This window comes from Reyranella sp., from assembly GCF_965279625.1.
In the GTDB taxonomy this organism is placed as follows: Bacteria; Pseudomonadota; Alphaproteobacteria; order Reyranellales; family Reyranellaceae; genus Reyranella.
Map to the genome: position 1 here is coordinate 1853267 of NZ_OZ257251.1, position 54952 is coordinate 1908218.

At 66.2% G+C, this 54952-nt stretch carries 58 protein-coding genes and 1 tRNA gene (2 of these 59 cut by a window edge); 23 read left to right on the plus strand and 36 right to left on the minus strand.

Annotation, left to right across the window (positions count from 1 at the left end; genetic code table 11):
• Positions 1 to 957, minus strand: partial view of an iron-containing alcohol dehydrogenase gene (locus tag ACQY78_RS09035; RefSeq protein ID WP_428684800.1) — the 5' portion only. 192 nt of this gene lie to the left of the window's left edge; only the first 957 of its 1149 coding nucleotides appear in the window; its start codon is at positions 955 to 957; its stop codon lies beyond the left edge, outside the window.
• Positions 958 to 1005: 48 nt separating this feature from the next.
• Here ACQY78_RS09035 and ACQY78_RS09040 point away from each other — a divergent pair, with 48 nt between their 5' ends.
• From ACQY78_RS09040 to ACQY78_RS09055, 4 genes are all read left to right on the plus strand, one after another.
• Positions 1006 to 1485 (plus strand): GNAT family N-acetyltransferase, encoded by a 480-nt coding sequence (locus ACQY78_RS09040; protein WP_428684802.1) that lies wholly within the window; start codon positions 1006 to 1008, stop codon positions 1483 to 1485.
• Between the two features lie 82 nt (positions 1486 to 1567).
• Positions 1568 to 2641 carry a TauD/TfdA family dioxygenase gene (locus ACQY78_RS09045; protein WP_428684804.1) on the plus strand — a complete coding sequence of 358 codons (1074 nt, stop codon included), beginning with the start codon at positions 1568 to 1570 and terminating at the stop codon, positions 2639 to 2641.
• A 249-nt stretch (positions 2642 to 2890) separates the two neighbouring features.
• The gene (locus tag ACQY78_RS09050; RefSeq protein WP_428684806.1) at positions 2891 to 3337 is read left to right on the plus strand and encodes a MarR family winged helix-turn-helix transcriptional regulator; all 447 of its coding nucleotides are present in this window, start codon (positions 2891 to 2893) and stop codon (positions 3335 to 3337) included.
• A 9-nt stretch (positions 3338 to 3346) separates the two neighbouring features.
• Positions 3347 to 3742 (plus strand): DUF1398 domain-containing protein, encoded by a 396-nt coding sequence (locus tag ACQY78_RS09055; RefSeq protein WP_428684808.1) that lies wholly within the window; start codon positions 3347 to 3349, stop codon positions 3740 to 3742.
• Here the strand turns inward: ACQY78_RS09055 and ACQY78_RS09060 are convergent.
• From ACQY78_RS09060 to ACQY78_RS09090, 7 genes are all read right to left on the minus strand, one after another.
• Positions 3739 to 4794, minus strand: a complete 1056-nt coding sequence (locus ACQY78_RS09060; protein WP_428684810.1) for a branched-chain amino acid ABC transporter permease — start codon at positions 4792 to 4794, stop codon at positions 3739 to 3741. The genes ACQY78_RS09055 and ACQY78_RS09060 overlap by 4 nt on opposite strands.
• A 4-nt stretch (positions 4795 to 4798) precedes the next feature.
• Positions 4799 to 5773 carry a branched-chain amino acid ABC transporter permease gene (locus ACQY78_RS09065; RefSeq protein WP_428684812.1) on the minus strand — a complete coding sequence of 325 codons (975 nt, stop codon included), beginning with the start codon at positions 5771 to 5773 and terminating at the stop codon, positions 4799 to 4801.
• Entirely contained in the window at positions 5770 to 6492 is a 723-nt protein-coding gene (locus ACQY78_RS09070) for an ABC transporter ATP-binding protein (protein ID WP_428684814.1), read from the minus strand. Before ACQY78_RS09070 ends, ACQY78_RS09065 begins: the two co-directional genes overlap by 4 nt.
• 141 nt (positions 6493 to 6633) lie before the next feature.
• Positions 6634 to 7383 carry an ABC transporter ATP-binding protein gene (locus tag ACQY78_RS09075; protein WP_428684816.1) on the minus strand — a complete coding sequence of 250 codons (750 nt, stop codon included), beginning with the start codon at positions 7381 to 7383 and terminating at the stop codon, positions 6634 to 6636.
• 77 nt (positions 7384 to 7460) lie between these two features.
• Positions 7461 to 8651 (minus strand): substrate-binding domain-containing protein, encoded by a 1191-nt coding sequence (locus ACQY78_RS09080; RefSeq protein WP_428684818.1) that lies wholly within the window; start codon positions 8649 to 8651, stop codon positions 7461 to 7463.
• Between the two features lie 30 nt (positions 8652 to 8681).
• A complete protein-coding gene (locus ACQY78_RS09085; protein ID WP_428684820.1) occupies positions 8682 to 9938 on the minus strand; it encodes a serine hydrolase domain-containing protein in 1257 nt (418 codons plus the stop codon).
• Between the two features lie 350 nt (positions 9939 to 10288).
• On the minus strand, positions 10289 to 11176 hold the full coding sequence (locus ACQY78_RS09090; protein ID WP_428684822.1) for a LysR family transcriptional regulator: 888 nt from the start codon (positions 11174 to 11176) through the stop codon (positions 10289 to 10291).
• Positions 11177 to 11247: 71 nt separating this feature from the next.
• Between ACQY78_RS09090 and ACQY78_RS09095 the strand changes: the two genes are divergently transcribed.
• From ACQY78_RS09095 to ACQY78_RS09120, 6 genes are all read left to right on the plus strand, one after another.
• A complete protein-coding gene (locus tag ACQY78_RS09095) occupies positions 11248 to 14829 on the plus strand; it encodes an ABC transporter ATP-binding protein (RefSeq protein WP_428684824.1) in 3582 nt (1193 codons plus the stop codon).
• A gap of 4 nt (positions 14830 to 14833) precedes the next feature.
• On the plus strand, positions 14834 to 16165 hold the full coding sequence (locus tag ACQY78_RS09100) for an LLM class flavin-dependent oxidoreductase (protein WP_428684826.1): 1332 nt from the start codon (positions 14834 to 14836) through the stop codon (positions 16163 to 16165).
• Between the two features lie 33 nt (positions 16166 to 16198).
• A complete protein-coding gene (locus ACQY78_RS09105; RefSeq protein ID WP_428684828.1) occupies positions 16199 to 17182 on the plus strand; it encodes a Bug family tripartite tricarboxylate transporter substrate binding protein in 984 nt (327 codons plus the stop codon).
• A gap of 66 nt (positions 17183 to 17248) precedes the next feature.
• Positions 17249 to 17953, plus strand: coding sequence for a DinB family protein (locus ACQY78_RS09110; RefSeq protein WP_428686344.1), 705 nt, complete (start codon positions 17249 to 17251; stop codon positions 17951 to 17953).
• Positions 17954 to 18018: 65 nt separating this feature from the next.
• Positions 18019 to 18351, plus strand: coding sequence for a hypothetical protein (locus ACQY78_RS09115; protein WP_428684830.1), 333 nt, complete (start codon positions 18019 to 18021; stop codon positions 18349 to 18351).
• Positions 18352 to 18400: 49 nt separating this feature from the next.
• Positions 18401 to 18664: a hypothetical protein gene (locus tag ACQY78_RS09120; RefSeq protein WP_428684832.1), complete on the plus strand. Its 264-nt coding sequence runs from the start codon at positions 18401 to 18403 to the stop codon at positions 18662 to 18664.
• Here ACQY78_RS09120 and ACQY78_RS09125 read toward each other — a convergent pair.
• On the minus strand, positions 18631 to 19950 hold the full coding sequence (locus ACQY78_RS09125; RefSeq protein ID WP_428684834.1) for an AI-2E family transporter: 1320 nt from the start codon (positions 19948 to 19950) through the stop codon (positions 18631 to 18633). The two genes, ACQY78_RS09120 and ACQY78_RS09125, sit on opposite strands and share 34 nt — an antisense overlap.
• Here ACQY78_RS09125 and ACQY78_RS09130 point away from each other — a divergent pair.
• From ACQY78_RS09130 to ACQY78_RS09145, 4 genes are read left to right on the plus strand one after another with little or no spacing between them, the layout of a single operon-like run.
• Complete coding sequence (locus ACQY78_RS09130) at positions 19941 to 20993, plus strand: phosphotransferase (RefSeq protein ID WP_428684836.1); 1053 nt, start codon at positions 19941 to 19943, stop codon at positions 20991 to 20993. The two genes, ACQY78_RS09125 and ACQY78_RS09130, sit on opposite strands and share 10 nt — an antisense overlap.
• A gap of 26 nt (positions 20994 to 21019) precedes the next feature.
• Positions 21020 to 22015, plus strand: a complete 996-nt coding sequence (locus ACQY78_RS09135; RefSeq protein WP_428684838.1) for a tripartite tricarboxylate transporter substrate-binding protein — start codon at positions 21020 to 21022, stop codon at positions 22013 to 22015.
• An 18-nt stretch (positions 22016 to 22033) separates the two neighbouring features.
• Positions 22034 to 22774 (plus strand): alpha/beta fold hydrolase, encoded by a 741-nt coding sequence (locus ACQY78_RS09140; RefSeq protein WP_428684840.1) that lies wholly within the window; start codon positions 22034 to 22036, stop codon positions 22772 to 22774.
• Positions 22771 to 23133: a DUF4189 domain-containing protein gene (locus ACQY78_RS09145; protein ID WP_428684842.1), complete on the plus strand. Its 363-nt coding sequence runs from the start codon at positions 22771 to 22773 to the stop codon at positions 23131 to 23133. Before ACQY78_RS09140 ends, ACQY78_RS09145 begins: the two co-directional genes overlap by 4 nt.
• A 43-nt stretch (positions 23134 to 23176) precedes the next feature.
• Here ACQY78_RS09145 and ACQY78_RS09150 read toward each other — a convergent pair whose 3' ends face one another.
• Positions 23177 to 23563, minus strand: coding sequence for a hypothetical protein (locus tag ACQY78_RS09150; protein ID WP_428684844.1), 387 nt, complete (start codon positions 23561 to 23563; stop codon positions 23177 to 23179).
• A gap of 95 nt (positions 23564 to 23658) precedes the next feature.
• Between ACQY78_RS09150 and ACQY78_RS09155 the strand changes: the two genes are divergently transcribed.
• Entirely contained in the window at positions 23659 to 24468 is an 810-nt protein-coding gene (locus tag ACQY78_RS09155) for a hypothetical protein (RefSeq protein WP_428684846.1), read from the plus strand.
• 10 nt (positions 24469 to 24478) lie between these two features.
• On the opposite strand, the gene ybaK is transcribed toward ACQY78_RS09155, so the two are convergent.
• The 4 genes from ybaK to ACQY78_RS09175 are packed head-to-tail and all read right to left on the minus strand — an operon-like array spanning position 24479 to position 28805.
• Positions 24479 to 24952 (minus strand): Cys-tRNA(Pro) deacylase, encoded by a 474-nt coding sequence (ybaK, locus tag ACQY78_RS09160; protein WP_428684848.1) that lies wholly within the window; start codon positions 24950 to 24952, stop codon positions 24479 to 24481.
• Between the two features lie 44 nt (positions 24953 to 24996).
• The gene (locus ACQY78_RS09165; protein WP_428684850.1) at positions 24997 to 26223 is read right to left on the minus strand and encodes a hydantoinase/carbamoylase family amidase; all 1227 of its coding nucleotides are present in this window, start codon (positions 26221 to 26223) and stop codon (positions 24997 to 24999) included.
• A gap of 9 nt (positions 26224 to 26232) precedes the next feature.
• Positions 26233 to 27501: an amidase gene (locus tag ACQY78_RS09170; protein WP_428684852.1), complete on the minus strand. Its 1269-nt coding sequence runs from the start codon at positions 27499 to 27501 to the stop codon at positions 26233 to 26235.
• Positions 27498 to 28805 (minus strand): amidase, encoded by a 1308-nt coding sequence (locus ACQY78_RS09175; RefSeq protein WP_428684854.1) that lies wholly within the window; start codon positions 28803 to 28805, stop codon positions 27498 to 27500. Before ACQY78_RS09175 ends, ACQY78_RS09170 begins: the two co-directional genes overlap by 4 nt.
• A 57-nt stretch (positions 28806 to 28862) precedes the next feature.
• Here ACQY78_RS09175 and ACQY78_RS09180 point away from each other — a divergent pair, with 57 nt between their 5' ends.
• Positions 28863 to 30467 carry an ABC transporter substrate-binding protein gene (locus ACQY78_RS09180; protein WP_428684856.1) on the plus strand — a complete coding sequence of 535 codons (1605 nt, stop codon included), beginning with the start codon at positions 28863 to 28865 and terminating at the stop codon, positions 30465 to 30467.
• Here ACQY78_RS09180 and ACQY78_RS09185 read toward each other — a convergent pair.
• Together ACQY78_RS09185 and ACQY78_RS09190 are read right to left on the minus strand one after the other, a co-directional pair.
• On the minus strand, positions 30464 to 31354 hold the full coding sequence (locus ACQY78_RS09185; RefSeq protein WP_428684858.1) for a DMT family transporter: 891 nt from the start codon (positions 31352 to 31354) through the stop codon (positions 30464 to 30466). The two genes, ACQY78_RS09180 and ACQY78_RS09185, sit on opposite strands and share 4 nt — an antisense overlap.
• Positions 31351 to 33660, minus strand: a complete 2310-nt coding sequence (locus tag ACQY78_RS09190; RefSeq protein WP_428684860.1) for a xanthine dehydrogenase family protein molybdopterin-binding subunit — start codon at positions 33658 to 33660, stop codon at positions 31351 to 31353. The genes ACQY78_RS09185 and ACQY78_RS09190 overlap by 4 nt, the downstream gene beginning before the upstream one ends.
• A 110-nt stretch (positions 33661 to 33770) precedes the next feature.
• Between ACQY78_RS09190 and ACQY78_RS09195 the strand changes: the two genes are divergently transcribed.
• Positions 33771 to 34499 carry a glutathione S-transferase N-terminal domain-containing protein gene (locus tag ACQY78_RS09195; protein WP_428684862.1) on the plus strand — a complete coding sequence of 243 codons (729 nt, stop codon included), beginning with the start codon at positions 33771 to 33773 and terminating at the stop codon, positions 34497 to 34499.
• Between the two features lie 3 nt (positions 34500 to 34502).
• On the opposite strand, the gene ACQY78_RS09200 is transcribed toward ACQY78_RS09195, so the two are convergent.
• Positions 34503 to 35924: an MFS transporter gene (locus ACQY78_RS09200; protein ID WP_428684864.1), complete on the minus strand. Its 1422-nt coding sequence runs from the start codon at positions 35922 to 35924 to the stop codon at positions 34503 to 34505.
• A gap of 118 nt (positions 35925 to 36042) precedes the next feature.
• Here ACQY78_RS09200 and ACQY78_RS09205 point away from each other — a divergent pair, with 118 nt between their 5' ends.
• Positions 36043 to 37305 (plus strand): MFS transporter, encoded by a 1263-nt coding sequence (locus ACQY78_RS09205; RefSeq protein ID WP_428684866.1) that lies wholly within the window; start codon positions 36043 to 36045, stop codon positions 37303 to 37305.
• An 11-nt stretch (positions 37306 to 37316) separates the two neighbouring features.
• Here the strand turns inward: ACQY78_RS09205 and bla are convergent, their stop codons facing one another.
• Positions 37317 to 38174, minus strand: coding sequence for a class A beta-lactamase (bla, locus tag ACQY78_RS09210; RefSeq protein ID WP_428684868.1), 858 nt, complete (start codon positions 38172 to 38174; stop codon positions 37317 to 37319).
• A 151-nt stretch (positions 38175 to 38325) separates the two neighbouring features.
• Here bla and ACQY78_RS09215 point away from each other — a divergent pair, with 151 nt between their 5' ends.
• Together ACQY78_RS09215 and ACQY78_RS09220 are read left to right on the plus strand one after the other, a co-directional pair.
• Positions 38326 to 38811, plus strand: coding sequence for a hypothetical protein (locus tag ACQY78_RS09215; protein ID WP_428684870.1), 486 nt, complete (start codon positions 38326 to 38328; stop codon positions 38809 to 38811).
• Positions 38812 to 38830: 19 nt separating this feature from the next.
• Positions 38831 to 39805 carry an SDR family oxidoreductase gene (locus ACQY78_RS09220; protein WP_428684872.1) on the plus strand — a complete coding sequence of 325 codons (975 nt, stop codon included), beginning with the start codon at positions 38831 to 38833 and terminating at the stop codon, positions 39803 to 39805.
• A 28-nt stretch (positions 39806 to 39833) separates the two neighbouring features.
• Here ACQY78_RS09220 and ACQY78_RS09225 read toward each other — a convergent pair whose 3' ends face one another.
• The 15 genes from ACQY78_RS09225 to infA form a co-directional block, all read right to left on the minus strand.
• Positions 39834 to 41258 carry a hypothetical protein gene (locus ACQY78_RS09225; RefSeq protein ID WP_428684874.1) on the minus strand — a complete coding sequence of 475 codons (1425 nt, stop codon included), beginning with the start codon at positions 41256 to 41258 and terminating at the stop codon, positions 39834 to 39836.
• 233 nt (positions 41259 to 41491) lie between these two features.
• Positions 41492 to 41692 carry a cold-shock protein gene (locus ACQY78_RS09230; RefSeq protein WP_296332022.1) on the minus strand — a complete coding sequence of 67 codons (201 nt, stop codon included), beginning with the start codon at positions 41690 to 41692 and terminating at the stop codon, positions 41492 to 41494.
• Positions 41693 to 41880: 188 nt separating this feature from the next.
• Complete coding sequence (locus ACQY78_RS09235) at positions 41881 to 42144, minus strand: hypothetical protein (RefSeq protein WP_428684877.1); 264 nt, start codon at positions 42142 to 42144, stop codon at positions 41881 to 41883.
• Between the two features lie 164 nt (positions 42145 to 42308).
• Complete coding sequence (locus ACQY78_RS09240; protein ID WP_428686345.1) at positions 42309 to 43004, minus strand: ABC transporter ATP-binding protein; 696 nt, start codon at positions 43002 to 43004, stop codon at positions 42309 to 42311.
• A 13-nt stretch (positions 43005 to 43017) separates the two neighbouring features.
• A complete protein-coding gene (locus tag ACQY78_RS09245; protein ID WP_428684879.1) occupies positions 43018 to 43770 on the minus strand; it encodes an ABC transporter ATP-binding protein in 753 nt (250 codons plus the stop codon).
• Entirely contained in the window at positions 43767 to 45044 is a 1278-nt protein-coding gene (locus tag ACQY78_RS09250) for a branched-chain amino acid ABC transporter permease (protein WP_428684881.1), read from the minus strand. Before ACQY78_RS09250 ends, ACQY78_RS09245 begins: the two co-directional genes overlap by 4 nt.
• Positions 45041 to 45988: a branched-chain amino acid ABC transporter permease gene (locus tag ACQY78_RS09255; RefSeq protein WP_428684883.1), complete on the minus strand. Its 948-nt coding sequence runs from the start codon at positions 45986 to 45988 to the stop codon at positions 45041 to 45043. Before ACQY78_RS09255 ends, ACQY78_RS09250 begins: the two co-directional genes overlap by 4 nt.
• 66 nt (positions 45989 to 46054) lie before the next feature.
• Positions 46055 to 47293, minus strand: a complete 1239-nt coding sequence (locus ACQY78_RS09260) for a branched-chain amino acid ABC transporter substrate-binding protein (protein WP_428684885.1) — start codon at positions 47291 to 47293, stop codon at positions 46055 to 46057.
• 108 nt (positions 47294 to 47401) lie between these two features.
• Positions 47402 to 48088 (minus strand): TetR/AcrR family transcriptional regulator, encoded by a 687-nt coding sequence (locus ACQY78_RS09265; RefSeq protein ID WP_428684887.1) that lies wholly within the window; start codon positions 48086 to 48088, stop codon positions 47402 to 47404.
• Positions 48089 to 48170: 82 nt separating this feature from the next.
• Complete coding sequence (locus ACQY78_RS09270; RefSeq protein WP_428684889.1) at positions 48171 to 49145, minus strand: Bug family tripartite tricarboxylate transporter substrate binding protein; 975 nt, start codon at positions 49143 to 49145, stop codon at positions 48171 to 48173.
• A 191-nt stretch (positions 49146 to 49336) separates the two neighbouring features.
• A tRNA-Phe gene (locus tag ACQY78_RS09275) sits at positions 49337 to 49412 on the minus strand.
• A gap of 35 nt (positions 49413 to 49447) precedes the next feature.
• Positions 49448 to 49672: a DNA gyrase inhibitor YacG gene (locus ACQY78_RS09280; RefSeq protein WP_428684891.1), complete on the minus strand. Its 225-nt coding sequence runs from the start codon at positions 49670 to 49672 to the stop codon at positions 49448 to 49450.
• Positions 49665 to 50849: a ribonuclease E/G gene (locus tag ACQY78_RS09285; protein ID WP_428684893.1), complete on the minus strand. Its 1185-nt coding sequence runs from the start codon at positions 50847 to 50849 to the stop codon at positions 49665 to 49667. The genes ACQY78_RS09280 and ACQY78_RS09285 overlap by 8 nt, the downstream gene beginning before the upstream one ends.
• Positions 50846 to 51427, minus strand: coding sequence for a Maf family protein (locus tag ACQY78_RS09290; protein ID WP_428684895.1), 582 nt, complete (start codon positions 51425 to 51427; stop codon positions 50846 to 50848). Before ACQY78_RS09290 ends, ACQY78_RS09285 begins: the two co-directional genes overlap by 4 nt.
• Positions 51428 to 51430: 3 nt before the next feature.
• Positions 51431 to 51649, minus strand: coding sequence for a translation initiation factor IF-1 (gene infA / locus ACQY78_RS09295; RefSeq protein ID WP_295137458.1), 219 nt, complete (start codon positions 51647 to 51649; stop codon positions 51431 to 51433).
• A 187-nt stretch (positions 51650 to 51836) separates the two neighbouring features.
• Between infA and ACQY78_RS09300 the strand changes: the two genes are divergently transcribed.
• The 3 genes from ACQY78_RS09300 to ACQY78_RS09310 all read left to right on the plus strand — a co-directional run bounded on the left by ACQY78_RS09300 (position 51837) and on the right by ACQY78_RS09310 (position 53666).
• Positions 51837 to 52598 (plus strand): hypothetical protein, encoded by a 762-nt coding sequence (locus ACQY78_RS09300; protein WP_428684898.1) that lies wholly within the window; start codon positions 51837 to 51839, stop codon positions 52596 to 52598.
• A 17-nt stretch (positions 52599 to 52615) separates the two neighbouring features.
• Positions 52616 to 53200: a hypothetical protein gene (locus tag ACQY78_RS09305; RefSeq protein ID WP_428684900.1), complete on the plus strand. Its 585-nt coding sequence runs from the start codon at positions 52616 to 52618 to the stop codon at positions 53198 to 53200.
• Between the two features lie 151 nt (positions 53201 to 53351).
• The gene (locus tag ACQY78_RS09310; RefSeq protein ID WP_428684902.1) at positions 53352 to 53666 is read left to right on the plus strand and encodes a hypothetical protein; all 315 of its coding nucleotides are present in this window, start codon (positions 53352 to 53354) and stop codon (positions 53664 to 53666) included.
• A 10-nt stretch (positions 53667 to 53676) separates the two neighbouring features.
• Here ACQY78_RS09310 and ACQY78_RS09315 read toward each other — a convergent pair whose 3' ends face one another.
• The 3 genes in view from ACQY78_RS09315 to hisD are tightly spaced (at most 13 nt apart) and all read right to left on the minus strand, a layout consistent with a single transcriptional unit that may run on beyond the window.
• Positions 53677 to 54120, minus strand: coding sequence for a low molecular weight phosphatase family protein (locus ACQY78_RS09315; RefSeq protein WP_425064398.1), 444 nt, complete (start codon positions 54118 to 54120; stop codon positions 53677 to 53679).
• 13 nt (positions 54121 to 54133) lie between these two features.
• Positions 54134 to 54622 carry a UPF0262 family protein gene (locus ACQY78_RS09320; protein WP_425064397.1) on the minus strand — a complete coding sequence of 163 codons (489 nt, stop codon included), beginning with the start codon at positions 54620 to 54622 and terminating at the stop codon, positions 54134 to 54136.
• 2 nt (positions 54623 to 54624) lie between these two features.
• Positions 54625 to 54952 carry the 3' portion of a histidinol dehydrogenase gene (gene hisD, locus ACQY78_RS09325; RefSeq protein ID WP_428684905.1) on the minus strand. 971 nt of this gene lie beyond the right edge of the window, so only the last 328 of its 1299 coding nucleotides appear in the window; its start codon lies beyond the right edge, outside the window; it ends in the stop codon at positions 54625 to 54627.

Consider the following 54952-nt stretch of genomic DNA (forward strand, 5'->3'; position numbering starts at 1 on the left):
GTCGGCATTGGCTTCGCTTTCAGGCAGGCCCATCACCTGCGCCACGCGCTTGAACTTGTCGCCCACCGCCGGCTCGTTGAAGCGCAGCACTGCGGGAAGATAGATCGCGTTCAGCGTGCCGTGGTGCAGGCGGTAGCCCTTGAGGCCGCCGGTCGGGTGCGAGAGCGCGTGCACGGCGCCCAGGCCCTTCTGGAACACCATGGCGCCCTCCATGGCGGCGACCGCCATGTTGTAGCGCGCCTCGCGATCCTGCCCGTCCCTGGTCGCACGCTCGACGTACTTCCAGGCCTTCTCCAGGCCGTCGAGTGCGATCGAGTCGGCCGGCGGATTGAAGACGTTGGCGAGGTAGCATTCGATATTGTGCGTGAGCGCATCCATGCCGGTGCCGGCCGTGAGATGCGGCGGCAGGCTCATCGTCAGTTCCGGATCGATCAGCGCCAGCCGCGGGATCAGGTAGGGACTGCCAATGGCGAGCTTGCGGCCCGAATCCATGATGATGACGCCGCCGCGGCTCACTTCGCTGCCGGTGCCGGAGGTCGTCGGGATCGCAACCATGGGCGCCACCGCCGCGGTGATCTTGCCCGCCCCACCCTCGACGAACGAATAGGCCTGCAACGACGGGCCGGGATGCGTCGCCATCAGCGCGACGGCCTTGGCGAGATCCATCGGCGAGCCGCCGCCGATGGCGATGATGCCGTCGCAGCCCTCTTCCTTGTAGATCTTGAGCGCGTCGCGCATGGCGGCTTCCGTCGGGTTCTCCGGCGTGCCGTCGTAGATCGTGATCGGCATGTTGCCGGGCAGCTGTTCCTTGACCTTGGCCCACAGGCCGGCCGCGATGACGCCCTTATCGGTGACGATCAGCGGGCGGCGCATGCCCATGAGCTGCAATTCGGCCTCGAGCAGCTTCAGCGCGCCGAAGTCGAACTGGATACGGGTCAGGTAGGTGATCAAGGCCATGTACTTTTTCCTCTCGATTTTGCGCGGAGCCTACGCGAGAAAGTGCGCATGATCGACACCCTCGTCCTGCGCACCGGGACCGCCGGCGATGCGGCCGCGATCGCCACCGTAATCGCCGCGTCGTTCGCCCAATATCGCGGAAGGCTCGTGCCGGAGTCCGGCGCCTTTCGCGAGACGCCCGAGAACATTGCCGCCGAACTCGAACGGGGCACCGGCGCGATCGTCGCGGAGCGGAACGGCGAGATGGTGGGCTGCGTGCTGGTCGAAGAGGTCGAGGGCGATTTGTATTTTGGCCGTCTCTCGGTCATGCCCTCGGGACGCGGCCAGGGTCTGGCGAAGCGATTGATCGACGCGGTCGAGGCCGAAGCCCGCAGGCGCGGCCTTTCCGGCGTACGCCTGGGCGTGCGCATCGTGCTCACGGACAACCAGCGCCTCTTCCAGGCGCTCGGCTACCGCGAGACATCGCGCGAGGCCCATCCGGGTTTCGATCAGCCGACCTCGATCAACATGCGCAAGGCGTTGTTCTGATCGAGAATTTTCCCAGACCGCGCACTGACGTGACCGATTGACCGTTGAGCAACCGGGGTCCCGGTCTGCTAGTCTGAACGGTATGAGCAGCCGCATCCCCCTTACCGGTCCGTCCGTCTGGCATGGCCAGGACATCAAGAATTCCACGCGCTGGATTCGCACTCTGACACCCGATGGGATCGACGAACTCGATGCCGCCCTCAAGGGCCTGCGTGGCATGGAATGGTCCGAGATCACGCGCGGAGATTTCCACCTGCCGACCCTCGACGAGCTGTTCGACGACATCGCCGACGAGCTGGAGAATGGCAGCGGCATCGTGAAGCTGCGCGGCATTCCGGTCGGCCGCTACAGCGAGGAGGACCTGCGGCGCCTCTACTTCGCCATCGGCACACATGTCGGCACGCCCGTGTTCCAGAACCGCAACGGCGAGCTGATGCGCGCCATTCGCGACGAGGGTGCCCATGTCGGCCGAACCTACGGCGAGACCAAGGACGAGAAAGGTTCGACCTTCCTCTCGTCCTACGCCCGCACGCTGACCAACGGCGCGCTTCGCTTCCATACCGACCGCACCGACGTCGTGACCCTGCTGTGCGTGCGCCAGGCGCGCGCCGGCGGCGTCAGCAAGCTTGCGTCGACGCCCGCCATTCACAACGCGATGCTGGAGCGCCGGCCCGACCTGCTCGAACTGCTGTTCCAGGATTACTGGCGCAGCCGCTTCGGCGAGGAGGGCACCCAGAAGGACGGCGAGGCGACGACGCGCGAGACCGCCTACCCGCTGCCGATCTTCGGCCTGCGCGACGGCAAGTTCACCTCGCACTATTCGCTGACCTTCATCGAGGCGGCGCAGATGGCGCCCGGCGTGCCGAAGCTCACCGACGCCCAGCGCGAGGCGATCGACGTGCTGATGAAGACTGCCGAGGAGCTGTGCTTCGAGATGACGCTCGAGCCCGGCGACCTGCAGCTCATCAACAGCCACGTCACCTATCACGGCCGCACGCCGTTCGAAGACGACGCCTCGAGCGGCCATGACCGCATGCTGCTGCGTCTCTGGCTCACCATGCGCAACAACCGCCCCCTGCCCCAGGGCCACGAGGTCCTGTGGCAGGAGATCGAGGCCGGCCGCCCGCGCGGCGGCATCCGCCAGATCGAACTCTAGTCATTGCCGGGGGCGCGCCACTGCGCGCGGGGTAACCCCCGCGCTGAAGTGGCGCGTCATGAGCGGTGTGGCCCCAGGTTCGAGCGGTATCTAGCTACCGCAAACCCGGGAGCCTCCCTCCGTTTCGACTGTTTTGGTTATTTCGCATATTTCGTTTGCGCCGGTGGACGATATCGCCGGGCCGCAGCTTAATGCGCACGCAAAGTAGTTGACTAGGCAATCACCCTAATATAGTTTCCTAGTCAACGCATGACATCCGATCTCGAAACCCACCTGGGCTACTGGCTGCGCTTCGTCTCCAACCATGTCTCGCACGCCTTCAGTCTCAAGCTGCAGGCGCGCGACGTTACCGTTGCCGAATGGGTCGTGCTGCGCGAGCTGTTCGACCTCGCCGATATTCAGCCCAGCGCATTAGCCGATCGGCTCGGCATGACCCGCGGGGCGATCTCCAAGCTGGCCGACCGGCTGATTGCCAAGGAATTGATCGCGCGCACCGCCTCGACCGAGGACCGGCGCCAGCAGACGCTGTCGTTGACCGACGAGGGCCGCACGCTGGTGCCGAAGCTGGCGGAACTGGCCGACCGCAACGATGCCGAGTTCTTCGGCCATCTGGAACCGGCCAAACGCGCGGCGCTTGAGAACGCGCTGAAGGAGATCGTGCGCCGCCACGATCTCAAGACCATCCCCACCGAGTAGGACAGAGCCATGGACATCGCCGTCATGGAAGAATGCAGCCGGGCCTCCCACGAGGAGCGCATCACCTTCGGCGAAGTCGTCGGCCGCCTCATCGACGCGGGCGTCGAGCGATATCACGCCGATCTGGTGCGCGGAGAGACGACCTACTTCATGCCCGACGGCCAGTCCCATCGCGTGACAGACAAGACGGCCGAAACACGTCCCGCCCCTGCCTTTTCGGCCGACGGCGTACTGGCCGCGGTGCGCGCGATCCAGGCCGGCAAGATCAAGTACCTCGCCTTCTGCCGCCAGATCATGGAAGCCGGCTGCGTCGGCTATCTCGTCTCGATGCAGGGCCAGCGCGCGGTCTATTACGGCCGCAGCGGCGAGACCTATGTCGAGCCATTCCCGGCGCCGGCCGCCTAACGCTTCTGGCGCAAACGGCCGACGATGCCCGCCGGGAAGAAGTAGACGCAGAGGATGAAGGCCACACCCAGCCACAGCAGCCAGCGGTCGGGGTGGAACAGGTTGGCCAGCAGCGGCACGCCGACCAGCGCCTTGTTGGCGATCGCCAGCAGGTCCTGCAGGTAGTTCTGGGCGAACACCAGCAGCACCGCGCCAATGACGGCGCCGTACATCGTGCCCATGCCGCCGATCACCACCATCAGCAGGATGTCGACCATGATGTCGAAGCTGAGCGTCGTGTCGGGATTGGTCTGGCTCGACCACAGGGCCAGCAGCGCGCCGGCCAGCGCCGCGGTGGCGGCGGCGATGCAGCTCGCGATCGTGCGATAGACCACGGTGCGGTAGCCGATCGCCTCGGCCCGGAACGGGTTCTCGCGGATCGCCATCAGGACGCTGCCGAACGGCGAGTTCACGATGCGCAGCAGGACCAGGATCAGCGCCAGCGACGCAGCATAGACGAGGTAATAGTCGAGCAGCCGGCCGTTGAGGCGCACGCCGAACAGCGTATCGCCGAACGAGAAGGAGGTGCGCAGGACCGCCGGCAGCCGGTAGTTCAGCCCGTCCTCGCCGCCTGTCAGGTCCGAGAGCTGCGAGGCCAGGATCGCGAAGGCGCTGGCGACCGCCAGCGTGATCATCGCGAAGAAGATCGTGCGTACGCGCAGGCTGAACAGGCCGATCACCGTTGCCAGCACGATGGCGACGACGAGCCCCGCGACGGTGCCGAGGGCGACCGCATCCCACCCCGCCCCCATCCGCGTGAGCGCGATGGCGACGCCATAGGCGCCGATGCCGAAGAACATCGTGTGGGCGAAGGAGACGATGCCGGTATAGCCCAGCAGCAGGTCGAACGACGCCGCCAGGACGATGAAGACGCAGATCTTGGCCGCGACGTTCAGCGACTTGGCGCCGGGAAACAGGAACGGCGCCACCGCGAGGCCGACCAGGATGGCGACCAGCGCCAGCGCCAGCCAGCGGCTGCGCGGCAGGTCGTCGGACAGGATCGAGCGGAGCATGGCTCTACCTCTTCGCCACGGGATAGAGGCCCTGCGGCCGCCACAGCAGGACCAGCGCCATCAGCAGGATGTTGGACCCCAGCGCCACCTTGGGCGCCAGGAAGCCGATGTAGTTGGCTGTCAAGCCGACCAGCAGCGCGCCGACGAAGCAGCCGCCCACCGAGCCCAGACCGCCGATGATGATGACGATGAACACCAGCACGGCGACCTGGGCGCCGATCGCCGCCGTCACCGTCTCCTGGTAGAGGCCCCACATGGCGCCGCCGAGGCCGGCCAGTGCCGAGCCGACGACAAACACACCGACGAAAAGGCGGCGGATGCGATAGCCCAGAGCCTCGACCATCTCGCCGTTCTCGACGCCGGCCCGGATCAGCAGGCCGATGCGGGTGCGGTTCAGCGTCAGCGCGAGGGCCGCGAACACCACCAGCCCGACCGCGACGGCCAGCACGCGATACTTCTCGATCGCCACGTCGCCGAACAGGAAGGCGCCGCGCAGTGCCGCCGGCCGGCTGAGCGTGATCTGGTCCGGTCCCCAGATCACCTTGAGGAGCTGTTCGGCAACGATCAGACCGCCGGTCGTCACCAGGATCTGCTTCAGGTGCTGGCCGTAGACCGGCCGCACGATGACGCGTTCGAAGGCAAGGCCCAGCACGCCGCTCACCACCATCGCCGCCAGCACGGCCGGACCGATGGCCGCGAGGTTGAGCCAGATCGAATCGGCAGTCATCCAGGGCGCCAGCGCCAGCATGACGCTGGCGGCCACGAAGGCGCCCACGGCGATGAAGGCGCCATGTCCGAAGTTCAGCACGTCCATCAGGCCGAAGGTCAGCGTGAGGCCCGAGGCCATGATGAAGATCATCAGCCCCATCGCAAGGCCCGCGACGGTGAGCGTCACCCAGCTCGCCGGCGAGCCGATCAGCGGCAGGGCGCCGATCATCAGCGCCGGGATGAGCAGCAGCGGAAGCCAGTCGCGTTTCATTGGTGCGTGTCCATCCCCAGCCCGAGCAGGTGTTGCTGCAGGCCTGCGTCGGCGGCAAAGGCCGCCATGCCGCCCTGGTGCGCCACCCTGCCGTCGTCCATCACCGCAACCGAGTCGCCGAGCTGGCGGGCGAAGGCGAAGTTCTGCTCGACCACCAGCAGGGTTGATTCCCCGTCCTTCAGCTCGCGGAAGGCGTCGATCATGTTGGCGATGATGGCGGGTGCCAGCCCCTTGGTCGGCTCGTCGATCAGCAGCAGGCGGCGCGGCTCGATGATGGCGCGCGCCACCGCCAGCATCTGCTTCTGACCGCCCGACAGGTGTCCCGCCGGCAGGGTCCAGAACCGCTTCAGCGCCTCGAAGCGCGAGAAGATCCAGTCGAGCCGCTTCTGGTCCGGCGGCCCCGATCGCGCGGCCAGCACGAGGTTCTCCTGGACCGTGAGGTCGGCAAAGATCGCCATGCTCTCGGGCACATAGGCGATGCCCAGCCGCGCGATGTCGGGCGTCGGCAGATGCGTGATGTCGCGCCCGTCGAAGCGGATCTCGCCCGCCGCCGCGCGCCACATGCCCATGATGGTGCGCAAGGTCGTGGTCTTCCCTGCCCCGTTGCGGCCCAGCAGCATCGTGAGCCCGCCTTCGGCCACGTCGAACTCGACGCCGTGCAGGATGTGATAGCGGCCGATATGCGTCTGCACGCCGCGCAGGGAGAGAAGCGCGCTCATGGCCTGCCTCCCCACTCAAATGGGGAGGTGTCGGCCTCATACGCCGACGGTGGGGTCAGAAGCGCGGCGCCGAAGAGGATGCCCCCTCCGGCCCTGCGGGCCACCTCCCCATTTGAATGGGGAGGAAAGCTTGAAGCGCGCTCACGCATCGACCGCGCCTCCAAGATATGCCTCGCGCACGATGTCGGAATTGATGACCTCGGCGGGCTTGCCGTCGGCCACCAGCTTGCCCTGGTGCAGCACGACGATGCGATCTGACAACGAGCGCACCACGTCCATCTTGTGCTCGACCAGGAGGATCGTCTTGTCGCCACGCTTCTTGATGGCGGCGATGATGTCGAGGATGGTCGGCACCTCGTCGATGCTCATGCCGGCGGTCGGCTCGTCGAACATGAACACGTCGGGTTCGAGCGCCAGCAGGATCGCGACCTCGAGCTTGCGCTGGTCGCCGTGCGGCAGGGTCGCCGCGATCGCCTGGGCGCGGTCGGCCAGCGACACGGCGGCGAGATGCGCCATTGCCCGGTCGATCAGCTCGCGATGCGTCAGCGTGCGGCTAAAGAGGTCATAGCCCTTGCCGCTCTTCACCTGCACCGCCAGCCGCACGTTCTCGAGCGTGCTGAGGTTGGGAAAGAGGTTGGTGAGCTGGAAGGCACGCCCCAGGCCGAGCCGCGTCCGGCGCGGCGCCGCGAGGTTCGTGATGTCCTGGCCGTTCAGGGTCACGCGGCCGGAGGTGGCCGGGAGCTGCCCGGAGATCAGGTTGAAGTAGGTCGTCTTGCCCGCACCGTTCGGCCCGACGATCGAGGTGAGCGTGCCCTTCTCGAAGGCGCACGACACCCCGTCGACGGCCGCGTGTCCGCCGAAGCGGATGGTGAGGTCTTTGGTCTCGAGCATCGGTTTTATAGGAGCGCGCCACTCCAGTGGCGCATCATGATCATGAGCGCCACTGGAGTGGCGCGCTCCAATAACTCTTAGCGCTTGTTCTTGATCGGCAGCGTCATCTCGCTCGCCGGGATCACGCGCACCAGTTCGAGCAGGTCGACGTTGTCGGGCGCGTCCTTCTTCATGCGCCAGTGATACATCTCCTGCAGGGCCTGGTGGTCTTCCTTGCGGAAGGTCATTGTGCCCTTGGGCGTCTCGAAGCTCATACCTTCCATCGCCGCGATCAGCTTCTCGCTGTCGGTCGACTTGGCCTTCTTCACGGCCTCGACCAGCGCGATGGCGGCGCTCATGCCTCCGGCCACGAAGAAGTCAGGCGGCACGCCGTTGTTCTTCTTCTTGTATTCGGTGACCAGCCAGTCGTTCACCGGGTTCTTGGGGAAGCCCCAATAGTAGTAGATCGCGCCTTCGAGGCCAGGGAACTGCTTCCAGCCGGCCATCACCGGCAGCAGGTTGCCGCCGGGCGCCATCTCGATGCCGAAGCGCTCGGGCTTGAGGTCCATCAGCTTCGGCAGCGGATGGGCGCCGGCCCACACCACGACCACGACCTTGCGACCGGGCTTGTCCTTGAGCGCGTCGAAGATGCGCTGCGCCGACGCCGTGAAATCGGTCGTGGCCTGCGGGGCATATTCCTCGTGCACGATCTTGGCCTTGGAGCCGACCGCGGCAAGTGCTGCCTTCACCGCGGCGACGCCGTCCTTGCCGAAGGCATAGTCCTGGGCGAGCGTGGCGATGCTGATGTTCTCGTCCTTCAGGGTCGCGGCGGAGGCCAGCGCGTCCTGGGTCGAGTTGCGCCCGGTGCGGAAGATGTAGCGGTTCCACTTCTCGCCGGTGATCTGGTCGGCCACGGCCGGCTCGACGATCAGCAGCTTCTTGTACTCCTCGGCAATCGGCAGCATGGCGAGCGCGCCCGCCGAACCGGTGGTGCCGACGGCGATGTCGACCTTGTCGTCGCCATAGGCCTGCTCCAGCGCCGCCTTGGCGAGGTCGGGCTTGAACTGGTCGTCCTTCAGGATGACCTGGATCTTGCGGCCATCGACTTCCATCGTGCCCTTGGTGGCGTATTCCAGGCCCAGCATGAAGCCGGCCTCGGTCTGCCTTGCATAGGCCTCGAGCGGACCGGTCTTGCTGTAGATCAGCGCCACCTTGAGCGGCGGCTGCTGGGCCGCGGCCGGACCGGCCAGAAGCAGACCGGTCAGCGCCAGAAACGAACGACGGATCATGAAGTATCTCCCTCCCTGGAGGAGGTCCTTCTAATCCATGATCGCGGCTTGCACCATCGTGCGGAATTGATTCCGCAGCGCCACCCGGTCGGGATCGCTCACCTGGACCATGTAGATCGCCGTCAGCTCGTTCTTCGGGTCGACCCAGAAGAGCGTGCCGGCATTGCCGGCCCAGCCATATTCCCCGACCGAGCCTGGAAGCGCCGCCTCGCCCGTCATGGTCCTGACTTCGAAGCCCAGGCCGAACCCCAGACCGGGCGGCCGGCCCGGCCGCGTCCCGGTATGGTCGGCCGTCATGAAGGCCAGGGTCTGCCTGCCGATCAGGCGCCTGCCGTTCAGCTCGCCGCCGTTCGCGAGCATCGACGCAAAGCGCAGGTAATCCTTCATCGTTGAGGTGAGTCCGCCACCGCCGGACTCGAACTTCGCGCCATCGTCGACCTTGAAGCGCGGCGTCATCGGCTGCCCGCCGGGCCGCGGCCCGGGCTGGGCGGCCCGCGCCACCTCGGCAGCCGGCACCTGGAACTGCGTGTCGACCATGCCGAGCGGCTTGAAGATGCGCTCCGACAGCGACTCGCCCAGGGTCTTGCCGTCGATGACCTCGACGAGACGTCCCAGAACGTCGGTCGAAACGCCGTACTCCCAACGGGCGCCGGGCGAGAAGCGCAGCGGCAGGGTCGAGAGCTTGGCGACGAATTCCTGGTTGCTCATCGACCGGTCGCCGATCTTTGCCGCGACATAGGCCTTGTTGACCAGCGAGGCGCCCCGGCCGCCGTAGATCAGGCCGGACGTGTGGCGCAGCAGGTCCTGCACCGTCATCGGCCGCTCCGGATCGGAGAGCAGCAGCGAGTGCGTGCCGTCGGCGGCGGTCTTCTCCTGCGCGACCTTCATCCCGCCGATCTCGGGCAGGAACTTGGCCACCGGGTCGCTGACCTGAAGGCGCCCCTCCTCCACCATCTGCAGGACCGCGATGCTGACGATCGGCTTGGTCATCGAATAGATGCGGAAGATCGAATCGGCCTTCATCGGATCGCCCTGCGCGACGTCACGCTTGCCCAGCGTCGAGACCCACGCAACCTTGCCCCGTCGCGCCACCAGCATCACCGCGCCCGGCACCAGCCCGTCATCGACATGCTTCTGCGTCACCGCCTCGATGCGCTTGAGCTGAGCCGACGACAGCCCGACATCCTCCGGCTTTGCCGCCATCGGCAGCGCCCATTCCTGAGCGTTTGCCGATCCAGCCGTTACAAGCAATGCGAATCCCACGGCCGCCACAGCAACCCTTTTCATGACGTTTTCTCCCGGTATTACTTGCTAAGAGCATACGCCGCGGGGGACGCGCCACTCCAGTGGCGCGTCTTTCTTGCTATCACTAGGCTGCCAACCATGCAGCACAAGGGCTGGCATTCCCGCAACTACCTGCCGCACTTCGATTCTGCTGAGGCCACGCAATTCGTGACATTTCGGCTTGCCGATAGCCTTCCTTCGAAAGCGCTCGCGCGGCTATATCGATCAAAACTCGGTCGAGGCAGGGCTCGCGATCAACGCTGCCTCCTGGCGTATGGCAGTGCTCGCTTGAAGACATGACGCGCCACTTCAGCGCGGGGGTTACCCCGCGCGCAGTGGCGCGCCCCCAGCGGTCACGATCGGCCTTCGAGCAACGGTCGCTCGCGATGAAAGAGGTCGATCACCGCATCCATGACGGCGCGCACGCGCGGCAGCGCGCGCAGGTCGCGATGCACCAGCAGCCATTGGTCGGCGAAGACGTCGGGGATGATGCCGCCGATCCGGCGCAGCATCGGGTCGGGATCGCCGAGATGGCAGGGCAGCACGGCGAGGCCGGCGCCGCTGCGGGCCGCGTCGTGCAGCACCAGCCAGTTGTTGCCGCGAATCTCCGGACGGCGCCCGCCACGAAAGTCCAATAACCAGCTTTGCCCCTGCATGCGCAGATGGTCGTCGTCGAAGCCGACCCAGGGCAGCGCGGCCAGCGCCGCCGGTGTGGAGCGCTTCACCGGGAAATCGCGCGCGGCATAGACCGCGTAGGCCAGACGTCCCAGCTTGCGCGCGACGATGCCACCCACCTCCGGCACCTGCTCGCGAATCAGGAGGTCGGCCTCGCGGCGCGACAGGTTGGCCAGCGTGTGGCTCGAAACTACCTCGAATTCGATCTGAGTGAGCTTGCGCCTGAGCTCGGCGGAGTAGCGGGCGATCAGCGCGGCGGTCGCCTCCTCCGCCGAGAGCCGCACCGTGCCGCTCACCGTGTCGCTGAGCCCGGCGCTGCGGCGGTGAATCGACTGCGCCGCCTTCTCCATCGCCTCGGTGTCGGCCAGCAGCTCCTCGCCCGCACCGGTGGGCACGAAGCGATCGGGCAACCGATCGAACAGGCGCGCGCCGATCTGCTTTTCCAGCGCCTGAATGCGGCGCGAGACCGTGGGATGACTGACGCCCAGCGCCTTCGCCGCCGTCGTCAGCGTGCCGCCGCGCGCCAGGGCCAGGAAGATGCGGAGATCGTCCCAGTTCTTGTCCATGTTCAGAAATGTACAGCGGGCTTTCCGAAATGTGGACTGACGAATACGGGTGTTCGCCCTAGCATCGCATCATGCACATCGAACCCCGCCTCCTCGTCTTCACCAAGGGCGTGCGTGCCCGCATCGCCGCCACCGTCGCCGTCGGCCTTCTGGGCGTGGGCTGCGGCATCGCCCGGCTCGGCCTTCTCGGCTGGCTGATCGGCCAGATTTTCGTTGGACGGCCGCTGCAGGAACTCATTCTCCCGATCCTGCTGATCGCCGGGGTCATGGTGCTGCGCGGTGTGGCCGAGCACTGGCGCGCCGTGCTGGCGCACGAGACGGCCGCACGGGTCCAGAAGATGCTGCGCCGCACGCTCTACGACAAGGTCGCCTCGCTCGGCCCGGCAACCGTCGGCCGGCAGCGCTCCGGCGGTCTCACCCTGTCCATGATCGACGGCGTCGAGCAGCTCGAAACCTATTTCGGGCAGTTCCTGCCGCAGTTCCTGATCGCGCTGCTGACGCCGTTTCTGATCTTCGCCGTCATCTCCTTCATCGACCTGCCGGTGGCGCTGGTCATGCTGGGCTTCGCGCTGGTCGCGCTGTTCGCCCCGGCCCTCTGGCACAAATGGGACGTGCGCGCCTCGATCGCGCGCATGACCGCCTACAAGTCGTTCGCCGCGGAGTTCCTCGATTCGATCCAGGGGCTGGCGACGCTGAAGGCGTTCGGCCAGGGCAAGGCGCGCGCCGACAAGCTCGAGGTGGAAGCCCGCGATCTGTTCCGCCGCACCATGTGGGTGCTGGGCACCAACTCGCTGGCGCGCGGCATCACCGACACGTCGATCGCGGGCGGTGCGGCGGCGGCGCTGATCTATGGCGCCTCGCGGGTCGAAGCCGGAGCCATGACGCTCACCTCGCTGCTGGTCATCCTGATGCTGGGCATCGAGATCTTCCGGCCGATGCGCGAGCTGCGCTCGGTACTGCACCAGGGCATGGTCGGCCTCTCGGCGGCGCAGGGCATCTACCGCATCCTCGACGACACGCCGTCGGTGATCGACCCGGCGCCGGCCCGTCTCGATGGGCTGCTGGCCCCCACGATCGCCTTCGAGGACGTGCGCTTCTCCTATCCCGGCACGCGCCGCACCGTGCACGAGCGGCTGAACTTCACGGCGGCTGCCGGCGAGCGGCTCGGCCTCGTCGGCTCCTCGGGCGGCGGCAAGTCGTCGATCGTGCGCCTGCTGCTGCGCTTCTACGATCCCGACCAGGGCCGCATCCTGCTGGGCGGCCACGATCTGCGCACGCTGTCCTTTGCGCAGATCCGCTCGCTGATCTCGGTGGTGAACCAGGACACGTTCCTGTTCCACGGCACGGTCGAGGAGAACATCCGCCTCGGCCGGCCGGGCGCCTCGCGCGAGGAGATGGAGGACGCGGCCAGGGCCGCCAACATTCACGACTTCATCGAGAGCCTGCCGCAGGGCTACGCGACGATCATCGGCGAAAAGGGCATCAAGCTCTCCGGCGGCCAGCGCCAGCGGGTGGCCATCGCCCGCGCGCTGCTGCGCGACACGCCGATCCTTGTGCTCGACGAGGCCCTGTCCGCCGTCGATGCCGAGAACGAGGCGGTGATCCAGGAAGCGCTCGACCGGCTGATGCAGGGCCGCACGACGCTCATCCTCGCGCACCGCCTGTCGAGCGTCATCGACTGCGACCGCATCCTCGTGCTCGACCGCGGCCATGTCGCCGAAGAGGGCAAGCATGCCAAGCTGATGAGCCAGGGCGGCGTCTATGCGCAGCTCATGGCCGAACAGGCGCGCGAGCAGCAGGCCGGCGTCACGCTCGATGCGCTCGCGGTCCCCCAGCGCGCCGAGACGATCGCCAGCACCTCGGGCGGTGCGATGAAGCCGGTCACCGAAGGCATCATCAAGGCCGAGGGCCTGACCTGGTATCAGGTCGTCGTGGCACTGATGAAGGTGATCATGCCGTGGAAGGGCAAGCTCACCGCCACCTTCATCCTGGGCGTGGCGCGCGTCGTTTCCTTCATCGGCATCGGCGTTCTCTCGGCGCTGATCGTGCTGGCGCTCAAGAATCACCAGCCCTATGGCGGCCTGGCCATCGCGCTGGCCATCCTGGCGCCCGTCTCGGGCATCCTGCACTGGTTCGAATCCTGGCTGGCCCACGACATGGCCTTCCGCCTGCTGGCCGAGATGCGCATCGACGCCTTCCGCAAGCTCGACGCGCTGGCGCCGGCCTATCTCACGCGCCGCCGCACCGGCGACCTGATGGCGCTGGCCACCAACGACATCGAGCTGGTCGAGTATTTCTTCGCCCATACGGTGGCGCCGGCCTTCGTGGCGATCCTGATCCCCGCCGCCGTGGTGATCGCGCTGGCCATGACGAGTGGCTGGCTGGCGATCACGCTGGTGCCGTTCCTGCTGGCCGTGGGCCTGAGCCCGTTCCTGATGCGCAAGAGGGTGGACCGGTTGGGCAGCCAGGCGCGCGAGGCGGCCGGCGAGCTCGGCGCCTTCGCCGTCGACTCGGTGCAGGGTCTGGGCGAGATCGTGGCCAACCAGCAGGAGCGCGCGCGCGGCGACAAGCTCGACGAACTGTCGGAGCGCCACATCTCGCTGCGCCTGCCCTTCTTCAGCGAGCTCACCATGCAGCACGCCATCCTCGAAGTGCTGACGGGCCTGGGCGGCCTCGCCATCGTCGTGGTCGGCGCCGTCCTCGCCTCGCGCGGCACGCTCGATCCCGGGCTGCTGCCGCTGATGACCATCCTCGCCATGTCGGCCTTCCTGCCGGTCTCCGAGATCGCGCAGATCGGCCGTCAGCTCGCAGACACGCTGGGCGCCACGCGGCGCGTCTATGCGCTGGCCAACGAGCCGATCCCGGTGCGCGACGGCCGGGGCGTGCCCGCCGCGCGCGGAGCGGCGGCGCTGGCGCTGGAACAGGTGAACTTCACCTATCCCGGCCAGACCCGGCGAGCTTTGTCGGATGTCAGCTTTGCCATTCCCGCCGGCAAGACGGTGGCGCTGGTCGGCACGTCGGGTGCCGGCAAGACCACGACGGCGCAACTACTGATGCGCTTCTGGGACCCCGACACCGGCCGCATCACGCTGAACGGCACCGACCTGCGCGACTACAAGCTCGACGAGCTGCGCGGCCTTGTGGCGCTCGTGGCGCAGGACACCTACCTGTTCAACGACACGCTGCGCGCCAACATCCTGATCGCGCGGCCCGAGGCGACGGAGGCCGAGCTGCTGGCCGTGATCGAGCATGCGTCGCTGGGCGAGCTGGTCGCGGCGCTGCCGCTGGGTCTCGACTCGCCGGTCGGCGAGCGCGGCACCAGCCTGAGCGGCGGCCAGCGCCAGCGGGTGGCCATCGCGCGCGCCTTCCTGAAGGACGCGCCGATCCTGATCCTCGACGAGGCGACGTCGCATCTCGATGCGGTGAACGAGCAGGCGGTGCGGCGCGCGCTCGACGTGCTCAAGGCCGACCGCACCACCATCGTGATCGCGCATCGTCTATCGACCGTACGCGATGCCGACCTGATCGTGGTGCTGGACGAGGGCCGGGTGGCGGAAAGCGGCACGCACGCCTCTCTGGTTTCGCGCGGCGGTCTCTATGCGCGACTCGTGTCGCGCCAGCTTGCGTCGGTCTACGCGCCGGCTGCACAGTGAGGGGATGAAGCGACAGCTCCACCTCAACCTGTTCATCCAGAGCCGGGGCCATCACGAAGCTTCGTGGCGGCATCCCGACTCCTCGCCGCTCGCGCTGACCGACATCGCGTATTTCCGAGACCTCGCGCAACGCGCCGAGGCTGGCCTTTTCGATTCAATCTTCCTGGCCGACCAGCTGGCGCTCGCCGACACCGTGGCGCACGCCGCCAGCACCTGGCTCGAGCCGATCACCGCGCTCGCCGCCATCGCCGGCTCGACGCAACGCATCGGCCTGATCGCCACGGCGTCGACCACCTACTCCGAGCCGTTCAATCTCGCCCGCCAGTTCGGCTCCCTCGACCATATCAGCGGCGGCCGGGTCGGCTGGAACATCGTGACTTCGTGGCTCGCCCCGGCTGCGCGCAACTTCGGGGGCACGGGTCTGGTGAGCCACGACGAGCGCTACGAGCGCGGCGAGGAGTTCGTGCAGGTTGCGAAGGCCCTGTGGGATAGCTGGGCCGACGATGCCGTGCTCGACGACCGCGCCAGCGGCAATTATGCGCGCGCCGATCGCATCCGGCCGATCAACCACGAGGGCAAGTACTATCGTGTCGCCGGTCCGCTCAACATGCCGCGCGGACCGCAGGGCCGGCCGGTGTTCGTGCAGGCCGGCTCGTCCGACACCGGCCGCCGCTTCGCCGCCCGCCATGCCGAGGCGGTCTTCACCGCGCAGATGGAAAAGACCACCGCGCAGGAATTCTACGCCGACCTGAAGAAGCTCGCGGCGGCCGAGGGCCGTCCGTCCGAGCATGTGCTGATCCTGCCCGGCCTCAGCCCCGTGATCGCCTCGACCGAAGCCGAGGCCAAGCGCCTGGCAAAGGATCTGAACGAGCTCACCGATCCCGAGGTCGGGCGCAAGCGTTTGAGCGGCCGCTTCGGCGGCCATGACTTCTCGCACCTGCCACTCGACCGGCCGTTGACGGCCGAGGACTTCCCCGATCCCGGCACGGTCCAGGCCGCGCGAAGCCGCACCGAAGTGATCGTCGGACTGGTCCGCCGCGAGAAGTTCACCCTGCGCCAACTGCTCGCCTATCTCGCCGGCGCGCGCGGCCACTTCACGACCGCCGGCACACCTGAACAGATCGCCGACCTGATCGAAGACTGGTTCAACGACGGCGCGGCCGACGGCTTCAACCTCATGCCGCCTCTGCTCCCCGCGATGCTCGACGTGTTCGTCAGCCAGGTCGTCCCTCTCCTGCAGAAACGTGGACTTTTCCGGACCGGCTATGAAGGCACGACGTTGAGAGATCATTTCGGCCTGCCGAGACCGGTTGGGGGAATTTGCAGGGCGAGCTGATACAGAATTCGCAGGATGGCGTATAAAATAACCATGCTTCGGCCGAACCGCCGCTCAATCCTGACCTCCGCCGGAGCGGCTTTCCTACCGCTTCCGGCCCTCGCGCAGTCCGCGCTGCCGGATCGCGCGCTGCGTATCATGGTGGGATATGCTGTGGGCGGCGGCACCGACCTGGTCGCCCGCGCCATTGCGCCGGCCCTCCAGCAGCGCACCGGCCGTAACGTTACCGTCGAGAACCGTCCGGGCGCCGCTGGCCTCACCATGGTCGAGTCGCTGAAGAAAGCGGCACCCGATGGCTCGATCGTGGGAGTGGTTCCCAGCACCATCCTGATCCGCCATCTGACATCGCCTGCGACCTTCCCGATCGATCCGATGCTCGACCTCGCGCCGCTCGGCATCGTCGGTACGTTCGAGACCGCGTTCTGCGTGTCACCTTCGATCGGCGTCCGCACGATGGCGGAATACGTGCAGTGGGTGAAGGATGGGCCGCCCGACCGCCTTCGTTTCGGCACGGCCGCACCGGACACTTTCTCTCAGTATTTCGCGCAACTGTTGGGGCGGCAGTACGACATTACGCTCGAGCCCGTACCCTTTCGCGGGGCGGGCCCGCTTTCGTCCGACCTCGGCACGGGGCGAATCCCTGCCGGCTGTGGCGGGCTTGCGTCTTTCGTCCACCAGCATCGCGGGGCGAGGCTCAGGATTGTCGCCACCTCCGGACCGGCCCGAAGCCCTGTCCTGCCAGACGTGCCGACAGTCGTGGAGCTGGGTTTCCCCAAGCTCCAGCTGATCGACTGGTACGCCTTCTTCGCGCCCGCGGCCCTGCCACCGCCCCGCATTGCCGCCTGGAATCGCGAGCTGGCTGTCACGGTGGAGCGGTCGGATGTGCGGGAGCAGCTGACCCAGTACGGCGTGATCGTGGGCGTAACGAAGCCCGATGAATGTTCGGTACGTCTTGCCACAGACCTCACCCGGTGGCGGAGCCTGCTTGACATGCTGGGCATCCGGGTCGCCAATTGACACATTAGGGAGAATGCAGTGACAGAGCCGCTGAAGGTTTTCTGGCAGCCCGGTTGAACGAGCTGTCTGAGACTCAAAGAGTTTCTATCGGTCCGTGGGATCGAATTCGTCTCCGTTAATGTTCTCGAAGATCCGGCAGGTCTGGCCGAGCTGCAGTCATTGGGTGCGCGCTCGGTGCCGGTACTTTCCCGTGGCAGCAAGTTCATCTTTGGCCAGAGCACCCGGGAGATCGTGGCCTTCCTCGGTCTCGAGGAAAAATCGGGCCCCGAACTCTCGCCCGCCGAGCTCTACGCGCGCCTCGACAGGTTCATGAGCGCCGCCAACGGGCTGCTGCCGCTCATGCCGCCCGAGAAGCTCCATGTCCACGTGCCGGGACGGCCGCGCAGCTATCGGGCGCTCGCCTTTCATCTCTTTCGGGTGGTCGCCGCGTTCCTCGATGCCGAACGGGGCACGACCCTCGTCCAGGCTGCGTTTCGCGAAGAGCCGGCACCGGACGCGGATATGGCATCGGTGGCGGCCTATGGCGCTTCGGTGCAGGAGCGATTCCGAAACTGGTGGACCCAGGGCGATACCGGCGCGGCCCGCCTGCTCTCGACCTATTACGGTCCGCAGACTCTCCATGAGCTCCTCGAACGCACGACCTGGCATTCCGGCCAACATGTGCGGCAGTGGATGATGCTCCTGGAGCGCGAGGGCGTTTCCCACGAGCGACCTCTCGTGGATGCAGACTTCGCGCGATTGCCGATGCCCCGGAACGTCTGGGACGGCTGAGCGCAACCTCGCCGGGCTGGGAGCGTTATCTGCCAGACATTCCCATAACCCACCGGAGAACAACCATGCGCGTCACCAGCCACGCCAATGGCAAGGATCTGAGCAAGGAAATTGCTGCCCTCAAGGCGCAGCTCGAGGAACTCGCCGATTCGATGAACGGAACCGGTCAGTCGCTCGTCGCGCGCGGCGAGGAGGCCGTCGAGGACACGCTGAAGGCGGCCCGCGAGCTGATTGCCAAGTACGGCGATACCGCCAAGGCAATCGCCGAAGACACGGTGGCCCTGAAGAACAAGGCGACCGACACGCTCGTGGAACAGACCGAAGCGCGGCCGCTGACGACCTTGGCCGCCATCGCCGGCATCGGCTTCCTCGCAGGCTGGCTTTGTCGTCGGCAGTAGCCGGCCGGCAACTCGTACGTCTCGGCCAGCTCCGGCGACGACCCCCTCGATGATCGGCCCTCTGCTCCGGGTCGCGGCCAGTTCGGTCGCGGCCCGTTCGCTGCGCACAGCTGCACAGGAGGCGCTGAGCAACGCGCTCCTCGCCCTCGGCGCAGCGCTCGCGTTGGGCGTCGGGGCGATTTTTCTATCCTTCTCTGCGTACGTGTTGCTGGAGAGCCGCCTCGACCCCGCCGGCGCATCGGCCATTGTCGGCCTCTTCTGGGCCTCGCTGGGTGGCGCCTACTTCGTGGCCAACCGGCGTCGCCGGACCTGAACCGGTGTCGTCGTCGAGGCCAGCGGCGGCTTCACGGCGAGCCGCTCGCTGACCGGTCGATCCTCTGACAAAAGCACCTCCAGCCAGCGCAATGACGGCAGATGCGCTGCCACGGTACTGACCAGGATCAACAGCGGTACCGCCACGATCGCGCCCACCGCTCCCCACATCCACCCGAGAAAGGCGACACCCGCAAACACCGCGACTGTGTTCAGGGCGCAGCGCCGACTAACGAAGGTCGGAGTGATGAGCTGGGACTCCACGAAATGGATGGCCGCAAGCACCGCAGGCGCTGCCAGCATATGGATCCAATCTTCGTAGGTGAGCAGCGCCACGAAAGCCACCAGGCCGATCGCTACCGGCGGACCGACGAACGGCACGAACGACGCGAGGCCCATCAGCACGCCCCACAGGATCGGATTGGGAAAGCCCAGCAAGGCAAGCACGATCGTCGAGGCGACAGCGACCAGGGAATAGATGACCACCAGCGCGAACAGGTAGGTGCCCACACGCTCGTTGATGTCACGCATGACGCGCGCGATCCTCACCCGGATTCGGAAGTTGATCGGCACGCGAAGGATCTGCCGTTTGTGGTCGTTGCGATGGGCGAGCAGCATGAAGGCCAACACCCCCGCGTAGCCGACCTGCAACAGCAGCGCCGGCGTCGTGCTCATCACCTCCGAGAGCAGCGACTTGTCTCGTACCACGATCGTCTCTGGAGGCTTCTTTTCCGAATTGGCTTGCGCGGGCTGCGCCTGGGTTGCCTGCTCCACCCGGTCCGTGACCTGCTTCACGACGGCCAGTGACTTGCGCAAACCCTCGAGCTTCCGTTCCAGCGTATAGGTCAGGTAGGGCGCCTGCTCAGCCCATGTCGAGAGGGCCGGCGCCGCCACCACCAGCAGGCTCGCCACCACCAAAGCCAGCAACGTCACCGACGCACCCGCTGCCGCCGTCGGGGGAAGACGAAGACGTTCGAACTTCTTCGCCACGGGCGTGAGAATCAGAGCGAGGACGATCGCGGCGGCCGTGGGGATGAGGAAGTCACGCGCCAGGTAGGCCACGACGCCGACGGCGCAAACCGCAAGAACGATCAGCGGACGACGTATCGCCGACCCGCCACGTAGATTGACGGTCGGAACCCGCAGGACTGAATTTTGGGACACGGAACCTCGCTGATGGCCAACAACGCGTCCTTTACGGAGGAGTTCCGCTCGTTCCTCCCTGCGGGATGCAGCGTTTGCGCAAGGCCGCGCGCGGACATTAGGCTCGAAGCCGCATGCCGACATACGCTGACACCGTCCCCGTGATGGAGCGCCACCGTTTCGACGTGGCCTCCCTCGACCGCTACTTCCGCGAGAAGCTCGAGGGCTATCGCGGCGGACTCGAAGTCCGTCAGTTCGATTCGGGTCATTCCAACCCGACCTTCTTCGTCGCCGCCGACATGGTGGACGGCCGCCGCGACTTCGTGCTGCGCAAGAAGCCGCCGGGGCAGCTGGTCGTCTCGGCCCATCAGGTCGACCGCGAGTTCCGCGTCATCTCCGCCCTCGCCACGACTGATGTGCCCGTCGCACCCGCCCGGCTGCTCTGCGCTGACGACGCCGTCATCGGCCAGATGTTCTATGTCATGGAGGCCGTGCCCGGCCGCATCCTGGTGAACCCGGCGTTGCCCGGTCAGACTCCCGCCGAGCGAACAGCCATCTTCGATTCGATGAACAATGTGCTGGCGCGCCTGCACAAGGTCGATCCCCAGGAGGTCGGTCTCGGCGACTATGGCCGCAGCGGCCAGTACATCGCCCGCCAGATCTCGCGCTGGAGCCGGCAATACGCCGAGCTCAAGACCGAAGACATCCCGGCCATGGACAAGCTCTCGTCCTGGCTGCCCGAGAACATTCCCGACGACGGCGATCCCACCACAATCGTCCACGGCGATTACCGGCTTGGCAACCTGATCATCCATCCCACCGAACCGCGGGTGGTGGCGGTGCTCGACTGGGAGCTGTCGACGCTGGGGCACCCCTTGTGCGACGTCGCCTACAATTGTCTCGGTTATCATCTCAAGGAGCCGCCGCACGGCTTCGCCACGGTCGACTTCGCGGCGCTGGGGCTTCCCACCGAGCAGGAGTATGTCGCCGCCTACTGCCGGCGCACCGGTCGCACTTCGATCCCCAACTGGAACTACTACCTCGCCTTCTCCCTGTTCCGCCTCGCCGCCATCGCGCAGGGCGTCTACCGGCGCGGGCTGCAGGGCAACTCGTCCAATCCCGACTCGATCAAAATGAGCAAGTCCGCGAGAGAACGGGCGGAGCTCGCATGGAGCCTGGTTACGTAAGAATAATAAATCCGGAGGAAACAAGAATGACCACGAGGAAGATCGGCCGACGCACTTCCATTCTGATGACCGGCGCAGCGCTGACGGCCCCACTCGCCGCCAGTGTGCGCGCACAGCAGACCGGCCTGCCCGACAAGCCGCTGAAGATTCTGGTCGGCTTCCCGGCCGGCGGCGGCACCGACGTGATGGCCCGCCTGATCGCCGAGCCGCTGAAACAGCGCACCGGGCGCAACGTCATCATCGACAACAAGGCCGGCGCCTCGGGCACCATAGCCGTGGGAGACCTGAAGAACGCCCCGACCGACGGCACGACCATCGCCTATGTGCCCTCGGCCACCATCGTGCAGAAGCTCACGATGCCCGGCGTGCCGTTCGACCCGATGACCGACATCGCACCGATCACCCTCGCCGGAACGGTCCAGACCGCCTTCTGCGTATCGCCGACCCTCGGCGTCGGCGACCTCAAGGAATATGTCGAGTGGCTTAAGAAGAACCCGACCCGCGCCTCCTTCGGCACGACGGCTCTTGGTTCCTTCACGCATTTTTTCGGAGTCATGGCGGGCAAGGCGGTCGGCATCCCGCTCGAGCCGGTGCCCTATCGCGGAGCCGCGCCGCTGGTCGCCGACCTGCAGGGCGGCCACATCGCTGCCGGCTGCGGTGGCATCACCGACTTCCTGGAGCATCATCGCGCCGGGAAGGTGAAGGTGATCTTCACGTCCGGCGTGAAGCCCACGACATCGGCGCCCGAAATACCCACGATCAGCCAACTCGGCTATCCGCAGCTCTCGATCCTCGGCTGGTACGTCTTCTTCGCTCCGCCCCGGACGCCCGCCCCGCTGATCGACGCCTGGGGCAAGGAACTGAAGGCGGTTCTGGCGATTCCCGAAATCCAGAAGAAGCTTGTCGAGCTCGGCCTCGACGTCGAGACCTCGACGCCCGCCCAGTTCACAGAGCGCATGTCGGCAGACCTCGCGCGCTGGAAGACGATCATCGATTCGATCGGCTATAAGCCACAAGGTTGATTCAACGGAGACGAGTGCATGCCGATCCTCAAGCGGCCCGATGCCGAGATTCACTACGAGGTTCACGGCAAGGGCTTTCCGCTGCTGCTCTACGCGCCCGGCGGCCTGCGCTCGTCGATCGAATTCTGGGGGCCCGGCGCCGACGGCGCGCCGCGCGCCTGGATGGACCCGCGGAATGCGCTCGCCGACAAGTTCACCATCATCTCGATGGACCAGCGCAATGCCGGCAAGTCGGTGGCCGATGTGAAGCCCGACCATGGCTGGCACACATTTGCCGCCGATCACCTGGCGCTGATCGACCATCTCGGCTTCGGGCGCTTCGCGGTGATGGGCGGCTGTATCGGCGGCAGCTATTGTTTCGAGGCGATCGAGCAGGCACCCGACCGCGTCGCCGCCGCCATCCTTCAGAACCCTATCGGCTTGTGGGAAAATCGCGATACCTGGGATGAAGCCGTCAAGGGCTACAGCGCTACCGTGCGCGCGCGCGATCCGTCCGTCACGGAAGAGACGATCCGCAGCTTCGGCCAGAACATGTTCGGTTCGGACTTCGTCTTCTCCGTGACGCGGGATTTCGTCAGAAACTGCAGGACGCCGCTGCTGCTGCAGCCGGGCACGGACAAGCCGCATCCCGCGCATACCAGCGGCGAGATCGCGGCGCTCGCGCCCAACATTGAGATCCAGAAGGATTGGCGGGGGCCACAATTCCTGCAGGAGTCGATTGACCGCGTTCGCTCCTTTCTCGAAAAGAACACACGATGATGAAGAACCTCACGATCCTTCTCGTGACCCTGCTCACGACGACCGCGACGGCCCATGCACAGGAAGTCTGGGGGGCCGTGGCCACCGACAACGAGCGTCTGTTCGGCGTTGCGGTCGGCATGGCGACGCGCGAGGCCGCCGAGACGTCGGCGCTGGCCGAATGCGGGCCGCTGGAGTGCAGGATCCGGATGGCCGCGCCGCAGCGCTGTGTCGCCTACGCGCATAGCGACAACGGGCAAGCCTCCGGTTACGGCGCCGCCCCGTCCCGCAACGAGGCCGAGCGATCCGCCTGGAACGAGTGCAATGCACGCGTTCCCAGCAACTCCTGCACCATCCGCAGCGCGCGCTGTTTCGAGTAGTCTGGGGAGCAGAACGCGTGAAGCGGCATCCGCCGCCCGTAGGTCAGCGGGGTCCGACGGGCCCCGACTGTTCGTCGAGCCACTTCCGGGCTTCATGGAGACTTTGGAAGACCTTCACCGTGCGCTCGCCTGCGGTCAGCTTTGCGAAGGTCTCTGCATTCTCCGCGGCTTGACCGGGACTGACCACGAAGGCCAACGGTCCGCGCGGCCTGTCATCGTTCTGTGCCAGGACGAGATTCGCCATCGCCTGGGCTCCTGCCTTGTCCATCGGGGTTGTGGGCGATGCAATGTCGATCAGCTTGCGATAGTGCACGACATCGCTGGCCAGAAATTGATGAACGGCGTCGCGAACGTCGTCGGCTGTGAATGTGCCGCGGACGACGGCGATGACAAGCCGGCTGGGGTGGAAAACATCAATATGGATCGGCATGGATGATGGCCCCGGCTGCCCACATTCCACCGCATCTGTGCGGCAGGGTAGCGCGATTACCATGTCCGGACGTTCGTGAAAACAGGAGTCACAGGGTGGAGAAGATTGCCGTCATCGTCGTCGTGGCTCTGGTGGCCGGCGCGGCGCTCTATCTGTTCGGCCGCAATGTCTCTCCCCGGCGGCGGTTGATGCGTTCGGCAGCGGCCACCGTCGCCGGCGCCCTGGCCGCAGCCGGCGCGGTCTACGGGCTCGAGGCCCTGACCGGCGACGACGCGCAGATGGTGGACAATGCAATGACGGAAGCGCGCACATTGCCGCTCGTCGGGCTGGTGCTGGCCGACGTTCCGGATGCCGAGGCGCGACTGCGCACCTCGTTGCAGGAAGAGATGCGCAATCCCACGACCCAGGGGGCGCCGCGTCCGCTGGTGCTGATGAGCGAACTGCGCGCAAAGTACATCGTGCCCGCTCTCCGCGCGGCCGACCCCGCGGACGCAGAAGGCGTCCTGGCCGCCCGCATTGCCCTGATGCGGCATCTGCGCGGCACCAACGTTCCGGCCTGCCGAGAGCTGGCGCTGGTCGGAATCCAGCATGGCGACCGGCTCGACCCGCAGGGCCAGCAATTGATGCGCAACATGTTGACAGCCATGGAGAAGGCCTATCGCTCGGGCCGGGCCGCGATGAACGCCGGGGCCGCCGCGCCGCCACCCGTGCCCAACGACACCGAGGCGCAAGCGCTGCTCGTCGAGGCGGGCCTCACACCAACCGATTTCGACAAGCTGCAGAACCTGGCGAAGCTCTCCGCCGAGGAAGCCTGCGAGCTGGGCATTCGCCTGAACGCGACGCCGTCCAAGCTGCCGCCGGACAGAGCGGGCGGCCTGGCGCGCTATCTGGCGGCAGCGCAGTAGCAGAAGGGCGCTACGCCACCACGGGCGCCACGACGGCCTTCAGCACCGCCACGGCGTCCTGCGGCGACAGGCGGACCTGCAGGCCACGCTGGCCGCCGTTGAGGAAGACCAGCTCATGCGCCATCGCCTCGGCCTCGACGGCGGTGCGCACGGACCGCATCTGGCCGAACGGGCTGATGCCCCCCACCTTGTAGCCGGTCATCCGCTCGGCATCGGTGGGCTTCATCATTTCGGCCGACTTCCCCTTAAAGGCGGCGGCCAGCTTCTTCATCGAGACCTCGCGATCGGAGGGCACGATCACGCAGGCGGGCTTGCCGTCGACCAGAGTCATCAGCGTCTTGAGCACACGCTTCGGCTCCTCGCCCAGCGCCTCGGCGGCCTGCAGCCCGACCTTGTCGGCATCGGGATCGTAGTCGTAGGTGTGGACCGTGAAGGCGACCTTCGCTTGCTCCAGCGCCTTCGTCGCGCGCGTGACCTTCGACATCCCTGCTCCTCGCTCAACGAGGAGCAGGATAGCGTCGTCGTCCTTCAGTTTCCCTTCAGAATTTTCGCCGTGGCATCGGCGAAGACCTGGCAGCCCAGCACGATGTCGGCGTCATGGGTGTTTTCGGTGAAGTGATGCGAGATGCCGCCGATCGAGGGCACGAACATCATGGCCGCGGGCATTTTTAGCCCGATCACCTGTGCGTCGTGGCCGGCACCCGACGGCATGCGCACATGCTTGTCCGGCGCATGAACCGAAGCCGACTCCTCGATCGCCTCCAGGAAGCGCTCGTCCATCAGCAGCGGCTGGGTGCGCGAGAGGTTCACGCATTCGACGATGCAGGGGCTGTTCTTCTGGTGATCCGCCACGATCTCCCTCAGCTTCGCCTCGAAGGCCTGCAGGATCTTCTGGTCGGCGTCGCGGAACTGGAGAATCATTTCGGCCCGTCCGGGAACGATCGCCGGCGCACCGGGCTCGAGCACCATCTTGCCCACCGTCCACACGCTGCGCGGCCCGGAAACGGCGGGGAATTTGTCCATCACGTCGTTGTAGAGCCGCATCATGGCCACACCTGCATCCTTGCGGATCGGCATGGGGGTCGTGCCGGCATGGTTCTGGATGCCGCTGAAGGTGAGCCGGAACTGCATGATGCCCACGATCGCGGTCACGATGCCGATGTGCTTCTCGCCCGCTTCCAGCAGGCCGCCCTGCTCGATATGGGCTTCGAGATAGCCGCGATATCTGCCCTCTTCGAGATGCTCCCGCGGCACGCCTTCGAGGCCGGCCGCCTTCAGCGCCTCGCGCATCGGCGTGCCCTCGTCACGGTGCTTGGCCTTGTCGATGTCGGCCTCGGAGAAGATGCCGATGAACGACCGGCTGCCGGTCATCTGGCCCCAATGTCCCTCCTCGTCGGCCCAGGAGGCAACATCGACGGCAAGATGCGCCGTCTCGGGATCTTCAGCCAGCGCCCGCGCCACTTCGAGCCCGTAGATCACGCCCATGACGCCATCGAGCCAGCCGCCGCGCGGCTGGGTGTCCGAATGCGAGCCGATCAGGATGCGCGGGCCGGTCTTCGGACTCTTGCCGATTACGGTGCCGATGCCGTCGATGACCGGCTCCAGGCCCGCTTCCTTCATGCGCGCCACGAGCCAGTGCCGGCTCTCCACGTCTTGTGGCGACAGATGCGGGCGGTGCACGCCGGTCTGGTAGCGGCCGAAATCGGCAATGCGCCGGAGGTCGGCGAGCAGTCGTTCACCGTTGATCGTGGGCATGTCGTCGCCTCAGTTCAAATGCGCCGCAACCCAGGCGGCAAGGGAAAGCAGCCGGTCGTCGGCATGACGCAGGCCGACGAGCTGGACGCCGAGCGGCAGGCCCCGCGGACCCGTGCCGGCCGGCAGCGTCACGCACGGCGTGCCCGCGAGCGTCCAGATCGAGTTGAAGACCGGATCACCGGTGAAGGCGATCCCTTGCGGCGCCTCGCCGGGGGCACTGGGCGTCAGGAGCAGGTCGACCTTTTCGAACAGCGAATCGACATGGGCCTTAAAGGCCGTGGCCTTGCGCTGCGCGGCGACGTAGCGATCGAAGGAGACGGCAAGGCCACGCTTCATCGGGCCGTTCATCAGCTCGTCGCTCACCTTGTCGGGATTGCGCAGCCGCTCGTCGGCATAGTTGCGCACGCTCTCGAAGCCGGTGATCGCGGCATGGTCGTCGATGATGTCGGCGAAGGGGGCAGCAAAGGCCACGTCGATCACCGACGCCCCCTTGTCGGAGAGCCGAGTCGCCGTCTCCTCGATCAGCGCCTTGGTCTCGGGCTCGGCCTTGTCCCAGACCGGCGAACGGCAGACGCCGATTCGCGGCCGGCCGATGGTCCGATCGATGCGCACCGGTGGCAGCCTCAGCACGGCCGCGCGGAATAGCGCGATGTCGTCGAGCGTGCGCGCCATGAGGCCCAGCGTGTCGACCGAGTGGCACTGCATCTTGATGCCGACACGGCTGAAGTCGCCGAAGGTCGGCTTGTAACCCACCACGCCGCAATAGGCGGCCGGCCGGATCACCGAACCGCCGGTCTGCGTGCCGAAGGCCAGCGGCACATGGCCGTCGGCCACCGCCGCCGCGGACCCGGACGACGAACCGCCGGGCGTATGCTCGGGATCGTGCGGGTTCGTCGTGGCGCCGGCATGACGATTGGCGAACTCGGTCGTTACCGTCTTGCCCATGATGACGGCATTGGCGGTCCGGCAGAGCGCCACGCAGGCGGCATCGCCGAACGGCACCTTGCCCTCGAAGATGGGCGAGTTGTGGCCGGTCGGCATGTCATAGGTGTCGATGATGTCCTTCACGCCGACCGGGATGCCGCGCAGCAGCCCGCCGCTCGTCGCATCTACGGCCTTCGCCTGCGCGATGACCTGGTCGGGATCGAGATGGGCCCAGGCTTTCACGATCCCGTCGCGCTGGGCGATGCGGTTGAGATAGCCACGTACCAGCTTCTCGGAGGTCAGCGTGCCGGCCTCGATCGCGGCCACGGCATCGACGGCAGTGATATCCTTCATGACAGGACGCTCCGCGCCCAGGCGGCGATGTCGAGCAAACCCTTATCCTCATGCTGGCGGCCGACCAGCTGCACGCCGACCGGCAGGGCCGTCGGCCCCGTGGTGAAGGGCAGGGTCACACAGGGCATCCAGAGATAGGTCCAGAGCAGGTTGAAGGTGGCGTCGCCCGTCCGCTCGAGGCCGAGGGGCGCTTCGCCCTTGGCCGGCGCGGTCAGGATGACGTCGATCTCATCGAACAACGCATCGACGGCGGCGCGGCCGGTCTCGCCGAGTTTGCGGGCCGCCACCCAGGTCGCATAGTCGATCTTCGAGCCGGCCTCGAGCTTGTCCTTCTTTAGGCTCTCGCTCAGCAGCCCGGGAAAGCGCCTCGCTTCGTCGGCATGGGCGCGCGGCCCGTCGAAGGCCGACAGCGTCTTCTGCCCCTGGGTCATGCCGCGCACCGGCGCCGGAAGCTCGATCTCGCTGACCTGCGCGCCGGCCCGGGCGAAGGCCGCCGCGGCGTCGTTCACCGCCTGGGTGCCCTCCGCCGACAGCTCATCGCGATGATGTGTGAAAGCGACGGCGATCCTCAACGGGCGGTCGAGACCGCCGATCGGCACGAAGGGGATCGCCATCAGGGCCGCACGGAACAGGGCGATGTCTTCGACGCTGCGCGCATAGGCGCCGATCGTATCGAGCCATTCCGTATTGGCCTTCATGCCGGCCGGCGCGAAGTGGCCGTAGCTCGGCTTGTAGCCGACGATGCCGCAGAAGGCGGCGGGACGGATGACCGAGCCGCCAGTCTGCGTGCCGGTGCCCAACACGCTCTGGAAATCCGCCACAGCCGCCGCCGAGCCGGACGAGGAGCCGCCGGGTGTGTGCGCGGGATTGTGCGGGTTCTTCGTCGGGCCGGGATGACGATTGGCGAACTCGGTGGTCACTGTCTTGCCGAGCAGGATGGCGCCCGCGTCGCGCGCCAGCGCAACGGTCGCAGCATCGGCGAGTGGCTGGTGCGTGCGGTAGATCGGCGAGCCGTAGGTCGTCGGCTGGTCGAAGGAATCGATGATGTCCTTCACGCCCATGGGGATGCCGTGCAGCAGACCCTTGCGTGGTCCACGATCGAGCACCTTGGCGGTTTGCAGGGCAGCCTCGCGCGCGAGATGCGACCAGGCGAGCACGTCGGCGTCGCGCTGGTCGATGCGTTCGAGGTGATCGCGCACGATTGCCTCGGCGGTTGCCGTCCCGCCGTCCAGTCGTTGCGCGAGTTCGGTAGCGGTAAGCGTGTTGAGCGCGGCCATGATCGTCAGCAAAACAGCAAGAACCATGCCGCGTCCAGTGTGGCTCGCTTCGTGCTTCGTGCAACGGAACCACGGAGGTTTGTCATGCTGACCCGTCGCGCCGCGCTTCTCGCCGGCACTGCGCTTTCCCTCATCGGCACGAGCTCGGCGAAAGCGCAACAATCCGCGCCCCTGCGCATCGCCATGACGTTGGCCGACATTCCTGCGACGGACGGTGCACCCGATCAGGGCACCGAAGGCATCCGCTTCATGGGCTACACGATGTACGACACGCTGGTCGCCTGGGACCTGTCGTCGGCGACGGCGCCGGCAAAGCTGGTGCCCGGCCTCGCGACCAAGTGGTACCAGGACCCGGCCGATCCGACGAAGTGGATCTTCGAGCTGCGCCAGGGCGTTAAGTTCCACGACGGCTCGGACTTCAACGCCGACGCGGTGATCTTCACCCTCGACCGCACCCTGAACGACAAATCCGCCGCCTTCGATCGCGCCGGCCGAAGCATCCTGATCGCCGCCGTCTGGCCGTTGATCGGCTACCGCAAGATCGACGACTACAAGGTCGAACTGCAGACCAAGGGTGTCGACACGATCTTCCCCTCGCTGCTCAACCGCTTCCCGATCGCGAGCCCGGCCAATTTCGAGAAGGTCGGCCGCGACTGGCAGGCCTATCGCAAGTCGCCCTCGGGCACCGGCCCATGGAAGATGAAGGCCTGGACGCCGCGCGAGCGCGCCGAGCTCGAGCGCAACAACGACTATTGGGACAAGGCGCGTCTCCCGAAGAGCGAGCGCATGGTGCTGCTGCCGATCCCGGACGTTTCAACGCGCACCGCCGCACTCCTGTCGGGCCGGGTCGACTGGATCGAGGCACCCGCCCCCGACTCGCTCGACAAGCTGCGCGCCGGCGGCTGCAAGATCGAGACGAACGCTATCCCGCACATGTGGCCCTATACGCTCAGCATGCTGCCGGGCGCGCCGACCGCCGACATTCGCGTGCGCAAGGCGCTGAACCTCGCGGTCGATCGCGACGCGATGGTGAAGCTGTTGAACGGCCTTGCCGCCCCCGCCGTGGGCTGCGTCCCGGCCGACCATCCCTGGTTCGGCAATCCGACCTTCAAGATCCGCTACGATCCGGCGGAAGCGAAGAAGCTGCTGGCTGAGGCCGGCTACGGTCCGCAGAAAAAGCTCAAGATGAAGGTCGCGATCTCGACCTCCGGCTCTGGCCAGATGTATCCGCTGATCATGAACGAGTTCATCCAGCAGCAATTCGCCGAAGTCGGCGTCGACCTCGAGTTCCAGGTCATGGACTGGAATGCCCTTCTGAACTTCATGCGCCAGGGCGCCAAGGCCCCCGAAGCGGCCGCCTTCAGCGCCATCAACGTGAGCTGGAACACGATGGACCCGCACAACGCCTTCATGCGCTTCGTCGACAGCCAGCAGGTCCCGCCCAGGGGTTCGAACTGGGGCTACATCAACGATCCGGAGTTCGACAAGCTCGCCGCCGAGGCGCGCAGCACGGCCGACCCGGCGGAACTGGACAAGGTCCTGGCGAAGATCAACACCCGCATGGTCGACGAAGCGGTGTTCGTATGGTTCGTCCACGACGTCTGGCCGAACGCGATTTCGTCCAAGGTGAAGGGCTACGTCCACCCCAAGAGCTGGTACGTCGACTTCTCGCCCATCACGGCGGGCTAACCCGGCTTTCGCTGCGACCAGCCGATATAGAGTCCGGCGCCGACGATGATGGCGGCGCCGACCCAACCCACGAAATCCGGAAAATCGCCGAAGAAGAGATAACCCACGACCACCGAGCCGATGAGCTGCATGTACTGAAACGGCGCCACGATGTTGGCCGGTGCATAGGCCAGCGCCCGCGCCACGAAATAATGGCCCATGGCGCCCAGCACACCGAGGCTGCAGAAGAAGATGATGTCGCGAGCACCGTGCGGCGTCTTCCACACGAACGGCAGGACCAGCAGCATTCCGAAGCTGCCGACGATCGAGCTGTAGATGGCCGAGGTCTCGGGCGTGTCGATGGCGGAGATGAGGCGAGTCAGCACCTGATAGACCGCGTAGCAACACGCGCTCAGCAGCGAGAGCAATGCCGCCCACTGGAAGACCGCGCTGCCCGGCTGAATCAGGATCAGCATGCCCACGAAGCCTACCAGGAGCGCGCCGATATGGCTGCGCGCGGCCCGCTCGCCCAACACGAGCCAGGCCAGCGGCAGCACCAGCAGCGGCGCCATCATGGTGATCGCCGCCGCCTTGCCCAGCGGGATGTAGACGATGGCGAGGAAGCTCGCGACATTCGAGGTGAACAACATCAGCGAGCGCATGAGCTGCGTGCCGATCCGGCGGGTGCGCAGCATTCCGAGACCGAAACGGGGCACAAAGAAGATCAGCATGAACACGATGTGCCCGAACGCGCGCGCCCACGAGATCTGCAGCGTGTTGTAGTCGGCGCCGAGAAACTTGGCGAAGCCGCTCATGACGGGAAACAGCAGGCCGGCGCCGCACATGAAGAGAATGCCGGCCAGGATACGCTGACCGGGACGCGCTGGCTGGGCCGCTGGTTGCTTCAATGCCCCCGCTTCGCTCCCTGCAGCGCCTCCCAGACGCGCGACGGCGTGGCCGGCATTTCGAGGCGCTCGACGCCGGCGGGACGCAGCGCGTCGAGCACGGCGGCCATCACCGTCTGGGGCGCGCCGATGCAGCCTGCCTGGCCGGAGCCCTTGACGCCGAGCGGATTCGCTCCCGTTGGCCGCTCCACCAGTTCGATGTCGAAGAACGGCAGATCGGTCGCACGCGGCAGTGCGTAATCCATCAGCGAGCCGCTGAGGAGCTGACCGGATTGCGGATCGTAGACCGTGTGCTCCACCAGGGCCTGGCCGATCCCCTGCGCGAGGCCACCCTGCACCTGGCCCTCGGTGAGCATGGGGTTGATCAGGCGGCCATAATCGTCGACCGCGGTGTAGCGCAGCAGGTCGATGGCGCCGGTCTCGGGATCGACCTCGACCTCCGCGACATGACAGCCGCTCGGGAAGGTGAAGACGTCGGTGATGTTCAAGACGTGCTCGCCGAGCCCGGGCGACATGCCCTCGGGCAGGTTCGCCGCCTCCTGCGCGCTGCCCGCAAGCGTCGCGAGATCGATGGTACGATCGCTGCCACGCACCGTGAAGCGCCCCTGGTCGTAGTCGAGCTCATGCTCGCTGGCTTGCAAGAGATGGGCCGCAAGCCGCCGCGCTTTCGCGAGAGCTGCATCCATGGCCTTGACCAGCGCCGCGCCGCCCATGTGCATCGAGCGCGCGCCGCCATGGCCCGCCCCGCTCCTGACGGCCCGCGTATCGGCCTGGACGTAGCGGAATGCCGCGATGGGCAGGCCGAGATGCCGGGAGGCGATCTGGGCGAACGACGTCTCGTGCCCCTGCCCGTTCGATTCGGTGCCGACGGCGATGGTCACGCTGCCGTCCGGCTCGAAGCGCACTTCGGCACCCTCGTTCGGCGCGCCGCGCGACGTTTCGAGGAAGCAGGCGACGCCCATGCCCCGCAGCCGGCCTCGCGCGCGAGACTCGGCGCGCCGCGTCTCGAAGCCCGGAGCGCGCGCCACGGCAGCATCGAGGTTGGCCACGAAGCCGCCGGAGTCGATCGCCATGCCCATCGCGGTCCGGTGCGGGAACGAGGCGATCAGGTTCTGCCGCCGCAGGTCCGCCGGATCCCGGTCGAGCACCCGCGCCGCCGCCTCGATGGCGCGCTCGATGATGTAGTTGGCCTCGGGCTTGCCCGCGCCGCGATAGGCGTCGACCGGCACCGTGTTGGTGAGAGCGCCACGCACGTCGACGGCGATCGCGGGAATATCGTAGACGCCGCCCTGCGCCGTCGAGGCGGCGACCACCGACGCACCGGGCCCATTGCCCGACAGGTAGGCGCCGAGATTGGCGACCATCGCCACGTCGAGTGCCAGGATACGGCCCGTCGGGTCGAGCCCGATCCGAGCCGTCGCCTCGATGTCGCGACCCTGCGCCCCCATCACGAAGTCTTCGGCACGGTCGGCGAGCCACCGCACCGGGCGCTTCAGACGGCGCGCCGCCCATAGAAGCAGGATCCATTCGGGATAGAGGAAGTTCTTCATCCCGAAGCCACCGCCGACATCGGGCGCGTGGAGCTGGATGCGCTCCGGCGCCACCTTGAAGATGAACTCCGCGAGCTGGCGGCGGATGCCGTGGAGCCCTTGCCCCGTCAGTTCGAGATCCATCGTTTCGGTGGCGGCATCGTAGCGCGCAATCCCCGCGCGCGGCTCGAGCGGCACGACGATGACGCGATTGTTCGTCACGTCGACCTCGACGATGTGCGCGGCGTCCTTCATCGCCGCGGCGACGGCGGCGTGATCGCCGCGCTGCACATGATAGACGAGGTTGCCCGGCGCCTCGTCCCACAGGGAAGGCGCGCCCTCTGCCAACGCCGCGCGGCCATCGACGACCGAAGGCAGCGGCTCGTAGGCGATCTCGATCCGCTCCGCCGCTTCGCGCGCAAGCTCTGCACTGTCGGCCACCACGAAGCAGACCGGATCACCGACATGGCGGACGCGTCCCATTGCCAGCGCCGGTCGCGGCGGCACGATCAGCGGCTTCACGGCAGCAAGGCAGGGCATGAGACCCAACCCGTCCGCTGCCAGGTCGTCGCCCGTCGCAACGAGATGCACGCCCGCCATCGAGGCCGCCGGCGAAACGTCGAGAGAAGCGATCAGCGCATGGGCATGGGGCGAGCGCAGCACGTAGCCATGCAGCGCTGCGGGCTCGGCAATGTCGTCGACATACCGCCCGCGACCGGTGAGGAACCGTGCGTCCTCGAGGCGTCGTATCGATCTCGTGTCCTGGCTTCCATCCGCCACGTGGTCTCTCCCGAACCGTTCGTTGCAACGACCATACACCATTGACGGGCGGCAACGACGGGCGGAGGCTCGGCTCCCCTGGCTCACATCCCGCCTTTCGGAGGAAGCACATGATCGATCTGCACTACTGGCCGACACCCAACGGCAAGAAAGTCACCATCCTGCTCGAGGAATGCGGCCTGCCCTACAAGGTCGTGCCGGTGAACATCGGACAGGGCGACCAGTTCAGCGATTCCTTCCTGGAGATGAATCCCAATCACCGCATGCCGGTGATGGTCGACAACGCTCCCGCCGACGGAGGCAAGCCGCTGGTCGTCTTCGAGTCCGGCGCGATCATGTTGTACATCGCCGAGAAGGCCGGGAAGTTCTATCCGCAGGACCTTCGCACCAAGCACGAAGTGAACGAATGGCTGATCTGGCAGATGGCCAACCAGGGCCCGAAGAGCGGCGAGTGCGGGCACTTCCGCAGGCTCGACCAGGCAAAGGAAGGCGACCAGACATACGCCATCAGGCGCTTCACCGACGAGGTGAACCGGCTGTACGGCGTGCTGAACAACCGCCTCTACAAGCACCGGTACCTTGCCGGCGACCAGTACACGATCGCCGACATGATCTGCTATCCGTGGACGGTGAACTGGAAGTTCCAGGGCCAGGACATCGAGGAATTCCCCTACTTCAAGCGCTGGTTCGAGGAACTCGGTGCACGGCCTGCCGTCCAGAAGGGCATGGCGGTCGGTGCCGACTTCTCGGTCGATCGCGAGAAGCTTCCACTCGAGGAACAGGAGCGTATCCGCAAGATGCTCTATAACCAGCGCGCCCGGCCGGTTCGCGTCGGATAGCGACTAGAGACGCTGCTCGCTGGAGAGAGGCGGTGCCACTTCCTCCAGCGACTTGCGCTCCGCCGAAACGCCGAGCTTCAGGGTCACCAAAGCCGCCGCGATCATCAGGGCGGCGCCCAGCAGGTAGCCCCACATGATCTCCGCCGAACTGCCGCCGGCGATCAGCACGCCGAACAGCCACGGCCCGCCGACGCCACCAAACAGCGTGCCGAAGGCATAGAACAGCGCGATCGTGAGCGCCCGGATCTCAAGGGGAAAGCACTCGCCGACGGTGAGGTAAGCGGCACTCGCCGCTGCCGACGCAAAGAAGAAGACGACGCTCCACATCGCCGTCTGCGTCGTGGCGTCGAGATGGCCGGCGTGGAACATCCAGCCCGTCACCGCCAGCAGCACACCCGAGATCGCATAGGTGGCCGTGATCATCTGCCGACGCCCCAGACTGTCGAACAGCGGCCCGAGCAGCAGCGGCCCCAGGAAGTTGCCGATCGCGAAGGGCAGGATGTAGAGGCCAACCTTGTCGGCCGGCACGTTGTAGAACCTGGTGAGGATCAGCGCGTAGGTGAAGAAGATCGCGTTGTAGACGAAGGCCTGCGAGGCCATCAGCACCAGGCCGAGGGTTGTCCGGCCGCGATAATGCTTCAGCAGCGTGCGCGCGACCGACAGCATCGTGGTCTTGTGGGGATCGCCGAGCGTCAGCCACTGCGTCACCGGCTCCAGCTTCCGCCCCGTGTCGGCCTCGACCCGCGCTTCGATCTCCTCGACGACGCCTTCGGCTTCGCGCGGCTTGCCGTGGATCATCAGCCAGCGCGGACTCTCGGGCAGGAAGCGCCTTAGATACAAGATGACGAGACCCAGCACCGCGCCGCTGCCGAACGCGACTCGCCAACCCATATCCGGATCGAGGACGGTGGGATCGAGCAGCCAGACCGACAGCAGCGCACCGCCGGCCGCACCGATCCAGAAGCTGCCGTTGATGGCGAGATCGATGCGCCCCCGCAGCCGCGCGGGAATCAGTTCCTGGATCGCCGAGTTGATCGCCGAATACTCGCCGCCGATGCCCGCGCCCGTCAGGAAGCGGAAGAACAGGAAACTGTAGAAGTCCCACGAAAACGCGGTGGCCGCGGTCGCGACGAGATAGACGCCCAGGGTGACGTTGAAGAGCTTCTTGCGTCCCAGCTTGTCCGTCAGATGCCCGAAGAACAGCGAGCCCAGCACCGCACCTGCGAGATAGGCGCTGCCCGTCAGGCCGACCTGCTCGGCCGTGAGTTGCAGGCGCGGGCTGGTTTGCAGGGCCGCCGCCACGGAGCCGGCCAAGGTGACCTCGAGCCCGTCCAGGATCCAGGTGATGCCCAGGGCAACGACCACCAGCCGGTGAAACCGGCTCCACGGCAGGCGGTCGAGACGGGCAGGAACATCAGTGCGCACAGGCGTGCAACGCATCGGCGCGGCGAAAGTTCAAACCAGTTGGCGACCACCAGCGCCGCAAGGCTGGTCTGCCGGTGCGGTGCTGGCGACGAGAGAGGCCACCGCCTAGAATTCGGGCATGACCGACAATACGATGGCAGCCGGCCCCGCGCCCGTTTCTGCCCCCGCGGCCCCGACCCTTTCGGCTTCCGCCAACAACACGACCTTCGCCGTCATCCTTTCCTTGAGCTTCTGCCACCTGCTCAACGACATGATGCAGTCGCTGGTCCCGGCGCTGTATCCAATCCTCAAGGATTCATACGCACTGTCATTCGGTCAGATCGGTTTCATCACGCTGGCCTTCCAGTGCACGGCGTCGATGCTGCAACCCGTGGTCGGCATGTACACGGACAAGAAGCCCCAGCCTTATTCCCTGATGGTGGGCATGGGCTTTACCCTGGTCGGGCTCCTGCTGATGTCCCAGGCGAATTCGTATCCGCTGATTCTGTTCGCCGCCGCATTGATCGGCATGGGCTCCTCGGTGTTCCATCCCGAGGCCTCGCGGGTCGCCCGCATGGCCGCGGGCGGGCGTTATGGTCTCGCCCAGTCCTTGTTCCAGGTCGGCGGCAACATGGGATCGGCCGCGGGACCGCTGCTGGCGGCGTTCATCGTCGTGCCGGCCGGACAGCAGAGCATCGTGTGGTTCTCGGCGGCCGCTTTGGTCGCCATGATCGTGCTCTTCCAGATCGGCCACTGGTACAAGGCCAACCGAACCAGCCACAAGCCGGCGGCACGCAAGACGGCCGCTGCCACCGGGCACGTGACCCTGTCGAAGGGCCGCGTCGGCGTCGCCGTGGCAATCCTGGTGGCGCTGCTCTTCTCCAAGAACGTCTACAGCGCCAGCCTGGGCTCCTACTTCACCTTCTACCTGATCCAGAAGTTCGGCGTGGAGGTACAGACCGCGCAGCTCTTCCTGTTCGCCTTCCTGGTCGGGATCGTCGTCGGTACGATCCTGGGCGGCATCGTGGGCGACAGGGTCGGTCGCATCCCGGTCATGTGGTTCTCGATCCTGGGCGCCCTGCCCTTCGCGCTGATGCTGCCCTACGCCAACCTGTTCTGGACCGGCATCCTCGCGGTCACGGTGGCGATCATCATGGCCTCGGCCTTCTCGGCCATCCTGGTCTATGCACAGGAGCTGCTGCCTGGCCGTGTCGGACTGGTGGCCGGCATGTTCTTCGGATTCTCCTTTGGCCTGGGCGGCCTCGGCGCCGCGGCACTGGGCGAGATCGCCGACCATGCGGGCATCGAGGCCGTCTACAAGGTGACGCCGTTCCTGCTGCTGCTCGGCCTGCTCACGGCCTTCCTGCCCAAGCATCCGAGCGCCCCCAGGCTCCCGGCCTGATCAGGCCCCGATCAGCCGAGCCCGGCCGCGACGATCCGGCCGGCTTCGGCGATCACAGCACTGCGCGCCTCATCGGTGATCGTGGAGCCCGTGTAGTAGGCCGTGATGAAAATCGGTGCGCGGCCAGGGGGCCAGGCCACCGCGATGTCGTTGGCGCTGCCGTTGCCGCCGGTGCCCGTCTTGTCGCCAACCCGCCACCCCGCCGGGACTCCGGCCCTCAGCCGCTTGTCGCCCGTCTTGTTCGCGACCAACCAGCCGACCAGACGTTCGCGCGAAGCCGCTGACAGGACGTCGCCGGCAACAATCTTCTGCATCGTGCCCAGCATGGCCAGCGGCGAAGTCGTATCGCGTGGGTCGCCCGGCGTGCCCTCGTTCAGCTCAGTCTCGATGCGGTCGAGACGAGTCACCGTATCGCCCAGTGCACGTGCGAAGGCCGTCAATCCCGCAGGACCGCCGAAGCTCGCGAGCATCAGGTTTCCCGCGGTGTTGTCGCTGAGGGTTACGGCCGCCGCGCAGATCGCGTCGATCGTCATGCCGCCTGCACCGACATGCTCCTTCGTTGCGGGCGAGTAGGGCACAAGATCGCTCTCGGCGAAGACGAGGCGGCGGTCGAGCCTCTCCTCTTCACGGTCGACGCGGGCCAGCATCAGGGCCGCCGCCAGGAACTTGAAGGTGCTGCACATCGGGAAGCGCTCGTCGCCGCGATAGGCGACTCGACGGCCGCTCGCGGTGTCGAGCAAGGCCGCGCCGAGGCGGCCGCCATTGCGCCGCTCGAGTTCGCGAAGCCCCGACAGGACATCGTCGGCGAAGGCCGGCAGGGACAGAAGCGGCGCGACCAAAAGCGTACGGCGGGCAATCGAAGCGGGCACGGGTTCCTCCTTGTTGATGCCGCCGCGTGGTATGGCGCGATTATGGCAGCAAGCGGCCTGTCGCTTGTGCGCAGTTGCGCTAAAGTGGTGACCGGATTCGCCAGCTGGTTGCGCATCTCCGCCGCGCCGCCGCCAAGCCCAGGAGACATGTATGGTTCTCGGAATGTCGATCGCGGCCTTCACCCTCGTGCATGTCGTCATCAGCCTGGTCGCCATTGCGGCAGGCGCCGTGGCGTGCGCTCGGATGCTGGAGGGACGCCGGCTGGATGGCTGGAACTCGGTGTTCCTGCTCTTCACGGTGCTGACGACGGTGACCGGCTTCCTCTTTCCCATCACCGTGTTCACGCCGGCGATCGGCGTCGGCATCGTGTCGTCGGTCGCGCTGGCGATTGCCCTGCTCGCGCTTTATGTCGGCCGCCTCGCCGGTGTGTGGCGCTGGGTCTACGTCGCGACCGCCCTGTTCGCCTTCTATCTCAACGTGTTCGTCCTGGTCGTGCAGTCCTTCCAGAAGATCGGCTTCCTAAACAAATTCGCGCCGACCGGCGCCGAGCCCCCCTTCGCGGTGGTGCAAGGCATCGTGCTGCTGGGCTTCCTCCTGCTGGGCTTCATGGTCCTGAAGCGCTTTCGTCCGGCCTAGAAAAAACAGAGGAAACGACATGAAGGATTTCGCGGGAAGGATCGCCGTCATCACCGGCGGCGGCACGGGCATGGGTCGCGAGCTGGCGCGGCAGCTTGCCGCCGAAGGCTGCAACATTGCGCTCGGCGACGTGTCGGGCGGCGCGATGGCCGAGACCAAGCGGCTCTGCGAGGCCGCCGGCCTCAGCCAGGGCCAGCGCATCACCACCCATATCGCCGACGTCTCCGACGAGCCGCAGGTGCTGCGCTTTCGCGACGAGGTAGCCGAGCAGCAGGAGAGCGACCGCATCCATCTCCTGTTCAACAATGCCGGCATCGGCGGCGGCGGCAGCTTCCTCGTCAACGAGCGCGACGAATGGGAACGCACGTTCAACATCTGCTGGGGCGGCGTCTATCTCTGCACACGTGCGTTCATGCCCCTGCTGAAGCGCGCCGAAGCGGGCCACATCGTCAATACGTCGAGCGTGAACGGCTTCTGGGCCTATATCGGCCGCAACATCCCCCAGACCGCCTATTCCGCGGCGAAGTTCGCGGTAAAGGGTTTCACCGAGGCGCTGATCACCGACCTGCGCCTCAACGCCCCGCACATCAAGTGCTCGGTCGTGATGCCCGGCCATATCGGCACGTCGATCGTCGCCAACTCGCGCAAGCTGCAGAGCGGCAACCAGACCGACGAGATCACGCCGCACGAGGTGGGGCTGGCGCGGGCTCGTATCGCCTCGATGGGTATCGATGCGGCGAAGCTTTCCGACGACGATGTCCGCAGGATGATCGCCGAGCGGGCACGCCGCTTCCTCGAGGAGGCGCCGACGACGGCAGCCGAGGCAGCGACGATCATCCTCGACGGCGTGCGCAACGAGCGCTGGCGCATCCTGGTCGGGCGCGATGCCGAGCGGATCGACAGCCTCGTGCGCGAGACGCCGGACCGGGCCTACGATACGGACTTCTTCGAAGCCTTCGCGAACGAGACGGGCTGGGTGGTCGGGGGCCGCTGACGCACCGATCCTTCCGTGCCTGAATCTGTTACCGGGCCGCGTCGCTGCGCCTGGACATGCGACCGGAGCCGAGCGGCGCGGCCTGGGGTTCCTCCATGTCGTCCGTGACGCGGGTGGTGATATCCGACGAAGGGCGGCGGTTGGCCACGGCCTGCCGGTCGTACAGGAACAGGCGCCGGGCATTGGCAGGCGGCTTGCGGGACGCCTCGACGAGGCCGCGTGCGCCCTGCAGGACGACCTCGTAGCTGTCCGGATCGGAGGGAGACAGGCTGACATAGCAGGCCGCGCGAACACGCCCCGCCTCGTTGACGGCGACCTCGAAAGTCGGTCCGACGATCTCGGGCAGGGCAACACCGGCCGCGCGGAGATCAGCGTAGAGTTTTTCGACCTCGTCCTTTGCCCGCATCACCGACCAGGAAGCGAGTTGATCCGCGAGCTTGCCCCTCGCCCCGGCCGCGTTCATTCCGTCCTGCACCCGCTCCAGCATGTACTGCCGAACCTGCGGCGCCGCGATCTGGGCAACGACGACGGCAGACAGCGGCACCGACGCGGCCATGGAATTGTTGCAGACGTTGGCAGCCTGATGCGACAGCGATACCGACGGCCGGGCGAGACCTATGGGGCAGAGGTTGAGCGACAGGAACTCGCCGATCGTTTCGACGTACTGGAATTCTTCGACCGGCCTCGCCATCAGGTTTGCCGCGAAAGCCGGAGGCAGCCCCATGTCGGCCGCATACTTGATCAGCATCGCCGCGCCGCCCCGCCCGTCGGCAAACCCCTGGAGACGGCTCGCCACCGGATCGTCGGAAGTCCGACGCCGCAACTGGGTGCGATCGAGGAAGAAATTATGGAACGCGACCTTGCCGCCGACTTCGATGTTGCAGTCGAACGGATAGGCCGCGGCCGCACGCACGGTGTTGCCGCCCAAAAGCGCGAGGGCACAGGCCGAGAGGCAGAGGTCCTGTTTGCGCACGACCGCGACGACCTTGAATCCCTTGAGCAACTCGCCGATCCGTACGCCCTCGAACAGATCACCGCCAAGGCTGCTCAGCTCGATCGTGGCGAGCGGCATTCCCTGCTTTGGCGGCGCCGTAGCCTGCAGCCTGCTGAGCAGATCCCGCAGCTTTTCCGAGTCTCCGGTTTCGATCATGCCCGTCAGGCGAAGCCTCGGGCTCTCCGCGGCGAGGGACCGCTGGAACAAGGTGGTCGCCGGGGTCCCGGCCGCCGAGAGGGAGACGATTGTCGCCGCGCGAAGCTCTCCCGTGCCGGAAATCGGGGTCAACGACATGACTACCATGAGCACAAGGACCGCCAAGATACGCATGCTCGTCCTGCCCGCTGAGACCCACACTCCGCGCGGGACAGCCCAGGAATTCCTTGTGCCGTCGCGAGCGCGTGTCCCGCTTAAACGGCGAAGAACATGGATTTTGTGGCAGTAGATCGAGTCAAGCAATGACAGTGGCCTGCCGCCACCCGGTTCTTCACTCGTACCCCTGCCAAACGCTCTCACGGCTCCACCGAGTCCAACGAGAAAAGGCTCCAGTCCCCGCAATTACGGTGACTGGAGCCTTTTCCGATAGCATCGCGCCCTTCAAGCGACGAGCGCGCAATCGTTTCTTTCGTTTCTCAGGCGCCGGCGGTGCCCTTCTCGAGGAGGGCGGACGGCACCGGCGCGGAGCGTCGTGCTCAGGCCTTGAGATTGACCGCGGCTTCCTTGCCGCGCTCGACCTGAACTTCGTAGCTGATCTTCTGACCTTCATTCAGGCCGTTGAGCCCGGCACGCTCGACCGCGCTGATGTGGACGAACACATCCTTGCCGCCCGTGTCGGGCTGGATGAATCCGAATCCTTTGGTGGCGTTGAACCACTTAACGGTACCTGAAGCCATTTGGTAAGTATCCTTAATATCCGGCGCGAAATCTGTGCCGTCGTTACGATAGCAACATTTCACCCCGTCTGACCATCGCCTGTCCATGGCAACGGTAAGACAATCGGAAGTTGCCTTGAAAGCGCCTTTTTGTGTTCCCGGAGTGGCCTCATATGACGCCGTGTTCATGTTGCGGTGCAATCACGCGTTCAGCGCGGCGGTGGCGTAAACCCCTTGCTGCGAATCTTCTTCTCGAGGATCGCGATGCCGCCTGCCGTATCGCCCTTATTGCACTTCGCGACTCCCTCGAGGATATCGAAGTCTGGTCGCGTTCCACCGTTACCGCCCGCGTCGCCCAGGTAGCGGGTCGCATAATCACCGAGTTTCTTGCAATAGGACGCGTCATCACTTTGCGCCGCGGCACTGCAAGCAACGAATGTGGACAACAACAAAAACGAAATCAGTCGTGTCATGGATCATAAGCTCACTGGGAAGATCGACCGGAAGGCCGGTCGGCACGACTTCGCGATACGCGTGGCAGCCTAGACCAACAATAGAAGGTCTCCGCCCGTCTCCGCCAAGCGAAAGCTGTTCACGAAAATGCGATACCATCTCGCTTTCCGTGCCCTCGGGGCCGCTAGACCTCCAGCCACTCCTTGCGTATCGCCGTATTCGCCTGCAGTTCGGTGGGCGAGCCGCTGAAGACGATCCGCCCGTGACCCATGACGTAGAGGCGATGGGAGATCTTGAGCGCGATGGTGAGCTTCTGCTCGACCAGTAGGATCGCCGTGCCGCGCCGGGCGATCTCGTCGAGCAGGTGGCCGACCTGCTCGACCAGCTTTGGCGCCAGCCCTTCGGTCGGCTCATCGATGATCACGAGATCGGGATCGCCCATCAGCGTGCGGCACATGGTGAGCATCTGCTGTTCCCCGCCCGAGAGCACGCCGGCCGGATTGTCCTGTCGGTTGCCGAGATTGGGAAACAGCGAGAAGACGTCGTCAAACGTCCAACGCCCGAACACGCCGGCGCGCTTGAGTCCAAGCTCGAGGTTCTGCTTCACCGTGAGACCGGGAAACACCTGCCGATCCTCGGGGACATAGCCGACACCGGCATGGGCGATCTGGTCGGGCCGCAAGCCGGCGATCGGTCGGCCCTTGAAACTGATCTGCCCGACCGGCGGCACCAGCCCCATGATGGCCTTGCAGGCGGTCGAGCGGCCAACGCCGTTGCGGCCCAGCAGGCTCACGATCTCGCCCTCGTCGACCGCGAGATCGACGCCCTGCAGGATGTGGCTCTTGCCATACAGCGCATGGAGGTCGCGCACCTCGAGCATCATGACGGCGCCCTCATGCCGCAAGCGTCCCGAGATAGGCCTCTTGCACGGCGGTGTTGCCGCGAATGGCGGCCGGCCTGTCCGAGGCGATGACCTCGCCGTAGACCAGTACGGTGATGCGGTCGGCAAGGCCGAACACCACGCTCATGTCGTGCTCGACCATGAGCAGCGTCTTGCCCTCCGACACGCCGCGGATCAGCTCCATGGCCGCATCGGTCTCGCTGTGGCTCATGCCGGCGGTCGGTTCGTCGAGCAGGATGATGTCGGCGCCGCCCGCGATGGTGATGCCGATCTCCAGCGCCCGCTGCTCGGCATAGGACAGCAGCCCTGCCGGCAGATTGCGCCGGTCGCCCAGCTTAAGCCGGTCGAGCAGTCGGTCGGCCTCGGCGTTCAGCGCCTTCTGGCCGGCCAGCAGGTGCCAGAACGAGTAGCGATAGCCCTGCGACCACAAGAGGCCGCAGCGGATGTTCTCGAACACCGTCATGCGCGGGAAGATCGACGTGATCTGGAAACTCCGCGACAGCCCAAGACGGTTGATCTCCTGCGGCGGGAGGCCGGCGGTCGACTTGCCGTTGACGGTAATGGTCCCGGAAGTGATCGGAAATCGGCCTGAGATCAGGTTGAAAAGCGTCGTCTTGCCGGCGCCGTTCGGGCCGATGATGGCATGGCGTTCGCCCCTGGCGATGCTGAGATCGACGCCCCGGATGATTTCGGTGGCGCCGAAGCTCTTGCGCACGTCGCGCAGCTCGATGGCCGGGCCGGTCACGGTGAGTCCGCCTGCCGCTTGGCCTCTTCCATCAAGCTGTCCCAGCGCAAGCGGAACGCTCGGGCCTCCCGGCGCAGCCAGAAAGCGCCCACGCCGAGGGCCGCGAGCGCTATTGCCCAAGGCAGCGGCGACAGCGTGTCGATCGTCCGGCCGGCGATCGCGAAGCGCTTTCCCTGCGCAGCGCCGATAGTCGTGAAGGACGCTAGCTCGACGAGCAGCACGAATCCCAGGAAGAGGATCAACGCCGCCGGCAAGGCGCGCAGATAGGGCAGCATCAACTCGCGCAGCCGTCCCATGCGCCAGATCGGCGCGTGCATGCCGATCAGCCCCGCGAGTCCGACCGGCGCGTACATCACCATGACAATGAAGAGCACGCCGACATAGAGCAGCCAGGCATTGCTGAGCAGGCTCACGCCGCTCTGCAGCAGGACCACCACGATGGTGCCGAGGATCGGTCCGAAAAAGGCGCCAGCCCCGCCGATATAGACGGCCAGCAGGGCATTGGCCGACTTGACCGCGGATACGGTATCGAACGTGACGATCTCGTAGATCAGCACGTAGAGGCCGCCGCCGATACCGGCGAAGAAGCCCGCTAGCGTGAACTGCATCCACCGCACCCGCCGCGGGTCGTAGCCCACGAATTGCGCGCGCTCGAAATTGTCACGCGTGGCGTTTGCCATCCGGCCGAGCGGCGTCTGGGTCTGCAATTTCATCAGGGCGGCGGCAACGAACGCCCAGGCGAGGACGAGGCAATAGACCTGCCAGGGCGAGGTGTAGCGCACACCGAACAGGCTGGTGTCCATGACACGATCGATGGTGATGCCGCTCTCCCCGCCGAAGAATCCCATGAACATCAGGGCGGCCGCGGAGACGAGTTCACCGAGGCCGAGGGTGATCATGGCGAAGGCGGTTGCGCGCTGCTTGGTGACGAGCCAGCCGAGCACGAAGCCGAAGAAGAGACCGCCCAGTCCGCCTGCCAGGGGCACGAGTTCGGTCGGCAACCAGATCGTGCCCGCCTTGACCAGATTGACGGTGTGGGCCGCGCAATAGGCGCCGAGGCCGAACAGCACGGCATGGCCGAACGAAAGAAGCCCGGCCTGGCCCAGCAGCATGTTGTAGGACAGCGCGAAGATGGCCATCACGCCGATCTCGCTCATCAAGGTCAGCACGAATCCCGAATGGCGGCCCCTGCTCCAGTCGTAGAACAGGAAGGGGAACGCCAGCAGGACGACGAGTACCAGCAGCCACGGCCAGTTGCGACGAAACAGGGTCATGTGTCGCGCGTCCCCATCAGGCCGCGGGGGCGGAACACCAGGATCAGCACCATCATCAGGAAGGGCAGCAACGCGCCGATACGGGGCAGCGTCACGTTGAGCACTTCTGCGAACGGCGTGCTGGCGGTGACGGCGATGCCGAACTTCGCCAGCAGATCCGCCAGCGACACGTCGAAGACCACGGCAAAGGTCTGGATGAGCCCCATGAGGATCGACGCGATGAAGCAGCCGGTCAGGGAGCCCAGGCCACCGAACACCACGACGACGAAGACGATCGGCCCCATGGTGAAGGCCATGGCGGGCTCGGTGACCTGATAGTTGCCGCCGATGACGCCGGCGAGCCCCGCCAGCGCCGTGCCGGCGGCGAAGACGAGCGTGAAGATGCGGGGCACGTTGTGGCCCAGAGCCGACGCCATCTCGGGATGCGTGAGCGCTGCCTGGATGACCAGCCCCACGCGCGTGCGCGTCAGGCCGAGCCAGATCGCGCCGAACATCAACGCCGAGATCAACAGCATGAAGGCGCGGTACGCGGGGAACTGCGTGCCGTAGATGCGGAACAGCGGGAAATCGAGCAGCTCGGGAATCCGATAGGGCACCGGCAACAGGCCCCAGGTCATCTGCACAATTTTCTCGATGATGAGCGCCAGTCCGAAGGTCAGCAGCAGCTCGGCGACATGGCCGTTACGATGGACGCGGCGCAGGCCCCACATCTCGATGGCAGCACCGATCATCCCGCACAGCAGGGGCGCCAGCAGGAGGGCCGGCCAGAAGCCGACATAGAGGCTGATCGTGTAGGCGAAATAGGCACCCAGCATGTAGACGCTGGCATGTGCGAAGTTGAGCACGCCCATCATGCTGAAGATGAGCGTAAGCCCACTCGCCAGCATGAACAGCAGCATGCCGTAGACCAGGCCGTTTAGGAGTGAGACGACGAAAACTTCCATCGAACCTGTCCGCTACAAGGACGATGCCCGCTTCCCGACCGGAAAGCGGGCATCGGGGTTCAGAGCCTAAGGGCGCTTCATCTTGCAGGTGTTGGGCTGGTCGATGTCCTTGGCGAGAACGGTCACCTCGGTCGCCCAGCCGAAGCCGGTATTCTCCGCATCGTACTTCACGCCCTTCTTGAAGAGGCCGACGAAGTACTCGCCGATCAGCTGGTGGTCAGCCTTGCGCATCGTCGTCTCGAAGCCGAGGAAGTCCTTGATCGACATGCCTTCCAGCGCATAGGCGATCTTGGTTGCGTCGACCGCTCCCGCCTTGTTCACCGCCGCCTGAAGATACTCGAAGATGGTGCGGTAGCCAGCCGAGGTGAACTCGAACTTGTGCTTGTCGCGGAAGCCCTTGATGAAGGCTTCGGCTTCGGCGTTGCCGGTCTCCGGCGCCACGTTCTCGCTGAACGGCATCACCGACAGGACGCGGTTTTCGCCGCCCGCCCCGATCGCCGTCGGGCCGCCGGCGAGATGGGCATAGAAGGTGTAGTAGCGCAGGTCGGCGCCGGCATCGACGCCGGCCTTGATCAGCAGGTTCATGTCGGGGCCCCAGTTGCCCGTCATCAGCGCCTGCGCGCCCGAAGCCTTGATTTTGGTGATGTAGGGCGAGAAGTCCTTGATCTTGCCGAGCGGAATCAGCTCGTCGCCGACGACCTGCACGTCAGGCCGCAGCTTGGCGAGAAAGTTCTTCACCTCGCGCTGCACGGACTGGCCGAACAGGTAGTCCTGGTTGATCAAATAGACCTTGGTCGTGTCCTTGGGCAGGGCACGCACCATCACTTCGGCCTTCATCGCGGCGTGCAGGTCGAAGCGGAAATGCCAGAAGCTGCACTGCTCGTTGGTCAGCTCCGGCGCCACCGCACCGCAGTTAAGATAGATGATGCGGTTGTCGGGATTGCGATCGTTGTGCTTGTTCACGGCGTCGATCAGAGCGGCGGCAATGTTGGAGCCGCTGCACTGCATGATGAACGGCATGTTCTGGTCGGTCGCGCTCTTCAGTGCGATCAGCGCATCGGAGGGCTGGGATTTGTTATCGAAGGGAACCAGCTCGAACTTCTTGCCGAGCGCGCCGCCCTTGGCGTTGATGAAGTCGATGATGTACTGCATCTGCTTCAGGTTGGCGTCGCCGACCTGGGCGAATGGGCCTGAAAGTGGATCGGTGTAGGCGACTTTGATCGTCTGCTGGGCCGAGGCCACGCTGCCGACGGCAATCGCCAGCACCAAGCCAAAAAGAATGGAAATCCCGTTGCGTACACGCATGGTGTCGTTCCTTCCCTAGTGGTTGTTTTTTGTTTTGTTTCTTCATTCACTCACTAGTGAATTAACGCGCGTCACGCAAGTGCGACCTGCTCCCCTTTCTTTGTCGCACTAACCTTTCCGGGGCGAACAGACCGACAGGAAGCCGGCGGCCATGAAGGTCGCCATGCGATCCTTCACGGCTGCGTAGTCGTCCGACCGGCAGACTCCTCCGGACAGCTTGTCGATGCGGCCGGTCTGGGCGAGCGTCAGCATCAGGGCGCCGGTCACGAAGTGGTAGCCCCAGAAGATGTCCTCCTCCGCGCAACCCGGAAGGGCCTTCCTGAGCAAGCCTATCAGGCGCAGCACGACCGGATCGAAATGCTCGTCCATCATCCGGGCGCCCCATTCGGGGGTGCTCGCCACCTGGGCGCCCAAGGCGCCATAGTTGCGCCAGCCCTCGCCGCCCTCGGTGTAGAGGTCGAGGTCGGTGTCGAGGAAAGCCCGCAGCGCGCCCTCGACTGTCGGGGAATCGCCGACCGTCCGCGCATAGTCGTCGAGGGCCTTCATGCGCCGCTCGCTGGTCACGACGGCCCGTCGCGCGAACACATCCTCGAAGAGCTTCTTCTTGTCCTCGAAGTAGTAGTTGATCAGCGTGTGATGCACGCCGACGCTCTTGGCGACGTCCTTGAGCGTGACGCCGTAGAACCCGTGCTTTGCGAACAGGTATTCCGCGGTGTCGAGGATCTGCTCGATCGTCTCCGCGCGCTGCTCCGCCTTCGCCGAACTCTTGCGCCGCGGTTTCACTGCTGTGGACAAACTGAGGCCTTTCGATCGGTCACTGACGCTCGCCAGCGCCGGCATCAGTATCCGATTTCAGACATGCCTGTCCCCTCGCCGATCACTCCGCGCGGATGTCGGCCGCCTTGATCACCTGGCCCCAGCGCATGACCTCGGCCCGGAGGTACTCCTCGAAGCGCTGCGGCGTGTTGAGCACCAAATCGCTGCCCGAGGCGAGCAGACGCTCGCGCACCCGCCCCTGCCCCAGCACCTCGCTGACATCGGCATAGATCTTCTGGACCAGGTCCGGTGCCATCCCGGCAGGACCGTAGAGCCCGTTCCAGGTCGCGGTCACGATGTCGCCCACGCCGGACTCGATGATCGTGGGGACATCGGGGGCGAGCGGCGAGCGCGACTGGCCGGTGCTGACGAGCGCCTTGAGCTTGCCGGCCTGAACGTACGGCATGGCCGACGGTATGTTGGCGAAGAGTACGCCCACTTGGTTGCCCATCACGTCGGCAAGCGCCGGCTGCTCGCCACGGTAGGGAACGTGCACCGCCTTGAGATCGAGGCGCATGTTGAGCAGTTCGGACGTCATGTGCGGAGAAGAGCCAATGCCGCCGGACGCAAAGGTGACCTTGCCGGGGTTGGCGCGAACGTAGGTCAGGAACTCTACAAAACTGGAGGCCGGGAAGGAGGGATGCGCCACCATCAGCATCGGCGTGGCGGTGAGGATGGTGATGGGCGTCAGATCCTTGAGCGGATCGTAGGGTGATTTGGCGAAGATCTGCGGCGCCACCGCGATCGAGGTCTGCGGCGAAACCAGCAGCGTGTACCCGTCGGGCGCCGCCCGCACCACCTGTTCCGCTGCCAGCATGCCGCTTGCGCCGGTGCGGCTCTCGACGATGACGGATTGGCCCCAGTGCTCCTTCAACGCGTCGGCCAGGACGCGCGCTACGAAGTCGGTGCCTCCGCCGGCGGCGAAGCCAACTACGATCTTCACGGGCTTGTTCGGAAAAGCCTGTGAGAAGACGGGCAAGGCGCTCGCGGCCGTGGCGACGAGCGAGCCCGCCACCACACGGCGTGTGATCTTCATTGCGATCCTCCCAATTCGTCTTTGTTTTGCAGAGTGTCAGCAATGGGCACGGGCGCGTCAACGGACGAGCAACGGCACGGCCAGGCGGGCAGATCACGCAAACGACAAACGGTGAAGACCGGAAGCAGCGCCAGACTGCAGGCCGTGCCGGATCAGGGAATTGGGGTCGCCAAACGCGCTAGGAAAACGAATGGTGCCCAGGGGCGGAGTCGAACCACCGACACTGCGATTTTCAGTCGCATGCTCTACCAACTGAGCTACCTGGGCACATCGTTCGTTGGCGGCCGGGCTTATAGGACGGGCTAGCCCCGCTGTCCAGACGCGCCGCCCCCTCTCTCGTCGAGGTCTTCCTCGCCGGGCGCCTCGTCGGTCGGCACGCGATAGCCCTCCTTCAGCCAGCGGCCGAGATCGATGTCGGCGCAGCGCTTGCGGCAGAACGGCTTGTACTTGGGATCCGCGGGCTTTCCGCAGGTCGGACATTTCGGTTCGATGCGCACGGCACGCAGCGGCGGGGATCGGTCAGTCATCGCTCTTTTCCAGCGCTTCGAGCTGGGCCGCCAGGGTCGGGCCGCGCCGGGCGCGGGTCAACTCGAACAGGCCGAGCCGGGTGAAACCGTAGATCTGGGTCGGCACAGGGTCGCTCGCCAAGTGCTCGGCCAGGACCGCCTGGACCTTGTCGCGGTCGTAGGCGCTGCGCATGGTGACGAAGTCGACGACCACCGCGCCCGCGATGTTGCGCAGCCTGAGCTGCTGGGCGATCGCCGGCGCCGCTTCGAGATTGACGTCGACCGGCCGGCGCGGCGCACGGCCCTGGCGGCCGCCCGCGCCCGCACTGTCGACGTCCACGGCACACAGGGTCTCGCCGGGTTCGAACAGCACCTCGACCCCGCTCTGCAGCGCGATACGCGGCGCCAGCGCGGTGTCGATCTGTCCCGCGACATCGTCGATGTCGAAGGCTGGCATGGTCCCGTTGTGCCAGCGGACGCGGATCTTCTCGCCCAGCCGGTCCATCTTGTCCTGCAGCGTCCGCGCCATGGCCCGGTCGTCGACGATGACCTCCTCGAGGCCCGCGCCATGATCGCGCAAGGCCCGCGCGATCGGGTCGCGCTCGCCCGGAATGCGCGACGACAGATCCGCCGGCGGCTCGACGTCGAGGGCCAGGCGCCTCACCTTCTCCCAGCGTTCGAGCACGCGGGTGGCGTCGGCCTGCAGGAGGTCGGCCGTGGCGCCCAAGGCGGCGGTGCGCAGCACGATTCCGCCTTCCAGCAGGCCCTCGACATGGCCGCGCAGGCGGTCGCGCTCCAACTCGCCTTCAATGCGGCGGGAGAAGGTCACGCCGGTGCCGTGGGGATGGTGGACGAGGTAGCGGCCGCTGATGGCGACGTTCATCGACAGGCGCGGACCCTTGTCGCCTTCGCCGTCATTGCGGACCTGCACGAGCACCGGCGCGCCGGGCGGCGGCCAGCCATCGCTGCCCGAGAGATCGGCGGCACGCAGGAAGCCCGAGCGCTCGAGGCCAAGATCGACGAAGGCGGCATCGAGATCGGGCATCACGCGTTCCAGCCGGCCCAGGAAAATGCTGTCGACCCTCGAGGGCTTGTCGCGACGAACGACCTGCAACTCAACGAGACGGCCCTCCGCCACAAGCGCCATCAGGAACGCCTTGGGCAGCACGTGGCAAACGAGGCGATCGACCCGGCTCACGGCGTGGAGGCGTTCAGAAGCGAAACAGTTTCGAACAGCGGCAACCCGACGACATTGCTGTAGGAGCCGGACACGAACGCGACGAAGGCGGCGGCCCGGCCCTGAATGGCGTAGCCGCCGGCCTTGCCCTGCCATTCGCCGCTCGCGAGATAGGCCTCGACCTCGGCCGCCTCGAGGCGCTTGAAGCGCACGACGGTCTCGACGAGGCGCGTCCGCACCTTGCCATCCGGAGCGGCCACCGCGACGCCGCCCAGCACGCGATGACGGCGGCCCGACATCCTCGAGAGGCAAATCCGTGCCTCGGCTTCGGATTCCGCCTTCGGCAGGATCCGGCGCCCGCAGACCACGACGCTGTCGGCCGCCAGCACGAGAGCACCGGCATGCCGCGCCTTCACGACGGCGAGCTTCAACCGCGCCATGCGCAAGGCATAGGCACGCGGCAGCTCGCCCGTCAGGGGCGTCTCGTCGATGTCGGCGGGGTCGATCGCCGCGGGCTCGAGGCCGACCTGTCGCAACAGGTCGAGCCGGCGCGGTGACGCGGAGGCCAGTACGAGCGGGGGGATCGGCGAGGCGCGCAACGCCTACTTGAAGCGGAAGGTGATGCGGCCCTTGGTCAGGTCATAGGGCGTCATCTCGACGGTGACGCGGTCGCCTGCCAGAACGCGGATGCGGTTCTTGCGCATCTTGCCCGAGGTGTGGGCGAGAATGACGTGGTCGTTGTCGAGCTTGACCCGAAACATCGCATTGGGGAGCAACTCGGCGACGACGCCCGTAAATTCGATCAGGTCTTCTTTGGCCATCCGGCCTCCGGCTGGGGTGAATTTCTGGGAAAGCGGCCGGAAAATGGGCCGCAGGAGGGGGTAAGTCAATGGCGGCGCGGGCCACGGCAGGGATGCCGGCCTTCTCACGGGAGCGTGCCTCCCTTATACAGGTCGCGGCTGCGGACGCCCGGTAAAGAAGGACCAGCAAAAGATGAACGCAACGTGCATGTCCGGCCTTGTGGCCGCCCTGCTCCTGACGCCGGCGCTGGCATTCGCCCAGGCGACGCCGGCTCCCACGCCGCCGCCCAACGCCATCACCCATCCGGCGCAGAAGACGATCGGAAAGCCCGGAAAGCGTCAATATTCGACGGCCCTGATCGTCATCAATGCCCGCGGAGCCAAGCTCGATGGCCAGAAGCTGGTCCTCGACGGCGTGCTGCCCACGGCGACCCTGTTCACCAGCCGACCGAAGCGTTCGGTTGGTCACATGGTGACGCCCGACATGGCCGACATCTGGCGCACCGGCAGCTTCGCCAAGGATCCGCCGAATGCCACGGTCTCCGTCTTCAGCAAGGATGGCGGCAACGTCTCGGACCTCGTCGTGACCTTGAAGACGGCCAAGCTCGAGGGCGAGAAGCTGACCTTCGACGTGGAACTGCTCGAGGGCAGCCTGGGCACCGCCGACGGTCCGGCCTCAGTATTCATCGACACGATCTGGTTCGGCATCGGCTCGCACGGCGCCCAGTATTACGGCCAGAGCCAGACGACCGGCGGAGAGACGCCCGCCATCGGCGATCCCGACGGCACCAGCACCTTCAGCGGCTGGTCGAACCCCTCTCCCACGGAGCCCGTCAACCGGCAGTGGAACGGCGGCGGCGGGTATAGCAGTGGCGCGGGCGCTCCCCCGCCGCCCGACATCGATCCCCGCTATCAGCAGCGTTACAACGCGCCGAGCTGCGGCAAGCCGCCCCTCCTGCCCTGCTACTGAGCCGCACGGTGACCCTCATGAAAACCTTCCGACTTTCCGTCGCCCTCGCGACTGCAGCAGCCACCCTCGGTCTCGCCCTCGGCGCGGCCGCGCAGACCCAGCCGGCCGCGCCCGCCGCCGCCTCGGTACAGGGCCAGCCCAAGGTGGTCGGTGCGGCGCGCCATCCGCGCCTCATCCCCTCGATGTTCGTGCTGAACGCCCGCAGCGCCAAGCTGCAGGACAACAAGCTTATCCTCGAAGGCATCGCGCCCAGCGTCATCGTCTTCGCCGACCGCCCGGTGCGCTCGGCAGGGCACGCGATGCTCGCGCACGTGCTGGAGGAATGGACGGCGAAGGCGCCCAACTCATTCGCCAAGGATCCGCCCAATGCCACGGTCTCGGTGCTGAACAAGGAGAAGGCCAGCGTCGTGGATGCCGTCGTCACGTTGAAGTCGCCGAAGCTCGAAGGCGACAGGCTGACCTTCGACGTCGACGTGCTGGAGGGCAACCTCGCAGGCGCCGACGGCGGCGCCTCGGTGTTCATGGACCTCATCAACCTGCCCGTGCCGCGTCACAGCTCGCATCGCGCAGCCTGGTACGCGGGTTCCGACAGCACGCGCTGACAGCGTCCTTACAAGCGCTCGTGCAAGGCGGGAGGCTCGCCTGCATGCACGAGCGCGCTCCCGCCACAATCCACTCACAAATCCGATTCAGAAATGCTCCCGGGCGAAGGCGCTCCAGTGTGGCAGCGCTTCGCACCTGAGGAGAGACATCATGAACCGGACATTGCTTGCAGTTTCACTGGTCGGCGCCGCGGTCCTCGCGACGAATGCAGTCCAGGCGCAAGGCATGCCGACCGGTAGCGAACCCGCTACCGAGCCCAACAAGATCTTCACCCCGACGACGGCGCCCAATTGGACCCCGACGGCCGAGGGCGCCATCGCGCGCCAGCAGATCCACGATGCGGGCTACAACGGCGTCACCATGCTGATGCGCAACAACGACGGCAGCTGGCAGGGCCAGGCCCTGAAGGGCGACACCTACTACATGATCACGCTCGACCCCGCGGGGCACGTCACGCAGCGTTAGGCGCAGACGGTCAGACTGAGGGCGTGATGGGTATCCCGAAGCGCGCCTTCAGTCTGGTCAGCACCTGATCACGGGTGTGACGATAGGCATCGAGCCGCGTCTCCCGCGATCCCTCCACGGCGCTTGGGTCAGGCATCGGCCAGTACTCAACCTCGGTCGCCGTCCCCCGCGTGAATTCGAGCGCGCTGTGGTGCGCTTCCGGCGAGAGCGTGACGATCAACTCGAAAGACGCAGCATCGACGTCATCGAAGGTCTTGGCGTGGTGGCGGTGAACGTCGATGTCGATTTCGTCGAGCGCAGCGACAGCGAAACCGTCGACCTCGCTCGCGCGCACGCCCACCGAATCGATATAAACCCTGTGGCCGTAGAGTCGCTTGGCCAGCGCCTCTGCCATCGGCGACCGGACCGAATTCTCGCTGCAGGCGAAGAGCAGGCTGGACGGCAGTCCGATCATCGCCCCTGCCCGCTCACGATTTGATGTGCAGGGCGCAGATCAGCGTGAACAACCGCCGGGCGGTATCGTGATCGACCTCGATCTTGCCGTCGAGCCGCTCGCGCAACAGCTCCGATCCCTCGTCATGCAGCCCGCGCCGTCCCATGTCGAGCGCCTCGATCTGCGACGGGCCCAGCTTCTTGATGGCGGCGTAGTAACTCTCGCAGATCAGGAAGTAGTCCTTCACGACCTTGCGGAACGGCGTCAGCGACAGGACGATGTCGCGCAGCTTCTCGTCGGCCTCATTGCGCACGTCGAATACCAGGCGCTGCTCGAAGATGCCGATACGCAGCCGATACGGTCCTGGCTGGCTGCCGACCAGACGGAAATCGTTCTCCTCGATCAAGTCGAACAGCGCGACGGCCCGCTCGTGCTCGACTTCGGGCGCGCGGCGGGCGACCGATTCCTCATCGAGCACGACGTCGACGATGCGCCGCGTCCTGTCGGTCGGGCCGTCCGGCATTACTAACGCCCCAGCCGGAGCGAGACCGAACGGCCATGAGCGCCCAGCCCTTCGGCATCTGCCAGCGCCACGGCGGAGGGGCCGAGGGCGACGAGCGACTGCGGCGTGCAGGCGACCAGCGAGGTGCGCTTCAGGAAGTCGGAGACGCCCAAGCCGCCGGAAAAACGCGCAGCACGCGAAGTCGGCAGCACGTGGTTGGTGCCGGCGACATAGTCGCCGATCGCCTCGGGCGTATGGCGGCCGAGGAAGATCGCGCCGGCATGGCGGATCTTCTGCGACAGCGCCTCGGCCTCTGCCATCTCCATCGCGAGCTCGACATGCTCGGCGGCG

What these genes read in the sequence shown, in the direction of transcription:
- ACQY78_RS09145 (WP_428684842.1), top strand. Translation starts at nt 22,771, where the DNA reads ATGATGAAGAACCTCACGATCCTTCTCGTGACCCTGCTCACGACGACC.
- ACQY78_RS09085 (WP_428684820.1), bottom strand. Translation starts at nt 9,938, where the DNA reads ATGAAAAGGGTTGCTGTGGCGGCCGTGGGATTCGCATTGCTTGTAACG.
- ACQY78_RS09075 (WP_428684816.1), bottom strand. Translation starts at nt 7,383, where the DNA reads ATGCTCGAGACCAAAGACCTCACCATCCGCTTCGGCGGACACGCGGCC.
- ACQY78_RS09140 (WP_428684840.1), top strand. Translation starts at nt 22,034, where the DNA reads ATGCCGATCCTCAAGCGGCCCGATGCCGAGATTCACTACGAGGTTCAC.
- ACQY78_RS09170 (WP_428684852.1), bottom strand. Translation starts at nt 27,501, where the DNA reads ATGAAGGATATCACTGCCGTCGATGCCGTGGCCGCGATCGAGGCCGGC.
- ACQY78_RS09300 (WP_428684898.1), top strand. Translation starts at nt 51,837, where the DNA reads ATGTCCGGCCTTGTGGCCGCCCTGCTCCTGACGCCGGCGCTGGCATTC.
- ACQY78_RS09080 (WP_428684818.1), bottom strand. Translation starts at nt 8,651, where the DNA reads ATGATCCGTCGTTCGTTTCTGGCGCTGACCGGTCTGCTTCTGGCCGGT.
- ACQY78_RS09105 (WP_428684828.1), top strand. Translation starts at nt 16,199, where the DNA reads ATGCTTCGGCCGAACCGCCGCTCAATCCTGACCTCCGCCGGAGCGGCT.
- ACQY78_RS09280 (WP_428684891.1), bottom strand. Translation starts at nt 49,672, where the DNA reads ATGACTGACCGATCCCCGCCGCTGCGTGCCGTGCGCATCGAACCGAAA.
- ACQY78_RS09090 (WP_428684822.1), bottom strand. Translation starts at nt 11,176, where the DNA reads ATGGACAAGAACTGGGACGATCTCCGCATCTTCCTGGCCCTGGCGCGC.
- ACQY78_RS09320 (WP_425064397.1), bottom strand. Translation starts at nt 54,622, where the DNA reads ATGCCGGACGGCCCGACCGACAGGACGCGGCGCATCGTCGACGTCGTG.
- ACQY78_RS09205 (WP_428684866.1), top strand. Translation starts at nt 36,043, where the DNA reads ATGACCGACAATACGATGGCAGCCGGCCCCGCGCCCGTTTCTGCCCCC.
- ACQY78_RS09055 (WP_428684808.1), top strand. Translation starts at nt 3,347, where the DNA reads ATGGACATCGCCGTCATGGAAGAATGCAGCCGGGCCTCCCACGAGGAG.
- ACQY78_RS09215 (WP_428684870.1), top strand. Translation starts at nt 38,326, where the DNA reads ATGGTTCTCGGAATGTCGATCGCGGCCTTCACCCTCGTGCATGTCGTC.
- ACQY78_RS09260 (WP_428684885.1), bottom strand. Translation starts at nt 47,293, where the DNA reads ATGCGTGTACGCAACGGGATTTCCATTCTTTTTGGCTTGGTGCTGGCG.
- ACQY78_RS09230 (WP_296332022.1), bottom strand. Translation starts at nt 41,692, where the DNA reads ATGGCTTCAGGTACCGTTAAGTGGTTCAACGCCACCAAAGGATTCGGA.
- ACQY78_RS09240 (WP_428686345.1), bottom strand. Translation starts at nt 43,004, where the DNA reads ATGCTCGAGGTGCGCGACCTCCATGCGCTGTATGGCAAGAGCCACATC.
- ybaK (WP_428684848.1), bottom strand. Translation starts at nt 24,952, where the DNA reads ATGTCGAAGGTCACGCGCGCGACGAAGGCGCTGGAGCAAGCGAAGGTC.
- ACQY78_RS09070 (WP_428684814.1), bottom strand. Translation starts at nt 6,492, where the DNA reads ATGAGCGCGCTTCTCTCCCTGCGCGGCGTGCAGACGCATATCGGCCGC.
- ACQY78_RS09125 (WP_428684834.1), bottom strand. Translation starts at nt 19,950, where the DNA reads ATGTCGGCATGCGGCTTCGAGCCTAATGTCCGCGCGCGGCCTTGCGCA.
- ACQY78_RS09130 (WP_428684836.1), top strand. Translation starts at nt 19,941, where the DNA reads ATGCCGACATACGCTGACACCGTCCCCGTGATGGAGCGCCACCGTTTC.
- ACQY78_RS09150 (WP_428684844.1), bottom strand. Translation starts at nt 23,563, where the DNA reads ATGCCGATCCATATTGATGTTTTCCACCCCAGCCGGCTTGTCATCGCC.
- ACQY78_RS09050 (WP_428684806.1), top strand. Translation starts at nt 2,891, where the DNA reads ATGACATCCGATCTCGAAACCCACCTGGGCTACTGGCTGCGCTTCGTC.
- ACQY78_RS09270 (WP_428684889.1), bottom strand. Translation starts at nt 49,145, where the DNA reads ATGAAGATCACACGCCGTGTGGTGGCGGGCTCGCTCGTCGCCACGGCC.
- infA (WP_295137458.1), bottom strand. Translation starts at nt 51,649, where the DNA reads ATGGCCAAAGAAGACCTGATCGAATTTACGGGCGTCGTCGCCGAGTTG.
- ACQY78_RS09250 (WP_428684881.1), bottom strand. Translation starts at nt 45,044, where the DNA reads ATGACCCTGTTTCGTCGCAACTGGCCGTGGCTGCTGGTACTCGTCGTC.
- ACQY78_RS09195 (WP_428684862.1), top strand. Translation starts at nt 33,771, where the DNA reads ATGATCGATCTGCACTACTGGCCGACACCCAACGGCAAGAAAGTCACC.
- ACQY78_RS09100 (WP_428684826.1), top strand. Translation starts at nt 14,834, where the DNA reads ATGAAGCGACAGCTCCACCTCAACCTGTTCATCCAGAGCCGGGGCCAT.
- ACQY78_RS09095 (WP_428684824.1), top strand. Translation starts at nt 11,248, where the DNA reads ATGCACATCGAACCCCGCCTCCTCGTCTTCACCAAGGGCGTGCGTGCC.
- ACQY78_RS09040 (WP_428684802.1), top strand. Translation starts at nt 1,006, where the DNA reads ATGATCGACACCCTCGTCCTGCGCACCGGGACCGCCGGCGATGCGGCC.
- ACQY78_RS09115 (WP_428684830.1), top strand. Translation starts at nt 18,019, where the DNA reads ATGCGCGTCACCAGCCACGCCAATGGCAAGGATCTGAGCAAGGAAATT.
- ACQY78_RS09310 (WP_428684902.1), top strand. Translation starts at nt 53,352, where the DNA reads ATGAACCGGACATTGCTTGCAGTTTCACTGGTCGGCGCCGCGGTCCTC.
- ACQY78_RS09120 (WP_428684832.1), top strand. Translation starts at nt 18,401, where the DNA reads ATGATCGGCCCTCTGCTCCGGGTCGCGGCCAGTTCGGTCGCGGCCCGT.
- ACQY78_RS09060 (WP_428684810.1), bottom strand. Translation starts at nt 4,794, where the DNA reads ATGCTCCGCTCGATCCTGTCCGACGACCTGCCGCGCAGCCGCTGGCTG.
- ACQY78_RS09165 (WP_428684850.1), bottom strand. Translation starts at nt 26,223, where the DNA reads ATGCCCACGATCAACGGTGAACGACTGCTCGCCGACCTCCGGCGCATT.
- ACQY78_RS09180 (WP_428684856.1), top strand. Translation starts at nt 28,863, where the DNA reads ATGCTGACCCGTCGCGCCGCGCTTCTCGCCGGCACTGCGCTTTCCCTC.
- ACQY78_RS09305 (WP_428684900.1), top strand. Translation starts at nt 52,616, where the DNA reads ATGAAAACCTTCCGACTTTCCGTCGCCCTCGCGACTGCAGCAGCCACC.
- ACQY78_RS09135 (WP_428684838.1), top strand. Translation starts at nt 21,020, where the DNA reads ATGACCACGAGGAAGATCGGCCGACGCACTTCCATTCTGATGACCGGC.
- ACQY78_RS09315 (WP_425064398.1), bottom strand. Translation starts at nt 54,120, where the DNA reads ATGATCGGACTGCCGTCCAGCCTGCTCTTCGCCTGCAGCGAGAATTCG.
- ACQY78_RS09220 (WP_428684872.1), top strand. Translation starts at nt 38,831, where the DNA reads ATGAAGGATTTCGCGGGAAGGATCGCCGTCATCACCGGCGGCGGCACG.
- ACQY78_RS09045 (WP_428684804.1), top strand. Translation starts at nt 1,568, where the DNA reads ATGAGCAGCCGCATCCCCCTTACCGGTCCGTCCGTCTGGCATGGCCAG.
- ACQY78_RS09175 (WP_428684854.1), bottom strand. Translation starts at nt 28,805, where the DNA reads ATGGTTCTTGCTGTTTTGCTGACGATCATGGCCGCGCTCAACACGCTT.
- ACQY78_RS09065 (WP_428684812.1), bottom strand. Translation starts at nt 5,773, where the DNA reads ATGAAACGCGACTGGCTTCCGCTGCTGCTCATCCCGGCGCTGATGATC.
- ACQY78_RS09255 (WP_428684883.1), bottom strand. Translation starts at nt 45,988, where the DNA reads ATGGAAGTTTTCGTCGTCTCACTCCTAAACGGCCTGGTCTACGGCATG.
- ACQY78_RS09235 (WP_428684877.1), bottom strand. Translation starts at nt 42,144, where the DNA reads ATGACACGACTGATTTCGTTTTTGTTGTTGTCCACATTCGTTGCTTGC.